At 37.6% G+C, this 57,671-nt stretch carries 57 protein-coding genes, 2 tRNA genes and 2 pseudogenes (2 of these 61 running past the window's edge); 20 read left to right on the top strand and 41 right to left on the bottom strand.

All coding sequences use genetic code 11. The features are described 5' to 3' along the window. The 3 genes in view from BLS38_RS07785 to BLS38_RS07775 are tightly spaced (at most 31 nt apart) and all read left to right on the top strand, a layout consistent with a single transcriptional unit that may run on beyond the window. On the top strand, positions 1-838 hold the 3' portion of the coding sequence (locus BLS38_RS07785) for a leucyl aminopeptidase (RefSeq protein WP_092748314.1). Its footprint begins 593 nt before the window's first position; the window shows 838 of its 1,431 coding nt (coding positions 594-1,431); its start codon lies off the left edge, out of view; its stop codon occupies positions 836-838. 2 nt (positions 839-840) lie between these two features. Continuing rightward, the gene (locus tag BLS38_RS07780; protein ID WP_425283475.1) at positions 841-1,245 is read left to right on the top strand and encodes a DNA polymerase III subunit chi; all 405 of its coding nucleotides are present in this window, start codon (positions 841-843) and stop codon (positions 1,243-1,245) included. A 31-nt stretch (positions 1,246-1,276) separates the two neighbouring features. Then, on the top strand, positions 1,277-1,882 hold the full coding sequence (locus BLS38_RS07775) for a hypothetical protein (protein ID WP_092748310.1): 606 nt from the start codon (positions 1,277-1,279) through the stop codon (positions 1,880-1,882). A 4-nt stretch (positions 1,883-1,886) separates the two neighbouring features. Here BLS38_RS07775 and BLS38_RS07770 read toward each other — a convergent pair whose 3' ends face one another. The 6 genes from BLS38_RS07770 to glnK all read right to left on the bottom strand — a co-directional run bounded on the left by BLS38_RS07770 (position 1,887) and on the right by glnK (position 7,325). Further along, a complete protein-coding gene (locus BLS38_RS07770; protein WP_092748308.1) occupies positions 1,887-2,546 on the bottom strand; it encodes a riboflavin synthase in 660 nt (219 codons plus the stop codon). Between the two features lie 16 nt (positions 2,547-2,562). Further along, positions 2,563-3,867 carry a DNA adenine methylase gene (locus tag BLS38_RS07765; protein WP_092748306.1) on the bottom strand — a complete coding sequence of 435 codons (1,305 nt, stop codon included), beginning with the start codon at positions 3,865-3,867 and terminating at the stop codon, positions 2,563-2,565. After that, a complete protein-coding gene (ribD, locus tag BLS38_RS07760; RefSeq protein WP_092748304.1) occupies positions 3,864-4,955 on the bottom strand; it encodes a bifunctional diaminohydroxyphosphoribosylaminopyrimidine deaminase/5-amino-6-(5-phosphoribosylamino)uracil reductase RibD in 1,092 nt (363 codons plus the stop codon). Before ribD ends, BLS38_RS07765 begins: the two co-directional genes overlap by 4 nt. Beyond that, on the bottom strand, positions 4,952-5,422 hold the full coding sequence (nrdR, locus tag BLS38_RS07755) for a transcriptional regulator NrdR (protein ID WP_092748302.1): 471 nt from the start codon (positions 5,420-5,422) through the stop codon (positions 4,952-4,954). Before nrdR ends, ribD begins: the two co-directional genes overlap by 4 nt. Before the next feature lie 122 nt (positions 5,423-5,544). Then, positions 5,545-6,927 (bottom strand): ammonium transporter, encoded by a 1,383-nt coding sequence (locus tag BLS38_RS07750; protein ID WP_092748300.1) that lies wholly within the window; start codon positions 6,925-6,927, stop codon positions 5,545-5,547. A gap of 59 nt (positions 6,928-6,986) precedes the next feature. Then, positions 6,987-7,325 (bottom strand): P-II family nitrogen regulator, encoded by a 339-nt coding sequence (gene glnK, locus BLS38_RS07745; RefSeq protein ID WP_092748298.1) that lies wholly within the window; start codon positions 7,323-7,325, stop codon positions 6,987-6,989. 395 nt (positions 7,326-7,720) lie between these two features. On the opposite strand from glnK, the gene BLS38_RS07740 reads away from it, so the two are divergent. Next, positions 7,721-9,208: a YifB family Mg chelatase-like AAA ATPase gene (locus BLS38_RS07740; RefSeq protein ID WP_092748296.1), complete on the top strand. Its 1,488-nt coding sequence runs from the start codon at positions 7,721-7,723 to the stop codon at positions 9,206-9,208. 32 nt (positions 9,209-9,240) lie between these two features. Here the strand turns inward: BLS38_RS07740 and BLS38_RS07735 are convergent, their stop codons facing one another. Then, a complete protein-coding gene (locus tag BLS38_RS07735; protein ID WP_171258553.1) occupies positions 9,241-10,023 on the bottom strand; it encodes a TorF family putative porin in 783 nt (260 codons plus the stop codon). A 304-nt stretch (positions 10,024-10,327) separates the two neighbouring features. Here BLS38_RS07735 and BLS38_RS07730 point away from each other — a divergent pair, with 304 nt between their 5' ends. Continuing rightward, a complete protein-coding gene (locus tag BLS38_RS07730) occupies positions 10,328-11,599 on the top strand; it encodes an OprD family outer membrane porin (RefSeq protein ID WP_092748294.1) in 1,272 nt (423 codons plus the stop codon). A 68-nt stretch (positions 11,600-11,667) separates the two neighbouring features. Here the strand turns inward: BLS38_RS07730 and ppa are convergent, their stop codons facing one another. Both ppa and BLS38_RS07720 read right to left on the bottom strand, forming a co-directional pair. After that, positions 11,668-12,192: an inorganic diphosphatase gene (ppa, locus tag BLS38_RS07725; RefSeq protein WP_092748292.1), complete on the bottom strand. Its 525-nt coding sequence runs from the start codon at positions 12,190-12,192 to the stop codon at positions 11,668-11,670. Positions 12,193-12,428: 236 nt separating this feature from the next. Then, entirely contained in the window at positions 12,429-12,827 is a 399-nt protein-coding gene (locus BLS38_RS07720) for an MAPEG family protein (protein ID WP_092748290.1), read from the bottom strand. A 101-nt stretch (positions 12,828-12,928) separates the two neighbouring features. On the opposite strand from BLS38_RS07720, the gene BLS38_RS07715 reads away from it, so the two are divergent. After that, the gene (locus BLS38_RS07715; RefSeq protein WP_092748288.1) at positions 12,929-13,315 is read left to right on the top strand and encodes a hypothetical protein; all 387 of its coding nucleotides are present in this window, start codon (positions 12,929-12,931) and stop codon (positions 13,313-13,315) included. A gap of 35 nt (positions 13,316-13,350) precedes the next feature. Here BLS38_RS07715 and BLS38_RS07710 read toward each other — a convergent pair whose 3' ends face one another. The 10 genes from BLS38_RS07710 to BLS38_RS07665 all read right to left on the bottom strand — a co-directional run bounded on the left by BLS38_RS07710 (position 13,351) and on the right by BLS38_RS07665 (position 26,656). After that, positions 13,351-15,021, bottom strand: a complete 1,671-nt coding sequence (locus BLS38_RS07710) for an AMP-binding protein (protein ID WP_092748286.1) — start codon at positions 15,019-15,021, stop codon at positions 13,351-13,353. An 83-nt stretch (positions 15,022-15,104) separates the two neighbouring features. Further along, positions 15,105-17,324, bottom strand: coding sequence for a DNA topoisomerase IV subunit A (gene parC / locus BLS38_RS07705; RefSeq protein ID WP_092748284.1), 2,220 nt, complete (start codon positions 17,322-17,324; stop codon positions 15,105-15,107). 111 nt (positions 17,325-17,435) lie between these two features. Next, positions 17,436-18,638, bottom strand: a complete 1,203-nt coding sequence (locus BLS38_RS07700; protein ID WP_092748282.1) for an MFS transporter — start codon at positions 18,636-18,638, stop codon at positions 17,436-17,438. 93 nt (positions 18,639-18,731) lie between these two features. Beyond that, complete coding sequence (gene niaP, locus BLS38_RS07695) at positions 18,732-20,042, bottom strand: niacin transporter NiaP (protein WP_213030507.1); 1,311 nt, start codon at positions 20,040-20,042, stop codon at positions 18,732-18,734. Positions 20,043-20,093: 51 nt separating this feature from the next. Then, entirely contained in the window at positions 20,094-20,735 is a 642-nt protein-coding gene (locus tag BLS38_RS07690) for a trimeric intracellular cation channel family protein (RefSeq protein ID WP_092748280.1), read from the bottom strand. Between the two features lie 123 nt (positions 20,736-20,858). Next, on the bottom strand, positions 20,859-21,338 hold the full coding sequence (locus BLS38_RS07685; RefSeq protein ID WP_092748278.1) for a YchJ family protein: 480 nt from the start codon (positions 21,336-21,338) through the stop codon (positions 20,859-20,861). A 113-nt stretch (positions 21,339-21,451) separates the two neighbouring features. Further along, a complete protein-coding gene (locus BLS38_RS07680; RefSeq protein WP_092748276.1) occupies positions 21,452-22,153 on the bottom strand; it encodes an SDR family NAD(P)-dependent oxidoreductase in 702 nt (233 codons plus the stop codon). Between the two features lie 28 nt (positions 22,154-22,181). Then, positions 22,182-23,420 carry a metal-dependent hydrolase family protein gene (locus BLS38_RS07675; protein ID WP_092748274.1) on the bottom strand — a complete coding sequence of 413 codons (1,239 nt, stop codon included), beginning with the start codon at positions 23,418-23,420 and terminating at the stop codon, positions 22,182-22,184. After that, complete coding sequence (locus BLS38_RS07670) at positions 23,413-24,696, bottom strand: MFS transporter (protein WP_244518232.1); 1,284 nt, start codon at positions 24,694-24,696, stop codon at positions 23,413-23,415. The genes BLS38_RS07675 and BLS38_RS07670 overlap by 8 nt, the downstream gene beginning before the upstream one ends. A gap of 346 nt (positions 24,697-25,042) precedes the next feature. Then, entirely contained in the window at positions 25,043-26,656 is a 1,614-nt protein-coding gene (locus BLS38_RS07665) for a TerC family protein (protein WP_092748272.1), read from the bottom strand. A gap of 354 nt (positions 26,657-27,010) precedes the next feature. Between BLS38_RS07665 and BLS38_RS07655 the strand changes: the two genes are divergently transcribed. Beyond that, complete coding sequence (locus tag BLS38_RS07655; protein WP_092748268.1) at positions 27,011-27,604, top strand: LOG family protein; 594 nt, start codon at positions 27,011-27,013, stop codon at positions 27,602-27,604. A gap of 47 nt (positions 27,605-27,651) precedes the next feature. Here BLS38_RS07655 and guaA read toward each other — a convergent pair whose 3' ends face one another. Beyond that, positions 27,652-29,220: a glutamine-hydrolyzing GMP synthase gene (gene guaA, locus BLS38_RS07650; RefSeq protein ID WP_092748266.1), complete on the bottom strand. Its 1,569-nt coding sequence runs from the start codon at positions 29,218-29,220 to the stop codon at positions 27,652-27,654. A gap of 308 nt (positions 29,221-29,528) precedes the next feature. Further along, on the bottom strand, positions 29,529-30,542 hold the full coding sequence (locus BLS38_RS07645) for a zinc-dependent alcohol dehydrogenase family protein (protein ID WP_092748264.1): 1,014 nt from the start codon (positions 30,540-30,542) through the stop codon (positions 29,529-29,531). Between the two features lie 90 nt (positions 30,543-30,632). Between BLS38_RS07645 and BLS38_RS07640 the strand changes: the two genes are divergently transcribed. Then, on the top strand, positions 30,633-31,013 hold the full coding sequence (locus tag BLS38_RS07640) for a winged helix-turn-helix transcriptional regulator (RefSeq protein ID WP_092748262.1): 381 nt from the start codon (positions 30,633-30,635) through the stop codon (positions 31,011-31,013). Between the two features lie 75 nt (positions 31,014-31,088). Here BLS38_RS07640 and BLS38_RS07635 read toward each other — a convergent pair whose 3' ends face one another. The 3 genes from BLS38_RS07635 to BLS38_RS07625 all read right to left on the bottom strand — a co-directional run bounded on the left by BLS38_RS07635 (position 31,089) and on the right by BLS38_RS07625 (position 32,301). Next, positions 31,089-31,472, bottom strand: coding sequence for a hypothetical protein (locus BLS38_RS07635; protein WP_425283477.1), 384 nt, complete (start codon positions 31,470-31,472; stop codon positions 31,089-31,091). A 96-nt stretch (positions 31,473-31,568) separates the two neighbouring features. Next, entirely contained in the window at positions 31,569-31,973 is a 405-nt protein-coding gene (locus tag BLS38_RS07630; protein ID WP_092748260.1) for a SirB2 family protein, read from the bottom strand. A gap of 16 nt (positions 31,974-31,989) precedes the next feature. Further along, positions 31,990-32,301 (bottom strand): BolA family protein, encoded by a 312-nt coding sequence (locus tag BLS38_RS07625; RefSeq protein ID WP_092748390.1) that lies wholly within the window; start codon positions 32,299-32,301, stop codon positions 31,990-31,992. Positions 32,302-32,499: 198 nt separating this feature from the next. Between BLS38_RS07625 and BLS38_RS07620 the strand changes: the two genes are divergently transcribed. From BLS38_RS07620 to BLS38_RS07575, 11 genes and pseudogenes are all read left to right on the top strand, one after another. Beyond that, positions 32,500-32,575: transfer RNA gene (locus BLS38_RS07620), tRNA-Gly, on the top strand. Between the two features lie 40 nt (positions 32,576-32,615). Beyond that, a tRNA-Gly gene (locus BLS38_RS07615) sits at positions 32,616-32,691 on the top strand. A gap of 329 nt (positions 32,692-33,020) precedes the next feature. Beyond that, positions 33,021-33,419 carry a (deoxy)nucleoside triphosphate pyrophosphohydrolase gene (locus BLS38_RS07610; RefSeq protein WP_092748258.1) on the top strand — a complete coding sequence of 133 codons (399 nt, stop codon included), beginning with the start codon at positions 33,021-33,023 and terminating at the stop codon, positions 33,417-33,419. Then, positions 33,409-36,294, top strand: coding sequence for a DUF3427 domain-containing protein (locus BLS38_RS07605; protein ID WP_092748256.1), 2,886 nt, complete (start codon positions 33,409-33,411; stop codon positions 36,292-36,294). The genes BLS38_RS07610 and BLS38_RS07605 overlap by 11 nt, the downstream gene beginning before the upstream one ends. A gap of 198 nt (positions 36,295-36,492) precedes the next feature. Next, entirely contained in the window at positions 36,493-36,726 is a 234-nt protein-coding gene (locus tag BLS38_RS07600) for a VF530 family protein (protein WP_092748254.1), read from the top strand. A 255-nt stretch (positions 36,727-36,981) separates the two neighbouring features. Further along, a pseudogene (locus BLS38_RS13175) lies at positions 36,982-37,065 on the top strand (XRE family transcriptional regulator); the annotation flags it as partial. 8 nt (positions 37,066-37,073) lie between these two features. Beyond that, positions 37,074-37,185 (top strand): annotated as a pseudogene (locus BLS38_RS13170) (serine/threonine protein kinase); the annotation flags it as partial. 150 nt (positions 37,186-37,335) lie between these two features. Beyond that, complete coding sequence (locus BLS38_RS07590) at positions 37,336-38,232, top strand: LysR family transcriptional regulator (RefSeq protein ID WP_092748252.1); 897 nt, start codon at positions 37,336-37,338, stop codon at positions 38,230-38,232. Positions 38,233-38,335: 103 nt separating this feature from the next. Further along, entirely contained in the window at positions 38,336-38,746 is a 411-nt protein-coding gene (locus tag BLS38_RS07585) for a DoxX family protein (RefSeq protein WP_092748250.1), read from the top strand. Positions 38,747-38,756: 10 nt separating this feature from the next. Beyond that, the gene (locus BLS38_RS07580) at positions 38,757-39,701 is read left to right on the top strand and encodes a glutathione S-transferase family protein (RefSeq protein ID WP_092748248.1); all 945 of its coding nucleotides are present in this window, start codon (positions 38,757-38,759) and stop codon (positions 39,699-39,701) included. A 29-nt stretch (positions 39,702-39,730) separates the two neighbouring features. Then, positions 39,731-40,330 (top strand): alpha/beta hydrolase, encoded by a 600-nt coding sequence (locus BLS38_RS07575; RefSeq protein WP_092748246.1) that lies wholly within the window; start codon positions 39,731-39,733, stop codon positions 40,328-40,330. A gap of 54 nt (positions 40,331-40,384) precedes the next feature. On the opposite strand, the gene BLS38_RS07570 is transcribed toward BLS38_RS07575, so the two are convergent. The 5 genes from BLS38_RS07570 to BLS38_RS07550 form a co-directional block, all read right to left on the bottom strand. Then, positions 40,385-41,860 carry an aldehyde dehydrogenase family protein gene (locus BLS38_RS07570; protein ID WP_092748244.1) on the bottom strand — a complete coding sequence of 492 codons (1,476 nt, stop codon included), beginning with the start codon at positions 41,858-41,860 and terminating at the stop codon, positions 40,385-40,387. A 70-nt stretch (positions 41,861-41,930) separates the two neighbouring features. Next, on the bottom strand, positions 41,931-42,980 hold the full coding sequence (gene antC / locus BLS38_RS07565; RefSeq protein WP_092748242.1) for an anthranilate 1,2-dioxygenase electron transfer component AntC: 1,050 nt from the start codon (positions 42,978-42,980) through the stop codon (positions 41,931-41,933). A gap of 9 nt (positions 42,981-42,989) precedes the next feature. Continuing rightward, the gene (gene antB, locus BLS38_RS07560; RefSeq protein WP_092748240.1) at positions 42,990-43,481 is read right to left on the bottom strand and encodes an anthranilate 1,2-dioxygenase small subunit; all 492 of its coding nucleotides are present in this window, start codon (positions 43,479-43,481) and stop codon (positions 42,990-42,992) included. Next, positions 43,478-44,890, bottom strand: a complete 1,413-nt coding sequence (antA, locus tag BLS38_RS07555) for an anthranilate 1,2-dioxygenase large subunit (RefSeq protein ID WP_092748238.1) — start codon at positions 44,888-44,890, stop codon at positions 43,478-43,480. Before antA ends, antB begins: the two co-directional genes overlap by 4 nt. A 201-nt stretch (positions 44,891-45,091) precedes the next feature. After that, positions 45,092-46,078 carry an AraC family transcriptional regulator gene (locus BLS38_RS07550; protein ID WP_213030506.1) on the bottom strand — a complete coding sequence of 329 codons (987 nt, stop codon included), beginning with the start codon at positions 46,076-46,078 and terminating at the stop codon, positions 45,092-45,094. A gap of 277 nt (positions 46,079-46,355) precedes the next feature. Here BLS38_RS07550 and BLS38_RS07545 point away from each other — a divergent pair, with 277 nt between their 5' ends. Then, positions 46,356-47,390 carry an AraC family transcriptional regulator gene (locus BLS38_RS07545; RefSeq protein ID WP_092748236.1) on the top strand — a complete coding sequence of 345 codons (1,035 nt, stop codon included), beginning with the start codon at positions 46,356-46,358 and terminating at the stop codon, positions 47,388-47,390. A gap of 67 nt (positions 47,391-47,457) precedes the next feature. Here the strand turns inward: BLS38_RS07545 and BLS38_RS07540 are convergent, their stop codons facing one another. From BLS38_RS07540 to BLS38_RS07485, 12 genes are all read right to left on the bottom strand, one after another. Next, positions 47,458-48,405 (bottom strand): SphA family protein, encoded by a 948-nt coding sequence (locus BLS38_RS07540; protein ID WP_092748234.1) that lies wholly within the window; start codon positions 48,403-48,405, stop codon positions 47,458-47,460. A gap of 269 nt (positions 48,406-48,674) precedes the next feature. Continuing rightward, entirely contained in the window at positions 48,675-49,190 is a 516-nt protein-coding gene (locus BLS38_RS07535) for a flavin reductase family protein (RefSeq protein ID WP_092748386.1), read from the bottom strand. Positions 49,191-49,237: 47 nt separating this feature from the next. Continuing rightward, entirely contained in the window at positions 49,238-50,476 is a 1,239-nt protein-coding gene (locus tag BLS38_RS07530) for a styrene monooxygenase/indole monooxygenase family protein (RefSeq protein ID WP_092748232.1), read from the bottom strand. A gap of 34 nt (positions 50,477-50,510) precedes the next feature. Beyond that, positions 50,511-51,296: an SDR family oxidoreductase gene (locus BLS38_RS07525; protein ID WP_092748230.1), complete on the bottom strand. Its 786-nt coding sequence runs from the start codon at positions 51,294-51,296 to the stop codon at positions 50,511-50,513. Positions 51,297-51,313: 17 nt separating this feature from the next. Further along, positions 51,314-52,564: a dienelactone hydrolase family protein gene (locus tag BLS38_RS07520; protein ID WP_092748228.1), complete on the bottom strand. Its 1,251-nt coding sequence runs from the start codon at positions 52,562-52,564 to the stop codon at positions 51,314-51,316. 341 nt (positions 52,565-52,905) lie between these two features. After that, positions 52,906-53,340, bottom strand: coding sequence for a copper resistance protein NlpE (locus BLS38_RS07515; protein WP_092748226.1), 435 nt, complete (start codon positions 53,338-53,340; stop codon positions 52,906-52,908). 144 nt (positions 53,341-53,484) lie between these two features. Beyond that, positions 53,485-55,479, bottom strand: coding sequence for a TonB-dependent copper receptor (locus BLS38_RS07510; protein ID WP_092748224.1), 1,995 nt, complete (start codon positions 55,477-55,479; stop codon positions 53,485-53,487). An 86-nt stretch (positions 55,480-55,565) separates the two neighbouring features. Continuing rightward, positions 55,566-56,048 carry a DUF2946 domain-containing protein gene (locus BLS38_RS07505; protein WP_244518230.1) on the bottom strand — a complete coding sequence of 161 codons (483 nt, stop codon included), beginning with the start codon at positions 56,046-56,048 and terminating at the stop codon, positions 55,566-55,568. Between the two features lie 110 nt (positions 56,049-56,158). Continuing rightward, positions 56,159-56,572: a DUF6691 family protein gene (locus BLS38_RS07500; RefSeq protein ID WP_092748222.1), complete on the bottom strand. Its 414-nt coding sequence runs from the start codon at positions 56,570-56,572 to the stop codon at positions 56,159-56,161. A gap of 10 nt (positions 56,573-56,582) precedes the next feature. Beyond that, complete coding sequence (locus tag BLS38_RS07495; protein ID WP_092748219.1) at positions 56,583-56,990, bottom strand: YeeE/YedE family protein; 408 nt, start codon at positions 56,988-56,990, stop codon at positions 56,583-56,585. A 65-nt stretch (positions 56,991-57,055) separates the two neighbouring features. Further along, positions 57,056-57,583: a GNAT family N-acetyltransferase gene (locus tag BLS38_RS07490; protein ID WP_092748217.1), complete on the bottom strand. Its 528-nt coding sequence runs from the start codon at positions 57,581-57,583 to the stop codon at positions 57,056-57,058. 10 nt (positions 57,584-57,593) lie between these two features. Next, on the bottom strand, positions 57,594-57,671 hold the end of the coding sequence (locus tag BLS38_RS07485) for a TonB-dependent siderophore receptor (RefSeq protein ID WP_092748215.1). The gene runs 2,031 nt beyond the window's last position; the window shows 78 of its 2,109 coding nt (coding positions 2,032-2,109); its start codon lies beyond the right edge, outside the window; the stop codon is at positions 57,594-57,596.

Genomic DNA, 57,671 nt, shown 5'->3' with positions numbered 1-57,671 from the left:
CACAGTACTTGACGAACAAAAAATGGCTGACCTTGGAATGGGTGCATTTTTGGCAGTAAGTCAAGGTTCTGATCGTGAAGGCCAACTCATTACGCTCGAATACAATGCACAACGTGAAGAAGCCCCGATAGTGTTGGTCGGTAAAGGCGTGACTTTCGATACAGGTGGTATTTCGTTAAAACCTGGTGCTGGTATGGACGAAATGAAATTTGATATGTGTGGTGCTGCATCTGTATTTGGTACCATTCGTGCACTGTGCGAAGCACGTTTACCAATTCATGTGGTGGGTGCAATTGCAGCCGCTGAAAATATGCCATCAGGCAATGCTGTTCGCCCCGGTGACGTTGTAACCACTATGAGTGGTCAAACCGTTGAAATTTTAAATACAGATGCCGAAGGTCGTTTGGTACTATGCGACACGCTGACGTATGTCAAACGCTTTAACCCAGAAGTAGTGATTGATATTGCGACCTTGACTGGTGCGTGCGTTGTGGCTTTGGGTAAAATTTTAAGTGGCGTATTTTCTCCAAACGATGCATTGGTTACCGAAATTAATACTGCAGGCGAACAAACCTTCGACCGTGTATGGCGCATGCCTGTGATTGAAGACTACCAAGATGGCTTAGATTCTCCTTTTGCGGACATGGGCAACATTACAGGCCCAGTCGGTGCAGGCGCAACAACAGCTGCATGTTTTTTACAACGCTTTACCCGTGACTACACATGGGCACATTTAGATGTTGCAGGTACTGCATGGACATCGGGTGCAAATAAAGGTGCAACAGGTCGTCCAGTGCCTTTACTTACGCAATTTATTGCAAACCGTGTTAAAGCGTAATTATGCAAGTTCGCTTTTATCTGTTTGAAACAAGTACCGAACCGCAGGCACACAGTGCCTGCCGTTTGGCACGAAAAATCGTTAAAAATAGTCAAAAACTATGGTGGTACTGTCCGAACACCCAACAACAGCAACAACTTGATGAATTATTGTGGTCATTTGACCCCACAAGTTTTATTACGCATGGCATTGACTGCCAACGTGGTCAGGTCTGTATTTCTGCTCAACTGCCTACAAGTCATGAATGGATTGTGTTTAATTTTTCAAATCAACCCATCAGTGAGCTTGATACAGTGAGCGATATTATTGAAATTATAGAAAATAACGAAGATGCCAAAATGATTGGGCGGGATAAGTTTAAATATTACAGACAATCAAAGATCACACCAAAAACATTTAAACTGTAAATTCATCGTTATATAAAATGGAGTAAATCACATGACTTTAAACGTTGGAGAACAATTCACAACGCGTTGGCTTAACACCCCAAATGCTGTACGGGCGACCTATATTGCGGACCTTGAGCGTATTTGTGAATTACTACAACCAAACAGTCAACTTGATGTATGGCAAAAATACAATGATCAAGCACAGCAACAGTCTGAACAATCCATTTATGACACATATGCAACATTAAAAGCAGAGCGCTTAGAAAAAGCCAAACAACAAGAACAGTACAGAAGAGAACAAGCTTTAACACAACAGCGCCAACAAGAGCAAGAACAACAAGCATCATTCATTGCAGATGAAAATCAGCAATATCTTCACCGTGCACAGCACTTAGACCAGCTTAAAAATGAACTTATAGCGCAGACACAACAATATGCCAGTCGAGGTATAAGTACGCTTAAAAAAAGCAACAAAAAAGAGCAACAAGCGCTTGAAAGTATGAGTATCTTATTGGAACTCGAAGCAGAAGAACTCGCAAATAAACTCAAGCAAGTGGTAAATGAATTTACGCAAAACTTGCATCAGGCCACACAAGATGAAATTAAATTGTCATTGGCACAAATGACCGAAGCCAGTCCTGCCAAAAACAAATAGTCGACTATCTTAAAAAGCCATTATTCGCTAAAAATTCCATACTAATATTTGAAGTTGGAGCACTCTCTGCTGCGCGATCACCAAGTAATAAACGCTCGATATACCGTGCCAAAATATCGACCTCTAAGTTTACTTTTGCACCAACAACCCATGAAGAAATATTAGTACGTTCAGCTGTATGTGGAATCAAATTTAAACTTAATACACAACCATTTAAATGATTAATCGTTAAGCTGATACCATCAACAGTCACCGAGCCTTTTTCTGCCAAATATTTAGCAATCTCTTTTGGGGCTGTGACTTCAAAATATAATGAACGTGCATCGTGACGTATTGCAGTAATTTCACCCACAACATCGACATGACCACTGACAATATGTCCACCAAAACGTGTGGTTGGAAGCATGGCTTTTTCCACATTTACTACCTGCCCCATTTGCCAGTGTGCCAATGTGGTTCGATTCAAACTTTCATTAGATACATCAGCTGCATACCAATCTTTACCCCAAGCTACGACCGTTAAACAAATGCCATTGGTCGCAATTGAGTCACCGAGGTGAACATCTGCTAAATCTAAATCTGTTTGAATGGTAATACGTACATCACCTGCGATATTTTGTAGGCTTTTAACTCGCCCAACTCGCTCAACAATACCTGTAAACATAAATTTTCCTTCAACGCTACCACAGCGCAAGTTGTGAACTAACCCCAGAGGTATCAACACCACCCAGTTCAGCATAATGATACAGCTGTGCCAAAAGTTGACGTAGTGGAGGCCCTGATTTGGCATGTGTATCTGTAATCACAATAAACTCAAGTACACGTGCACGCTCAGACTGACGTTGCTTACTCACACGGTAGCGTGGTACATCTTGCGTGAGTAAAGTCACTTTACCTCGTGCCAAATTGGCTTTGAGCAAATCTGTGGCTGAAATATTGCCATCTGTAGAATAGCTGGTCAAAATAAAACGTGCATTTACTGTTTCTAGCAATTTTTCGTAAGCATCTTTTGCATATTTCGAAGAGTTGTAAAGGCTGGGCCGTTCTTTACGCCATGCACGATCAATTCCGCTCTTAAAGCCCTTGGTATCTGGTGAAGGTAAATCTAATTGATCCCATAGAGTGAGTGAATTTAACACATGGTAGTTACTACTATATGCATGCTGATTATATGGTGGGTCTAAATATGCCACGTCTACTTCAAAATGACTCATTTGATTGGCTAAGTGCTGCGCATCTACACACCACATTTCTGCCATAGGCTGTTTTAAGTCACCTTTATCAGAAAAACGACTGGGTGTTAGCCACAGCAAAGATTCAATACGTTCTAAAGCAGTTTGTGTTTTGCCACCCCAGCCATGATGAAAGCTTTTAAATACACCACTGGTATTACTCACAAAACTGGCCGAATACAACAGAGGTGCCAACAATGCACTCATTTCTACATCATCAATTGCACCTTCAGATTGCCAAATCGCAATCTGCTGACGAATTGCATCAATCCGCATGCCATTTCTACGTTTAAAAAATAAACGATCTTTAGCAGGGTCATATTCTTCATCATTACGTGGGCATAAATTATGTGTGACCCAACCTTTGGCTAAAGGTAATCGGTTTAAATAATCAATGGCTTTTTGATAACCCCCAAGCTGTTTAAACTCAGGTGCGACAGTATTGGCCAACACCGCATGATTGAGTGCATGACTATAAGGCTCCCAGTCATTGGCAATTACCCGATAGCCATTTTGACGAGCCAAGCGAGATACCACCCCACTGCCTGCAAAAAAGTCTGCAAAAATAGGGGCACGTTTTTGCTGATAATCAGGATTAAGCGTGCCTGTCATTTCAAGGGCTTCTAAAATTAAATGCAATAAACGGCGTTTATTGCCCAAGTAAGGCACGAGCTGATGAAATAAATATTCATCTGTTGTACGTGCTGCATGCTTACGCTTATGGTAAACCGCTTGGGGTTGTTCTGCGCTCATACTGCCCCTGTAACAGGTGTCATGGTCAGGCGTATATCTTGCCCAATTTGGGTCATATCAGTAATGTTGAATCTTTTTTGTGTTGCAAGTAATGCTAACTGTGCTGAAAACATTGGGCGTGCTGTTTGCCCAAGTAAAGTTGGCGCAATATAGTGAATCAACTCATCAATTAAGCCTTCTTCTAAACATGCTGTCGCAAGTGTTGCTCCTGCTTCAACTAAAACATCATGAATTTGGTATTGTTGGGCCAATAACTGAAATAAAGCACTTAAAGGTTGGGGCTCAATTTGTATCACACCTAAAGCATCAAGTTCTGCACGAAACGGCGTCATAACCATAGTTTGCTCAGGCTGTTGCAAAATTTTTGCATTGAGTGGCAAACGTCCTTGACGGTCTAATACCACTCTTTTGGGCTGTACAATCGTGGATAAATCTACATTTTTAAGTTGTCGTACATTCAGTTGGCAATCATCGGCTAAAACTGTTTGAATACCTGTTACCACTGCACCAGAAATTGCACGCAAATGCTGTACATCTTGGCGTGCCTCAGCTCCCGTAATCCACTTAGATTCACCCGATGCCATGGCTGTTCGGCCATCTAAGCTAGAAGCAAGTTTTAAACGTACATATGGCAAACCTGTAGCCATTGTCTTTAAAAAGCCAAGGTTTAACATTTTTGCCTGTGCATCACACAGCCCATGTCGAACCTGTATTCCTGCATCTTTAAGTATTGTTATACCCTTACCTGCCACCAATGGATTGGGGTCTAAATTGGCAATCACCACCTCGCTAACCCCTGCTTTCACTAAAGCCAAAGCACATGGTGGTGTTTTACCAAAATGTGCACATGGCTCTAAAGTCACATAAGCTGTTGCACCTTTGGCTTGCTCACCTGCTTCAGCCAATGCAAAGACTTCCGCATGAGGTTGTCCTGCCTTAGGGTGAAAACCTCTGCCGACAATCTTGCCGTCTTTAACAATCACACAGCCTACATTAGGGTTGGGTTTGGTGGCATAACGCGCCTGATGTGCAAGGGCAATAGCCTCTTGCATATATTGTTGTTCTTGTTCAGAAAAAATTGAGTTCATATATTGCCTGTATCTTGTATTTGTTGCATTTGGGCAATATGTTTACGAAAGGCTTCAACATCTTGGAAATCTTGGTATACCGATGCAAAGCGCACATAAGCAACATGATCTAATACAAATAAAGCTTGCATCACAATCTCACCAATACGCAATGATGTGACATCTCGCTCACCCAATCTACGAATTTTTTGTTGAATATCGTTCAGGACGGCTTCTATTTTTTCTTGTGTTACAGGACGTTTCTGCAAAGCATGCATTAAAGACTTTCGTAACTTTATTTCATCGAAAGGCTCATTTTTTTTGTTTGATTTAATCACACGTGGCATGACCATTTCATAGGTTTCAAACGTGGTAAATCGTTCGCCACAGCCTGCACACTCTCTACGCCGCCTCACTTGACTCCCTTCAGCGGCGAGCCGCGAGTCAATGACTTTACTATCTGGAACATTACAAAATGGACAATACATTATAATTTTTCAGTCAATCAGCCATATTTGCTCTAGTGTATCAAAAAACATCGAGATACTAAATGTTGTGTTTAAAATAAAAATAGCCCCTATATAGGAGCTATTTTACAGCAAAACAATGGTTATTCGACACGCTCACCGTGTTGACTCAGATCTAAGCCCATACGCTCGTCATCTGTACTTACACGTAGACCCATCATCACATCAATTACTTTTAAGATCACAAATGTACATACAGCACTATAAGCGATCGTTGCAAGCACACCTTCAGTTTGTACCCAAAGCTGATGCATTAGGTCTGTTGGTGCTTTATCACCCATAATAAATGGACTTGCGAAAACACCTGTTAACAATGCACCGGCTATACCACCCACAGCATGTAAACCAAAGGCATCTAAAGAATCATCTGCTTTCAGTGCACGTTTAAGTGCAGTTGTGCCCCAAAAACATACTACACCACCAATCAGACCCATAACCAGTGAACCACCTACAGTCACATATCCTGCAGCAGGTGTAATCACAACAAGACCTGCAACTGCACCAGAAGCAATACCTAAAACAGATGCTTTGCCTCTTACAAACTTTTCAATCAAGCCCCATGAAATCGCTGCAGCGGCTGCGGCAACTTGAGTTGTAACGAGTGCATAACCTGCAGCACCATTGGCGCCTAAAGCTGAACCACCGTTAAAGCCAAACCAACCCACCCACAGTAAACTTGCACCAATCACTGAAAGGGTTAAATTATGCGGTGCCATTGACTCTTTACCTAAGCCAACACGTTTACCTATAACATAAGATGCTACTAAACCTGCAACACCAGAGTTAATATGAACAACTGTGCCACCTGCAAAATCTAGTGCACCATCTGTACCTAACCAACCGCCACCCCATACCCAGTGGGTAATTGGTGCATAAACAACAATAATCCAAATGGCAATAAATACAACAAATGAACCAAACTTCATTCGCTCTGCAACTGAACCACTAATAATTGCAACTGTAATAATCGCAAAAGTCATTTGAAAAATAACAAATAAAATTTCTGGAATGGTTCCTTGCAATGCATCTAAAGTAATTCCCGAAAGCATGGTTTTACTTAAACCACCAACAAAGGCATTACCTGTATCAAAAGCAAGTGTATATCCAATAACAACCCACACAATACTTACTACAGCCGTTGCAATTAAACTATGTGCCATAGTTGCAAGGACATTTTTCTTACGCACCATACCGCTATAAAATAATGCAAGCCCAGGAATCGTCATCATCAGCACAAGTGCTGTTGAAATGAGCACCCAAGCTGTATCACCTGTATCAAGTTTCGGTTTCGCAGGTGTAGTTGTTGTTGTCGCAGGTGTCGCTGTTGCCGTTGTGGTCACAGGTGCAACTGTGCTGGTGCTAACTGATGTAGATGTTGGCGCAACTGAGCTGGCTTCTTCCGCCCATGTTGCACTACCACCTAACAATGCGCTGGCCAAACCAAGCGCCATTATTATCTTTTTCATGACTCCCCCAAGCTGTATGTTTTGCAAGTTATTCAGCTCTTAGCAATGTTTATGCCAAGCTATACTGCATCTGGCCCTGTTTCACCAGTACGAATACGAATCACTTGCTCAAGGCTCGTGACGAAAATTTTACCATCACCGATTTTACCTGTACTGGCAACACGAGTAATCGATTCAATCACGCTGTCTAACATGTCACTACTAATTGCAATCTCAATTTTAACTTTAGGAAGAAAATCAACAACATACTCTGCACCGCGATAGAGTTCAGTATGCCCCTTTTGACGACCAAAGCCTTTAACCTCAGTCACAGTAATCCCTTGAACCCCAATTTCTGAAAGGGCTTCACGTACATCGTCCAACTTAAATGGTTTTACAATGGCAGTTACGAGCTTCATAGTTTATTTCCTTCGCCTGATTGCTTAGTTATTACATCAATTTATGTTCAAATTTCGTGCCAATAATACAGTATAAACTTTTTAGTTTTGCTTAAAGGGCACTCTTTAATATTGAAATGATTCAATTTATATTAATATACATTTAGACATCTGCTTAAATATCTGTAGATGTATGCTTATTTTTCATACTTTAGACATGACTATAAACTATCAAACATTAAAATATTTGCAGTAATAAGTTAATTTCTATAAAAATGATATACAGATCACACATATTTAATTATTTTCTTTAATATTACGCATATTTTACAGCACAACAATAGTGCATACCATTTGCACCAAAAGTTAACACCATAATTTACCATGTCACAAAAAAGCACTGAAATGGAATAAAAATGTCATTTTCTAAAATATATACCCGTAGTATTTGTGGATTGTCTGCACCACTCATTGAAGTTGAAGTCCATATTAGTCAGGGCTTACCTTCACTCACTATTGTGGGTTTGCCAGAAACAGCCGTTCGAGAAAGTAAAGACCGTGTACGCTCGGCAATTATTAATAGTGGATTCACATTTCCGAGTAAACGATTGACGATTAATTTAGCACCTGCAGATTTACCAAAAGAAGGTACCCGTTTAGATTTACCTATTGCAATTGGTATATTAATTGCTTCCGGACAAATTCCATCGTTACATGCACATCATTATGAATTTGTTGGAGAGTTGGCACTTGATGGTCGATTAAGATCCGTTCGTAGCATACTCACCATCGCAATGGCTTGTGAACATGAACAACGTGCTTTAATTTTACCCACAAAAAATCAGCAATATATACAGCAACTTTCAAGCCTTAAGTGGTTTACAGCCCCAGATTTAAAGTCTGTATGCGACCACCTTTCCAATACTCAACCTCTTGTACAAGGGGAAATGTCTTCGGAGCCATATCATCAAAAACGTACATCAGATTTAAGTGATGTTAAAGGACAATTTGCCGCAAAAAGAGCACTCGAGATTGCAGCAACAGGTGGGCATTCTTTATTATTTAGGGGGCCGCCAGGTACAGGAAAAACGCTTTTATCTTCATGTTTAGCAGGTATTTTACCCTCACTAAATCATAAGCAGATGCTTGAGGTTGCAAATATATATTCTATTGCCAATCAAGAATATATATTAGGTACACGACCATTTCGAGCGCCACACCACACCTGCTCTGCTGTCGCTTTAGTCGGTGGTGGATCACAACCAAAACCCGGTGAAATCACTTTAGCACATCATGGTGTACTGTTCTTAGATGAACTTCCTGAATTTGACCGTAAAGCATTCGAAGTATTAAGACAACCACTTGAAAGTAAAGAGATCACTATATCACGTGCCTCGGGGAAAACTATATTTCCAGCAGATTTTCAATTGATTGCTGCCATGAATCCATGCCCCTGTGGTTATTATTTTAACCAAGATCAACGTTGTCAATGTAGTCTAGATCAAATTAAACGTTATCAAAATCGTATTTCTGGACCTTTACTTGACCGCATAGATTTACATATAGACGTCCCCCCAATCAGTTATCAGGACATGCAAGTATCTCAACAATCTGAAAACTCAGATACAGTACAAAGACGTGTTAATATGGCTTATGAGCGACAGATACAACGCCAAAAAACACAAAATCAATCATTAAAAAACAGTGATTTAGAACAGTATTGCCAATTAGATCAACCATGCCAACGCATGTTATCGCTTGCACAGAAAAAACTGAGCTTATCAGTGAGAGGCTATCATCGTATTTTACGTGTGGCTCGAACAATTGCTGATTTAGATGGTATCGAACATATTCAGAGCAAACATCTATCAGAAGCCTTGTCTTACAGAACGCCTTTTGAATAAAAAGGCGCTCGTTGTAAGCGAACTTTATGGTTTTAGAAAGTTTTAGTTAAACTAAACATCGCACCAGCATCTACTGCACGATTTGCTGCACCTGTATAGCCATCAATGGTCGAACCTACAGCATCTAATTCAGCAGTTAATCCATTTACTGATTTAAATCCGTAGGTTACACCTGCTTTCCAATCTACAAAATTATCATCATTACCATAAATATTTTGGTTTGCTTTAGTATAGCCAACACTCGCTACCCCACCAAAACCCGTATCTGCAAAGGGTGCACTATACGCAAGGTTAAAATTCCAATTACTAACATCATCCCCCATCACATCTGATGTTGCTGTACCGCCATACTTATAACTATAGGAAATGCTTGGCGTAAGTACATCACCTTTAATCATTGCATCCGCAAAACTAATTTTTGCATAAAATTCGGGGTAGTTTAAGTCACTTGCACTTGGGTAATTATAATATGCAACTCCTACATCTAAATTGGGTTTAATTTGGCCTAATGTAATTGGTGTTGTAAAACCCAACGTTGGATCTAATTCCAAATGTGCCGACTTACCATTTGAAAGTGGTAAATCTACACTTGAGGCAAATACATTAAAATATAATCCTGAAGTGTGTGTTAGCGTAAATGTACCTTGCAATGCTGGGTCATTTTCTGTTTGAGACTGACCACGAAAACGATAGTCTGAAGCAAGTGTTGCTGCACCACTAAAAGTCAAGCCATACGCTTGAAGTGCGTTATCTTGCGCCATGACTAGCCCCGAAGCTGCTGTAAGTAATGACACAGTTACAATTTTTTTAATCATGTTGACACTCGTTTATAGTTTAACCACCTGACAAAAATAGCAAATAGTAGACCAACAACACAAGCCTTAAAAAAAATTACACTTTTTCACTCAAATTTAGTAAGTTGGTATAATTTTTGAATATTTAAATCAGGACTATTTGACCAATAACATTGAAAAATACCTGATAAATTGGCAGTTTATATTCTTTAGATGGTAAATAAATTTGCAAATAATGTTTTCTTTGTTATAAATTGTTTAGTCTTTCTGTTACCTTACTGTGTTTCAACTAGCTCAGAACTGTAGTTCATCTTCGGGGATATACATGCCAAAAATACACAAAAAATTAGCACTTGCATTGGTCGTAAACGCGGCACTACTGTCAACAACACTACATGCAAGCGAACAAAGTGAAGCAAAAGGCTTTGTTGAAGATGAAAAAGGGTCTATTTTATTCCGTAATGGTTGGATGTACCGCGATAGAACAGATGGTCGTGCAGATACTAACTCATGGGGACAAACTGCAATTGTCAAAATAGATTCTGGCTATACTCAAGGCCTTGTTGGCTTTGGTGCAGGTCTTATTGGCGACTTTACTTTCAAACTTGGCGAAAATAATAAAGCTGGCAATCAAATGCTGTATGCCAATGGTCAAAAAAGCGACCAGTGGACCCGTGGTGGAGCAAATATTAAAGCACGTATCTCAAATACAACGGTTGTATATGGTACACAATATTTACAACTGCCCGTACTTTCAAGCAGTGATTACCGCTTAACTCCTGAATATTTTACAGGTACATTGGTCACAAGCCGTGAATTTAAAAACCTTGAATTAACATATGGTCACTTTACAAAAGACCAAGACGTAAACCAAATTTCAAGCGATGGTAACCACCTAAAACGTGCCGATGTATGGGGTGCTAGCTATAAATTTACAGATTCTTTGAGTGGTTCATACTTTGGTTCTAAGCTTGAAGATGCTTTAGAACGTAATTTTTTAAACTTAAATTATAAGATGGCTTTAGCAAACAAAGCATCTTTAACACTTGATGCAAGTGGCTATCATACTAAATATGATGCAGGCATCTATAAGTCACTATCTTACCCAACAGGTGCTGCAGACACAGCCAAAAAGAATAATTTTTGGGCAACTTCTGCAACATATAACCAAGGTCCACATACTGGAATGCTAACTTACCAACAAAGCAGTGGTAATGTGGGTTATGACTACGGCATAGCAGGTGATGGTGGTGCAACATTTGCCTTACCTAACTCATACTTCTCTGATTTTAATGGTAATAGTGAAAAATCTATGCAAGCCATGTACTCAATTGACTTAGGTGAATTTGGTGTACCAGGTCTATCTTGGACAACTGCATACCTTTATGGCTGGAATATCAAAGTTGATGGTGAAAGCAAAAAAGGAACTGAGCGCGAGTTATTCAACCAAGTTAAATATACAGTTCAAAATGGCTTTGCGAAAGGTTTGAGCGTTAAACTCCGTAATTCAACTTACCGTACCAACGATGCGTACAGATCTTATATAGGTAACGGAAGTGATTGGCGTGGCTTCATTGAATATACTGTGAACTTCTAAGCTCAAATTACAGTATCTTTAAGTAAAAAAAACCTACACATTGTGTAGGTTTTTTTATACCACTAGAATTATTTAGCTGCTTCAATCGCTTTTAATATTTCAGCTTTTGCAACATCTGCACCTTCCCAGCCAGAAATTTTCACCCACTTACCAGGCTCTAAATCTTTATAGTGTGCAAAGAAATGTTCAATTTGGCTAATCAATAACTGAGGTAGATCTGTATATTCTTGTACATCTTTATACAAAGGTGACAGTTTCTCATGCGGTACAGCAATCAATTTTGCATCAATACCACCATCATCTTCCATTTTCAGTTTACCAACTGGACGGCAACGAATCACTGAACCCGGTGCAACTGGGTGTGGTGTTACAACCAATACATCTAATGGGTCACCATCTTCAGACAATGTATTTGGTACATAACCGTAGTTTGCAGGGTAAAACATAGCTGTACCCATAAAACGGTCTACAAATAAAGCATCTGAATCTTTATCAATTTCATACTTGATTGGCGCAGCATTTGCAGGAATTTCAATAATGACATAAATATCATTTGGCGCATCTTTACCTGGTGGGATATTGTTATAGCTCATTTCAATACTCTATATGACTGTCAAATGGATTACGTCATAAATTATACATTTTACCACCATGATTTTTAACTGCTTTTCCAAAATTCATGTGGATATACACAATGGTATGACGTAGCTCTCGCCATACTATAGCCGATAAATCTAGTTTTTTCTGTACCTAAACTGATGATAGATGAGTAATATGACACTATCTTGACAAAATTTGTTTAACTAAAATGATACTGATCATGGCAGTTTTAGTTTAAACGAATCACCAAAACTAAAAGTAAAATTGGGCAGGCCATAGAAAGAAACCATACGATAGAACGCAATTTGCTCCAGTTGGCCAAATAGCAAACGCCATAAGCAATACGAAGAAGAATATACATCGAACCTAATTTATAAATAAAATATTGATTCACCACCATATACTCTGCCATTAATATGGCGGCAATAAATAATGGAAGGCTTTCAAAACTATTTTTCTGTACTGCATTTGCTCGTGCGGCCAAACCTGTCGTTTGCGCAAGAAAATCTCTAGGGTTCTGATTATCTTTAAATTTAAAGCCACCTACCACTTTTGCAATTACTGTAAATACATACGGTAGTAAACAAGCAATCAGAATAATATAAACCACTGCACTGATGCTTTGCATTATATTGTCATCTCAATCAAATTTATCTGTTATGCGTTATCATATCATGGCTTTTTAATGATTTTTTCGGTTAAATATAGCAATTTGTATATGGAAAAAATATGTCTAAACAAAATCAAGATGAGCTACTGCATGCTTTAGCACAGCAAAATAATGCTCAGAAAAAACTAGATCGTATTTTATATATTGTCTTACCCATTATGGCTTTTTTAATTAGTATGATTTGTGCCAATTTAAATTGGCAATCTACTGTAGCGACTTTTGTGGTACTCACTATTGCTCTACTTGCTGTAGGTATTAAACGTATACCGCTACTATTAAGCATGTTACTGGTACTTTTTTATTGTTTACTCGATAACCTCTTGAGCTATGGCGAATTTAAAGCCACACCATTTAAAATGCAAACAGGAACCATGCTGAGCTTTATGGTCATTATTTATTTTGCTCGACCTCGCCTTGATCAACTCATGCGCAATAGCCAAGCATAAAAAAGACCGAATATATCGGTCTTTTTAGCTCTCTTTTATTTTCTAAGTTCTTTACGCAAAATTTTGCCTACGGGGGACTTAGGTAATTCATCAATAAATTCTACATAGCGCGGGCGTTTATAGCCCGTTAAATTACTTTTAGCATATGCCAAAATTTCTTCTGTGGTGAGTGATGGATCTTTTTTCACCACAAATAGTTTTGGTGCTTCACCTGATTTTTCATCAGGTACGCCAATGACTGCAACTTCGAGTACTTTTGGATGATGTGATACCACTTCTTCAATTTCATTTGGATACACATTAAAACCTGACACCAATATCATGTCTTTTTTACGATCTACAATTTTAATATAACCCTTTTCATCCATAACCCCAATGTCACCTGTACGGAAAAAGCCATCTTTCGTCATCACTTGTTCAGTTTCTTCAGGACGTTTCCAATAGCCTTTCATGACTTGTGGACCTTTAATGGAAATTTCGCCCTGCTCACCTAAAGCAACTTCTTTTCCATCATCATCTAATAATGCAACATCGGTAGTCGGTAATGGTATGCCAATTGTGCCTGTAAATTCTTCAGAAACAGGGGGATTGAAGATCACTGCAGGAGAGGTTTCTGATAAACCATATCCTTCATGAATAATAATACCTGTATATTTTTTCCATTCTGCCGCTGTTGCAGGCAGTACAGGCATTCCCCCACCCACTGCAATTTGCATTTGGCTATGGTTAAGTTGTTTAAATTCTTCATTATGAATCAGTGCATTAAACAATGTATTGACTGCAGGAAAGAGCGTAGGCTTAAATTTACCAATTTCTTTCACAAGCGCAGGTAAATCTCTTGGGTTAGGAATCAATAAATTGGTTGCACCTTGGTACAGCGCATAAAGTTCACATAAGGTAAAGGCAAAAATATGATACAACGGCAACGCTGCTAAAAAGCGGTATTCAACATGCGGCAGTGTTCTAAATTTACTGTCAAACAAGTTACTGATTTGTAGCATATTGGCAACAAGGTTACGATGCGTGAGCTCCGCACCCTTAGAAACCCCTGTTGTGCCACCTGTATATTGTAATAAAGCGGTATCTGCTAAATTCAGCGATGGGCGTTTATACTGGCTAGGGTTAAACTGACTTTGTGCATCGTTAAATGAAACTGCACCCGGTATATTCCATTTCGGGATTTGTTTACGAACTTTACGTAAAACAAAGTTCACGACATTGCCTTTAATAAAGCCAAGCATGTCGCCCACTGTTGCCACAACCACGTGCTTAACAGGTGTTTTACCAATAATTTTTTCGTATACCGACGCAAAATTTTCAATAATAACAAGGGTATCTACATCGGCATCATTAAGTTGATGCTCTAGCTCACGTGCAGTATAAAGTGGATTAACATTCACTAATACGCAGCCTGCACGTAACACACCTAGACTAACCACAGGGTATTGCAAAACATTCGGCATCATAATCGCAACACGATCACCTTGTTTCAGACCAATCCCTTGTAAATAACACGCAAACTTACGACTTTCTTCTTCAAGCTCTGCATAAGAAATGGCTTTATCCATAAAGATAAAAGCGTCTCGTGAGCCATATTTTTGAAAGCTACTTTCAAAGAGATCGAGCAATGAGGTATTTTCTGGAGGCAATTTAATCTCATTTTGAATCCCCGTCTTATCAAACTCACTAAACCATCTCTTTTCCATAATTTTACTCACCTCAATTCCAAATACATGCGTTGCTGTCTGACAGTTTATTGCTTAATGTGTTTATTTTTACCATGATAACATCAGGCTAAACAGAGTAACTGATGCGCTTTTTGGTAGCCTCTTGGTAAAATATGGCCCTTACTTGCACGCTTGGCAACATATTTCTGTAAATCATCGCCTTTCAGTTTGAGTCTTTGTTGCCCTGCAGTTACCTCTAGCGTATCTGACAATGCTACAAGTTGTACTGCAACAATGGTATCTTGCACATCTAAAGCCATTAACTTATTGCCTTTACCTTTATTTAGCATTGGCAATTCTGCTAAATCGACAACTAATAAACGCCCTGCCGAACTTAAAAGTGCCAAATGAGTCTGTTGCTGTACAACTTGAAGTGGGAAAATCTCAGCATTTTCAGGTCGTGTTAAAAATGCCTTTCCTGCTTTTGCATTGGTATCTAAGGCTTGCGCTTTGGTATTAAAACCAAAACCTGCCGAGCTTAGCACTACGAGCGCTTGCGTATCATCTGCAATGAGTAGTTGCTTAAAACGTACCCCTTGAGCAGGAGATAAACGAGATGTCAGTGGTTCACCTAAGCCGCGAGCAGAAGGCAGTGTCGATATATTTAATGCATAACTTCGTCCACTGTCGTCAAGGACATAAACTTTTTGATTACTTTTTCCAGAAGCATGGCTTAAATATTGATCGCCTGCTCGATAGTTAAGTTTTTCAGCATCAACATCTGCACCTTTAGCTGACCTTATCCAACCTGCTTGTGACAATACAACAGTTACCGCTTCGGCAGGAATAAAATCTTGCTCTTTTAATTGCACTGCATCTTCACGGGTTACAATTGGAGAACGGCGATCATCACCAAACTTTTTCGCATCAGTCTTAAGTTCATCAATAATAAGGGTTTTAAGTGAGTCAGGGTTTTCTAGTTGCTCACGAATAATGGCTGCACGTGCTGAAAGCTCATCTTGCTCTTGGCGAATTTGTACTTCTTCTAATCTGGCTAAATGACGTAACTTTAACTCTAAGATGGCCTCAGCTTGAATATCATCTAAGTTAAAATGTGCCATCAGAACAGACTTTGGCTTATCTTCTTCACGAATAATTTGAATGACCTTATCTATATCTAAATAGGCAATTAAAAGCCCTGCTAAAATGTGAAGACGTTTTTCAATTTTATTTAAATGATACTGTAAACGGCGTGTCACCGTGTTCTTTCGTATCTCAATCCATTCAAGTAAAATTTGGCGAATAGATTTTACTTGCGGCCGACCATCTGCTCCAATCATGTTTAAATTAACACGATAGCTGCTTTCTAAATCAGTAGTCGCAAACAAATGGCTCATCACCATGTCTGCATCTACACGATTCGAGCGTAAAACAATCACAATACGAGTCGGGTTTTTATGGTCTGATTCATCACGAATATCTGACACCCACGGCAATTTTTTACCCTGCATTTGATCTGCAATTTGCGTAATAACTTTAGAGCCAGACACCTGATAAGGCAATTGCGCAATAACAATTTCATTTTTCTCTAAACTATACGTTGCTCGCATACGGTAACTGCCACGCCCCGTAGATTGTATTTTTAATAGCTCTTCTTTAGGCGTAATAATTTCAGCATAGGTCGGTAAATCTGGCGCAGGAATATATTCTGCAATTTTACTGTCTGTTAAATTGGGGTTACGGATTAAAGCAATTGTGCCTTTAATCACTTCACGCAAGTTATGTGGTGGTACGTCAGTTGCCATACCTACCGCAATTCCTGTTGTACCATTGAGCAAAATATTGGGAACACGGGCAGGCAAATTAATCGGTTCTTTCATTGAACCATCAAAATTGTCTTGCCATTCACACGTCCCCTGCCCCAATTCAGACAGCAATAGCTCACTGTACTGTGAAAGTTTAGCTTCGGTATAACGCATTGCAGCAAACGATTTAGGGTCATCTGGTGAACCCCAGTTGCCTTGTCCCTCTACAAAGGGATAACGATAACTAAACGGCTGTGCCATTAACACCATGGCTTCATAGCAAGCGGAGTCACCATGTGGGTGATATTTACCTAAAACATCACCGACTGTACGTGCAGATTTTTTAGGTTTACCACTATTTTTGAGCCCAAGCTCACTCATAGCGTACACAATACGGCGTTGTACAGGTTTAAGCCCGTCACTAATGTGTGGCAATGCACGATCCATAATCACGTACATTGCATATTTTAAATATGCTTGCTCGGTAAACTCGGCAACTGAACGGTTTTCAGTTGCATGTTGATGCAGGTTAGACATAAGAACAAAGGCCAGTATATTATTTTTAATCTGAGCCTATGCTAGACCGTGCAGTGCATGCGATCAAGTATTTGTTATATTGTCTGTCTTTTTTATCACTTTTGTCTGAAATTATACCGCTTTTGGTGTTTGTTTTCCCTTATGTAGTAAATAGGCCATGAGCAACACTGCAAATACAGTGATTACCCCTGCAACCCCATACACATCTCGTATACCAATTAAAGGAATAAGTAACCCTGCCATTGGGCCAATAAACATCAGGGCAATGTCTAAAAAGGCATTGTACACGCCAAGTGCCGAGCCTCTATTTTTTGCTTCTACTTGTTTTACTGCTTCTACACCTAAAGATGGGAACACCAAAGAGAAACCTGCACCGACTAAAAATGCACCTGTATATACAATACCAATATGCTCTCCGCCCCAAATTAAAAACAGACCCAGTGCTTCGACAACGAAAGACACCATGCTGACTTTAATACCACCAAACTTTGGAATCATCTTACCAAAGATTAGCCGAATAATGACAAAACCCGCACCAAACACACTCAAAGCATATGCAGGATTTGGCCAATGCTGTTCAGCAAAATAAATAGTAATAAACGTAGAAAGTACACCAAAGCCTACTGTTCCGAGTGCCAACGCAACACCAAATACCCACACTCTTGAAGCAACTTTCAAAAAGGCAATTTTAGTATCTACTTTAACTTTAATTTTAGGTTTACGGTAAGCCAATATAAAGCCGACAATAGCGATCAGTAATGTAAATATGGCAAAACCATACGCAGGGATTTTGGAGTCTAAGAACACACCAAGCGGTGCACCGAACGCCATTGCAGAATAAGTCGCCACACCATTCCATGAAATCACACGTGATGTTTCACTTCGATCAACTAAATTCATGCCCCACAAGGTTGCCCCTGTACTGGTAAAGCTTTCACCTGTACCCAAAAACAAACGACTACAAATGAGTAAAACAATACTCACTGTGGGATTAGATAGAAATAAAATCGCTAAAATACCAAAGACACCACTCATGGCACAACATGCTAAACCAATCAGTACAACAGTACGTGCACCTAAAGTATCTGCCAACTGTCCGGCTTTAGGTCTAAATGACAAAGTTGCCACATACTGCACACTAATAACAATTCCTGCAATAAATGAGCTAAAACCAAGCTGTTTATGTACCAATTGTGGCAGTACTGCTAATGGTAGACCAATAGACAGGTAAACCATAAAGGTAAACATCACCACTGAAAGGATGCGTTTATTGAGTTGAAATGGTGATAAGTGGGCAGACGACTTGGTATCCATGCAATAATAAAATATTTCAAGTTTTGAGATGTAACTGATTATAAATCAATCTGGCAAAAACTTCAGCGTTTAGATACAAAACAATAAGTAACGCTATTGCAGTTGCTTGCCGTTTGTCTCTTTACCAAGTACCAAAACAGTCACTGCAACCGCAAGCATAACCAGCGTAAACATCATAAATACATGCTCAAAAGCGTGCTCAAATGTCATCATGTGTGTCACAACCATTGGAGCTAAAATTCCTCCAATGCGCCCAATTGCGGCTGCCCAACCTGCACCAAACGCACGAATATACGTTGGATATTGCTCTGGCGTATAGGTATATAAAACGCCCCATGCACCAAGATTGCAAAATGACATTAAACAGCCCCATAGCATAACGTCTGAGTTACTTTGTGCTTGACCAAAGAAATAAGCACATACAGCACATAATCCAATAAAACCAGATAAAGTCGCTTTACGCCCAAGTTTATCAACTAGCCAAGCCGCCACAATATAACCAGGAAGCTGTGCCAAAATCATAAATAATACGTATTCAAATGACTTTACAATATCAAACCCTTGTTTCACTAGTAAGCTCGGGAGCCATGTAAAAATGCCATAATAAGAAAAGACGATACCAAACCAAATCAACCACAACATCACCGTTGAGCGTAAAAATGTTTTTGACCACAACTGTTTAAATCTCATTTTTTGATGTGGCTGAATTGAAGGCATAACCGCCTCTTGGGTCACTTTAACCCCTGCTTGACGCTCTAAATCTTGCACAATCAAATGGGCTTTTTGTACTTCCCCCCGTTGAATTAAATAAGGTATGGACTCTGGAATTTTCCTCCAAATCACCCAGACATAAAATAATGGCAAACCACCGATTAAAAATGCCACATGCCAGTTCAATTTAGGAATCAGAAAATAAGAGACCAATGCGGCAATAAGCCAACCTAAACCCCAAAAACTTTCTAATAAAACAATAAATCGCCCGCGTACATGTGCAGGCATATACTCGCTGACCAGTGACACAGCAACAGGTAATTGCCCACCCAAACCAACACCTACAAGAAAACGAAACAATAAAAGCCATGTTAAATTGGGTGCAAATGCACAACACGCTGTTGCAATACTATAAATGGCCAAAGTCACCATAAACATCATTTTACGGCCAAAACGGTCTGCTAGACCACCTGAAAAAATGGCCCCCAAAGCCATACCTATAAAACTTATGCTGACAATAAGACCACTTTGTGCTGGGCTCAAATGCCAGTCTTTTATAAGTATTGGTAAAATAAATGCAATGATCCCTGTGTCCATCGCATCAAACATCCACCCCAAACCCACTACCCACAACAAGGTATAATGAAATTTTCCTACAGGTAATTGCTGTACTCGTGTCATGATGTCAGCCATGAGATCTCCTGATTATTGACCTATATTTAAATGATCAATTTATTTATTCTATTAATGATCTTTTGATGATGCCGACTGATCATCATCATCTTGATAAATAAATTTCGGCATTTCTAAACCAAAATAAATGGCAATCACACGTAAACTAAAACCAAATACTAGTGTGGTCACTACAGTCCACTCAAGCGACATACCCATAGACATACATAACCAGTAACAGATCACTGCAACAAAAGAAATACTGGCATATAGTTCACGGCGAAAGACCAAAGGAATATCATTACATAAAATGTCACGTATAATTCCACCCGACACACCCGTCATCATGCCTGCAACAGCCGACACCACAAAGCCATGCCCCAAATGTATCGCAATCTGACAACCAATAATGGTAAAACCAATCAGACCGAGTGCATCAAGTAATAAAAAGATTGAACGTAAATGCTTCATCCATTTCGCAATTAACATAGTAAATAATGCAGCACAACACGTCAGCACCAAATATTCTGGATGTTTCACCCAACCCAAAGGATAATGGCCAAGCAAGACATCACGCACAGAACCACCACCAAGTGCTGTGACACATGCAATTAGAATTACCCCAAACCAGTCCATACTACGGCGCCCTGCAGAAAGCGCACCGGTCATGGCTTCAGCAGTAATGGCAACAATATAAATAATCGTCAGTAGCATACCCTTTTCCTTTTGGGGTCTAAAAATAGGCGCTATTCTATCGAATTAAAGTACAGTCATGCTTAAAAAAAATATGAAATCTATTTAATATTTCAATAAATTTTCTATAATTTAAATACTGTTTTAAAGGGATAAAAATTGTGAACAATATGCTTTAAACTTTTTATCTGACCCACAGATACACGGCTGTTTCATGGTGTAATACGTATCAACCGTCGGATCTAAAAAATACCACTGCTGACCTACATAAACAAAAGCTGACTTTTCATGGTGAGATTGTAACTGCGTCCCTTGCATAAAATACGCTTTAAACTCCACAAAAGCATGTCGTTTATCACGAGCAAGGTCATGCTGTAAAACCTCTAAATGATGCCACTGTGTTGTACAGCTCCAATCTCGTAATGCACAGACATCAAGCTGAGGTTGCTGACCTATTGCTGTAGTTTTGACAATATAATCTATCTCTTGTTGCACAAAGGCACTATATCTTGAGCGCATGAGTTGCTCAGGACTCACTGCAACATCTGTTCCTTGATGTAGAGGTTGACAGCATTCGGTATAACTTTTCTTGTTATGGCCACAAGGGCAAAGCATTTCAGACATAAAAATAGCCTTTTCTAAAAAGGCTATTTTAAGTCGTTTTTTTTAGCAATCAAAATCATTTACAGGCATTACACTGCCTGTTTTACACACTCATACACAACAACGTCACCAATTTAATAAGATGCTTCAAAGTTCCAATGAACAGGGACTTCTGCCACACTTGCTTCAAAAGGCAAATTCAATACCATATCGATAATATTCGCAATTGTTTCAGGTTGGGTCATTTTTTCCATAGGAACATGACTAATGGCTTGTGCCATATCTGTTGCAACATAACTTGGACAAATTGCTGTCACTCGAATATGGTCGTCTACCCCAGCTAACCTGAGCGCATGTGTTAGGCCCGTAACGGCAAACTTACTCATAGAATATAAACCCGATGCAGCAGATGCCACTCGTTTCCCAGACAATGAAGACATAATCACAATTTTACCATGACCTGATGCTTTAAGACTCGACCAAGCCAGTCTAGATAAGCGCCAAGGAGATGTTAAATTAATTTCAAAAGTTTTTTCATAGTCAACTTGAGTCACATCTAGTACAGATCCTAGAATCATAATTCCAGCATTGATCACCAATGCATCAAGTTTTCCAAATGTGCTCAATGTTTCTTTTAACCAAAATTCCTCTGATTCGGGTAAACTGGCATCATAAAAAAAGGCTGCAACATTATTCCCTTGAGGGAGCGCACTGTCTTTTGGATTTCGACAGCCGATACTTACTTGCCAACCGTTGGCCAATAACCGATTAACTGTCGCCAAACCAATGCCTCGATTACCACCACTAATCATCACAACTTTTTGATTTTGATTCATTGAGCCACCCTAATAATAAGACTAAAATTTAACCTTTAACAATCTGCCCATTTTTAATAATATAGGTCATACTCTGCTCAGAGTTTACCAATAAATTAATATCTTCTAATGGATTACCGTCTATAACCAAAATATCTGCAATTGCATTAGTTTTGATACATCCAAGTAAGTTTTCCATATTTAGAATTTTAGCAGCCACATATGTTGCGCTTTGTACTGCCTTTAAATTCCCCAACACCTCAGCACGAATTAAAAATTCATGAGATTGATAGTGATGCATTTCTCCAAGTAAATCTGAGCCATAACCCATTTCAACACCTGCGTCATCGAAATACTTGAGTGCTCGTTTACCTGATTCACGTACATCTTCAATTTTCATTAAAGACTCTTCACCAATACCACCTTCTGCGCCATATTTTGCCAGCATTTCATAAGTGACTTGTGTTGGAACAGCAAAAACGCCATGCTTTGCCATGAGTTCAGCCGTTTCTTGGTCTGCTAGATTGCCATGTTCAATGGTTCTTACACCACATTTCACAGCACGTTTAATACTTCTTGGTGTATACGCATGTGCCATGACATATGTATTAGCGGCCGTTGCTTCATCTACAATAGCGCAAATTTCAGCTTCAGAATATTGCGTATTGGCAATAGGATCTGTTGGAGATGTTACACCACCAGAAGCCATAATTTTAATTTGGTTGGCACCTTGCTGAAGCTCTTCACGCACTGCAAGTCTTACATTATCTACACCATCAACAACTCGAGCAATCGCACCCGATCTAAAACAACATGTACACGGCTCAAGCTGTAATAAACTACCACGGGCTCTAAAATCACCATGACCACCTGTTTGTGAAAGTGCTTTGCCTGCTGCAAAAATACGAGGCCCTTTCACCAGTCCTAAAGCCACTGACCGTGCCAGTGCCCAATCTGCGCCCCCTGCATCACGTACACTAGTAAAGCCTCGCATAAGCATTGCATTTAATATAGGCACTGCTCTAAACATAACAATTGCGTTTGGTTGTAAAGCATTCATACCCAAATTCGCTTCAGAAGCCAGTACATGTACGTGACAATCGATCAGACCTGGCATTACAGTTTTACCCGTAACATCAATTTCATCGTAACCGGCTTTAGACACTGTTGTATGAGAAGTAATATCTACAATTTTCTCGTCTTTAATGTATATGTCTTGAGCAGATTGAAAGATGCCAGATGCAACATCTAATATATTTCCATTTTTTAAAACAATTGAATTAGGCATAAGGTTTACTCTTTACAGTATTGTTATCAGTTTTAGACTCACGATATAAGTAAGCGCCTACACTACTAATCAGTGCAGCTGCCATAATATAATACGCTGGTGCAATGTTATCTCCAGTAGTTGCGACTAACCATGTAATAATAAAAGTTGCAAACCCACCAAAGATGGTTACAGCAAAGTTATAGGCAATTGACACTCCAGATGACAATACTTCTGTAGGTAAAAGCTCATTAAACACAGCTAAAATAGCACCAATATAACCTGAAATTAAAGCACCCATTACCAGTTGAAACACGATGACTGAAGTTAAAGATGGATATAAGTTAATAAAATTAAATAGAGGGTACGTCAACAAAAGCGTTAAAATGGCTGAAGATAATAAAAATGGACGACGACCCACCTTATCAGCGTAATAACCAACTATTGGCGTAAAACAAATCAATGCAAACCCACCAACCATGCCACAAATAAAACCATCAGTTTTAGATAGACCAAGTATTCGACTGCTATACGATGGGACATAAAATAAGATTGCGTAAGTAAATACTGTCCATAAAACAACCAACATAAATCCAATCGTGACTTCTTTTTTATAATTAATAAAAACTTCACGAATAGGTGATTTTAATGGTTTCGTCTTTGTAAACGTTTCTGGTTCTTCGACTTTCGTACGAATATATACCCCAATTGGACCAATTAATGTTCCAATAATAAATGGAATACGCCAGCCCCAGCTTTCCAATTGGCTTTGAGTAAGAAACAAGGTTAAACACATACCGACCAGTGAACCCAAAAGAATAGCAATACCAACGCTGACCTGAATCCAACTTGAATAATATGCTTTTTTATTTTCAGGTGCATGCTCGGTTAGAAAGGCAGTCGCTGTACCCATTTCTCCACCAGCAGAGAACCCTTGTAATAGGCGTGCAATGACAATAATAAATGGTGCGAAAATACCAATCTGCTCATAGGTCGGTGCAATGGCGATGAGAAATGTACCCAACGCCATTAGAATTACAGTGAGTGATAACGCAGATTTTCGCCCAAATCTGTCACCATAGCTCCCTAAAATAATCCCACCCACAGGTCGCATAAAAAAGCCAACCCCAAAAGTGGCTAAAGCCAATAAGTAAGATGTAACATCGTTCCCACTGGGAAAAAATAATTTACCGATAGTGACGGCCATAAAACTATAAATGGTAAAGTCAAACCATTCCATCCCATTACCAATAACAGTTGCTAATACTGCTTTACGACGGGTTTCTACTTCACTCACGTCAAATTCCTCATCTTTTATAAAGGGGATATTTAATAAAAACACCTATCAAAGTAGATCAATATCTATCCATGAATATGAAGATGAGCAATAAACGTACCAATACATTCCACAAATAAATTAAAATTCACTTAAATAAGTTTTATGTTGTTTTATTTAATTTTTATAAAGCACTTTACTAAAGCTTATTTTTATTCGAGTTAACAATAATCATAGGTATATACTTCAAATATCTTATTCAAATCAATTCATTAAAGCCCTATAAGACATTAATTAATCAAAGATTTTTCGTCATAAAAAAAGCCTTTTCAAGAAAAGGCTTTTTTTATTATATTTCTATCCTTCATTAACTGTCTTTTGAACGATCATTGTCTGGTTCCTCAATAGCAGTAATATGTACTTTTTCAATTTTATGACCATCCATTGTCACAATTTCAAAGCGATATCCATCTGCAACCACAAAAGCACCATTATCAGGCAAATGTCCCAAATGCATGAATAAATAACCAGATAAAGTTGAATATTCTTCATTATCATCTACAAGATCTTTACTTAACAGTAATGATAAATGTCGAATATCTGTTGAGCCTTCTAAAATAAGCGAGCCATCTTCAAGACTTTCTGCAACCGCTTCCATTTCATCTTCATCAGGAAATTCACCTGCAATTGCTTCTAAAATATCAATGGGTGTCACTAAACCTTCAATCGAACCATATTCATTGAGTACAATTGCCATTTGTAATGGTGCTTGACGTAATTGTTCTAAGACCATCAACACAGGTGCATTTTCATGTACGATCATTGGTTCACGTAAGTTTTGTTCAATATTAAACTGTTCGTGTTCCACATATTCATTCAATAATTTATGTGTAAGCGCAATACCCGCAAGGTTATCTAATTCACCGTGTGCAAAAATAATTCGGGAATGACTCATCTGCATCAGACGTGTTTGTATATCTTGAGCATCTGTTGCTAAATCAATCCAATCGATATCTGGACGTGGTGTCATAATCGATTTCACAGGTCGTTCAGATAAACCCAATACACCTTGTACCATGACACTGTGATAAGTACTGTTTTCGTCATCAAACAGCTCATCTGCCAATGCACGCGTTGCCAGTACATCGCTATCACCATGGTTATGGTGGTCTGTATTTTGATTGTGTTTTTGTTTTGGTTTACCACCCAACATACGCATCACAGCCGATGCTGTTTTAAAGCGTAAGTCATTGGTTGTCACCAATTTTTCTTGGTTACGGCGTGTCATTTGATTTAAAAACTCAATCATGACTGAGAAGCCGATGGCAGCGTATAAGTAGCCTTTTGGAATATGGAAACCAAAACCTTCCACAACCAATGAGAAGCCAATCATCATCAAAAAGCCAAGACATAGCATCACAACTGTCGGATGTCGATTAACAAAGTTCATGAGTGCTTTTGACGCAAGCATCATGATACCCATTGCAATCACCACTGCAACCATCATGACTGAAAGATGTTTGACCATACCTACAGCAGTAATTACGCTGTCTAAAGAAAACACAGCATCTAGTACAACAATCTGCGCAATGACCACCCAAAAAGCAGCATGCACAGGATTGTCATCTTTGACATGCATTTTACCTTCAAGGCGCTCATGTAATTCCATCGTACCTTTAAACAATAGAAATACACCGCCAAATATCAAAATAAGATCTCGACCAGAAAATGGCTGGTCAAACACATGAAATAGTGGTTGTGTGAGTGTAATAACCCAAGCAATAGATGCAAGTAACACCATCCGCATGGCCAAAGCCAACGTCAGGCCAATGAGTCGAGCTTTACTGCGTTGCTCAGGCGGTAATTTTTCCGCTAAAATAGCAATAAATACGAGGTTATCAATACCTAAAACAATTTCTAAAACCACAAGTGTGGCTAAACCTACCCATGCAGATGGGTCTGACATCCATTCAAATATCATTGCCCATGCTCCTGCATGTAAGTCGCATCATTTACTTTTATTACTGTGTTGTCTGCAATTGCCTGTATGCAAGCAAGTACATTTAAAATTCGGGGTTTTTCAGTTGAGGGTCTACAACCACTACTCATATTAATAAAAATGTTGTTAAACGAATTTTCAGTATAGAAAAGATTAATGGTAAATTCACTAACTTTTATCATTTTTTATTGGCATGATCTTAAAGCATGCTTTTCAGTGGCTAACAGTATTCCTAAATCAATAAAGATTGTTGTAATTGGTTAAAATTCTGTACTTTCTACTGCCCTTTGTAAAAAAACATGCTAAAGATAAAGTAAATGCAAAGGATAAAATGAAATGAGCAAAATAGCCAAAGTAAAAACAACACAACCTTTAGTTGCACTTTATTGTGGTTCTCGGGCAGGAAACAAAGTCATTTATCTAAAAAGTGCCATTGAATTAGCACGAGGCTTAGCTGAGCATCGCTTTGGATTGGTGTATGGTGGCGCAAGTATTGGACTTATGGGGCAAGTTGCAGATACTTTTTCTGAATTTAATGCTGAAACTGTTGGTGTAATTCCACAGTTTATGTTGGACTATGAAGTAGCACATACTGAACTGACAGAACTGCATGTCGTAAATACAATGCATGAACGTAAAGCAATGATGGCAGATCGTGCCAGTGCATTTATTGCACTGCCCGGTGGCCTAGGTACTTTTGAAGAAATTTTAGAAATTGCAACTTGGGGGCAACTTGAGCAGCATCAAAAACCAATGATGATCTATAATGTAAATGGTTATTACGATGCGCTGATTGCTCAGTTAGACCATGCTGTTAGTGAAGGATTCCTACCTGCTCACCATCGTGCAAAAGTGATTGTATGTACAAATATCAATGAAATCTATGTGGTGTTAAACAATTTAAAAGCACCAGAAAACGTAGTCATGTAAAATCAAACATAAAAAAAGAGTGCATAAGCACTCTTTTTTTATCAGGATTATTCCCACTCAATAGTGGCAGGTGGCTTAGATGACACATCATAGACCACACGAGATACATCTTTTATCTCGTTCATAATACGTGTAGAGATTTTATCCACTAAATCATATGGTAAATGAGCGAAACGTGCTGTCATAAAGTCAACCGTTTCAACTGCACGTAGCGCAATTACCCATGCATAACGGCGACCATCACCCACAACGCCTACTGACTTAATGGGTTGGAATACAGCAAAAGCTTGAGCAGTTTTATCATACCAACCGCTAGCACGAAGCTCTTGCATAAAGATATCGTCTGCTAGGCGTAGAATATCTGCATACTCTTTTTTCACTTCACCTAAGATACGTACACCTAAACCTGGACCAGGGAACGGGTGGCGATAAATCATACTGTGAGGCAAACCAAGTGTTGTACCTAACTTACGGACTTCATCTTTAAATAAGTCACGTAATGGTTCAACAAGGTCAAAGGCTAAATCATCTGGTAAACCACCCACATTATGGTGCGATTTAATCACATGTGCTTTACCTTGCTTACTTGCTGCAGACTCAATCACGTCTGGGTAAATTGTACCTTGTGCTAAAAATTTTACGCCGTCTAATTTACGTGCTTCTTCTGAAAAGACTTCAATAAATTCACGACCAATAATTTTACGTTTTGCTTCTGGGTCTACTTCACCTGCCAGTGCATTTAAAAAGCGATCTTGCGCATTGGCACGAATAACTCGAATACCCATGTTTTCAGCAAACATTTGCATGACTTGTTCGCCTTCATTTAAACGAAGTAAACCATTGTCTACAAATACACATGTAAGTTGATCACCAATTGCTTTATGCAAAAGTGCAGCAACAACAGAAGAATCAACACCACCAGATAAACCCAGTAATACTTTTTCTTGCCCAATCTGTTTACGTAGTTGTTCTATGCGTAGATCAATAATATGTTCAGATGTCCAAAGACTACGGCAACCACAGATATTGTGTACAAAATTAGATAATAATGCTTGGCCTTGCGTGGTATGAGTCACTTCTGGGTGAAACTGTACGCCATAGAAACGTCTTGCTTCGTCACTTACTGCCGCAAATGGGCAGCTTGGCGTACTTGCAGTCACATTAAAACCTTCAGGGATTTTACTGACTTTATCGCCATGACTCATCCATACGTGAAGTTGATTGTCTTGATCTTGCAAGCCACCAATCAATGCGTCACGCACCAATACATCGACTTCTGCATAGCCAAATTCGTGAACTGTGCCTGCTTCAACTTTACCACCAAGCTGTTCAGACATGGTTTGTAAACCATAGCAGATGCCTAGTACAGGTACACCTAAGTTAAATACAACTTCAGGCGCACGTGGGCTGCCTTCTTCATGTACACTTTCTGGACCACCAGATAAAATAATACCATTTGGATTAAATGCACGAATGTCTTCTTCAGACATATCAAAAGCGTACATTTCAGAGTAAACACCTGACTCACGTACACGACGTGCAATCAGTTGGCTGTATTGTGAACCGAAATCCAGAATAAGGATGCGATCTTCAGTAATTTGGGTATTGGTCGTCATGTGATTCAACTATAGAAAGCTAAAGAACAAAAGAAGCACACAATAGTAACATTTTTCACAGGTCGAGTATATCTAGACTTTAATTTGTAGCCACGATTGTGAATTTTAAGTCATTTAAGAGATTGAACTATGCCAATTTGTATATTTATATTTATTTAAAATGATGATCTATATAAGAGTACATAGTCATTATTTTCAAAGTCGTAATTCTACTAGTACTTATGAAAACAGCATTAAGAAATAAGGGTGCTTTCAAAAGGTAAGGTATCTCCCATACAATATACCTTACCTTTAAATACTGTTCATACTTACCAAGTTACACAAATTTTTCCAAAATGATTGCCTTTTTGCATGTAATCAAATGCTTGTGATAACTCCGTATAATTAAATATTTTATCTATTACAGGACGTGACTGAGTAGCCTCAAGCGCTGAAATATATTCTTTTTGATCTTCAACACTCGAAACAATTAAGCCTTGCAACCGAACCTGCTTACCCAAAAGACTAACAATAGGAATACTTGCCTCGTTTCCAGAGAGTACTCCAATTTGTGCAATATGGCCTCCAACTTTTACTGCTTTTAAAGATTCATTAATAGTGACTGGACCACCTACTTCAACAACATGATCAACCCCTAATCCTTTTGTCAAACGTAATACCTCATCGCCCCACGCAGGTGTAGTCTTGTAATTGATCAGCTCATCTGCACCTAAATTATGGACTTTCGCTAACTTTTCATCGGATGATGATGTTGCAATAACAAAGGCTCCCTTAGCCTTGGCAATTTGTAGTGCAGCAATGGATACACCACCAGTACCTTGGATCAGTACAGTCTCGCCTGCTTTTAATTGACCATTAGTAACCAGTGCACGCCATGCAGTTAAGCCAGAAGTTGTAATAGTAGCGGCCTCGGGCATAGACCAACCTTGGGGGATTTTAGTAAATGCACTTTCAGAGCGTACAACAAACTCTGTGGCCATACCATCAATTCCATCACCTGGAGTATTTTCAAAATTACCGACTATAGACATTGGCTTACCTGCCAACCAACGTGGAAAAAATGTTGAAACAACATGATCTCCTATTGCAAAAGAAGTTACATCTTCACCCACCGCTTCAACAATACCCGCACCATCAGACAAAAGAATCCTTCCGTTTTCTGTTGGCATAATGCCACGTGCCACCATAAAGTCATGAAAGTTTAAAGAGCTTGCTTGAATAGCAACACGTATCTCACCTCTTTGAGGTTGCCCTGGATCTTTAATCTCTTTTAAAACGATTTGTGGTGTTTCATTAGACGCATCAAAAACCAATCCTTTCATCTTTAAAGCCTCAATCCAATTATTGAGTTAAGAGTATAGTATGTATAGAATTTGACGCAAGTACTACCATTTTTGATATATAGGAACATTTTGGATACTGTAAAACAATCAAGGTATGAATCATATCAAGCTGAAGCATGTTCAGTTGAAGCAACTTTAGAACTCATTGGTGGTAAAGGGAAAGGAATCATTTTGTATTACTTACTTGATGGCAAATTAAGATTTAATGAGATTAGAAGAAAACTTGGCCCTATTACTTCACGTATTTTAACGAAGCAACTAAGGGAGTTAGAACATTCTAATTTGATTTATCGAATTGTTTACCCACAAGTACCACCAAAAGTCGAATACGGGCTAACTGAACATGGTGAAACATTAAGACCTGTCATCTTAATGCTAAAATCATGGGGCAAAGAGTACGGTATCGCATTGGTTCAAAACCAAAAGTTGAACAGTAATAGTAATCATTAGAAATAATTAAAATGGACAAATTTATCTAAGGATTAAATTCATCCATTACAAATACAAAATTATAGTTTTATTTAACTATTTTTGTATCACTCTTATAGAGCATGCTTTAAAGCGTGCGGCTTGCACCACTGCATCTTGTTGTCCAAGTAATTGTGCCAATTGAGTATTTTTACTTTCTCTCGATTGGCCCAAATTTACTGAAAGTGATGGGCCGAACCCCCAGCCTCCTCGTCCCCAGCCACCACCTAAACCAAGTCCTACACCAAATAAATTACGTTTTGCAGGGGTAACGCCCTGAGCAATATATTGTTGAATACGATCATATTCACTTTGTAGTTGCATACAATTTAAATTTTGATACATGGCAGGTGACACATAATTGGGTTTAACAGATGCAGTCATACAACCTGTAAGTAGCAGTATCAATGTTAGACTTATAGCTACTTTTGTTTTTATCATTTGCATACGTCATTCCTTATTCGGACTAAAGAAATAGATGTCTATAATATGTACATTTATCTGCTTAAAATACTAGTCGCTGTATGTAACCACATGTTAGCCATTTAAAATAGTTGGCTTAACAACAACTAATGCAATAATTGCAACAAATGCAATCCACGCCAATACAATGCCACCTCGACGTTGGACTAATAATATATTCGGATTTGGTTTTTTAAATGCTTTAACCGATGAAGAAATAATTACTACAAATAGTAGCGCTTTGGCATAGAACCAATGCTGAACTTGAAAATGCTTTAAATATAGTAAAATACCGCCTGTAATAAACAATAAAAGGAAAATACTATGCTGAACAATAAGAATTTTTTGTCGGCTTGGTACATTAAATGCCTTATCATTGTTCGGTAGTCGAAATAAAATAATACTTTGTAAAATTATGCTGATCAGTAAAACTGTAATCGCAATACTATGTACAATTTTTAAGGCCGTGAATAAATCCATAATCAATTTTTCCTATTCATTTTTTAGCATGTGCACACTCTGGGCTAGATGGTACTTGACCATTCCATTGCGCTTTACTGTAGGCATGAATTGCCAAAGCATGAATTGGGCCGCCGTGTGCTACTAGTAAATTTTGGGTCACTGAATATACTTTTTGATGTTTTTGTACTAGGCGTAATCCTTCAAAAACGTCACTTACAATAATGACTTTAAAATGTGATTCTTTACCAGGGAAGTAACCACCATGGTGAGCAGATTCATTAATAACATCTAGATGCAGTGGAGATAATACACCCAATTGCTCAATCAGTTTTTGCTGTAAAGACATAACCATTAAAAAAGTAACCTAAAAGTTTAGTTTAGCATACGCAAGTTGCGATGTATTACGCGCTGATTTTCATAACTATTAATTTTTTGTCTATTTTATCGGCTAAAATAAGTATTTTGTGTTTATTTTATTCAATTGAAATCATTTTTCATAAAAAAATATTGCGTCTAAAAAACTTTAATGTATTATACACGTCATGCGGAAATAGCTCAGTTGGTAGAGCATAACCTTGCCAAGGTTGGGGTCGGGAGTTCGAGTCTCCTTTTCCGCTCCAGTTTACTTTTTAGTGAAAGTTTTGTAAAACTGCTCAATTTGCGGAAATAGCTCAGTTGGTAGAGCATAACCTTGCCAAGGTTGGGGTCGGGAGTTCGAGTCTCCTTTTCCGCTCCAAATTCTAAAAGCCCTCATCGAAAGATGGGGGCTTTTTTTCTTGTTGATTTATATCAACTTTTAAGCCAGATCGCCTATTTTTATTTTCAGCCAAAGCCTATATCATTTGAAGTATAACACTGAGGCTGTGAGTATTTGTGATCAAAAAATATATAAGCAATTGTTTTAGCTATTTTTCTAAAAATTTTGGGATTGGTAACTCTTTCCAAGTTTGTGGTTTTAGAGGGAATTTTTGTCTAAGCTCACCTACCTAATAGGCCTGCGTATTAACTATCAGCGCTGAAATGAATTATACTCTATGCATTGACTCTTTGATAAAAAGACTAAAAATGAAAAAAATTTCTGTTGTTGCAGCTGTTATTCAGTATCAAAATGAAGTTTTATGTGTACAACGTAATGTCTCAAAATTTGATTATATTTCTTATAAATATGAATTCCCTGGTGGAAAAATAGAAAAACAAGAAACTCCTGAACAGGCAATTATTCGAGAAATTCAAGAAGAACTTTGCATGGATATTATGATTGACTCACATTTAATTACCGTAGACCATGACTATCCAGATTTTAGTATTGAGCTAAAAACCTTTCTGTGTAAAACAAAGACTAAAAGCCTCAAGCTTATTGAGCACATTGATTCTCAATGGTTAAAAATACAAGACCTCTCAAAATTAGACTGGGCCGATGCAGATAAACCTATTATTAAAGAGTTATTAAAAAATGATATTTAATGAGCTAGAGCAAGGTCTAAAAACCAGTTTTTTTGATAAGAACTATAAATCAAATGATTTCTATCAGACAAAATTAGTGACAAATAATGGATTTGAAGAAAAAGTAATTAAGACTTTCGAAAGTGAGCTAGCGACCTGTACTTCTTTTTGGTTTACAACAGCCTTTCTTAGTATGAGTGGATTATCTACTCTTTACTCTTTACTTGAAGATTTAGAACGTCGAAAAATACCAGGTCAAATTTTAGTTTCCCAGTATTTAAACTTTACTCAACCCGAAGCATTAAAACGTTTAAGAACTTACACAAAACTAGACGTTCGTATAGAAACCTCTTCTGATTTACATTCAAAAATTTATCTATTTGAGCACCAAAATCATACAAGTGTATTAATCGGAAGTAGCAATTTAACAGCAAATGCTTTGAGTAAAAATGAAGAGATGAATATCTTTATGAGAGCTTTACCCAAAAGTAAAGTGATTTCCGAGTTAAAGATAAAAAAAAGAATACTATTTGATACTGCACAAAAAATAACAGATGAGTACCTAGAAAAATATTCTGAAATATATAACGCTCAAAAAAGACTTAATCTGATAGTTAAAAATAACAAATATATAGATATACAACCAAATTCGATGCAAGAAGATGCTTTAAAGCGCTTAAAAGAATTGAGACTAAAAGAAGTAGAAAAAGCACTTTTAATTTCGGCAACAGGAACAGGTAAAACTTATCTTTCAGCATTTGATGTTAAAAATACTCAAGCTAAGAGTATGCTTTTTATTGTACATCGTGAAAATATATTAGTTGATGCTCAAAAAACTTTTCAGAATGTTTTTGGTCCAGGCTTTAATTCGACGATTTTCTCAGGTACTCAAAAAAATATCAGTGGGTATCAATATATTTTTGCAACAATGCAGACCTTATCTAAAAACCATAATTTAGAAGCCTTTCAACCAGATGCTTTTGACTATATCGTTATTGACGAGAGTCATCGTTCTGGGTCAAAAAGCTATTTAAAAATTCTAGAGTACTTTAAACCTAAATTTCTTTTAGGTATGACAGCAACACCCGAAAGAACAGATGGCTTTGATATTTTCAAATCATTTGATTACAACATTGCTTATGAAATTCGATTACACAAGGCACTAGAATGTGATCTAATTTCGCCGTTTCATTATTTTGGAATTTCCGATTTAGAAGTGAATGGTAAATTAATTAATGATAAAACAGAATTTAAGTATTTAATCAGTCATGAACGAGTTAATAAAATAAAAGAGGCATCTGATAAATATGGAACAGATAATGGTGAGTTAAGAGCTTTAGTTTTCTGTTCCACGGTCGAAGAATGTCATGAACTTGCAGCACAAATGACTTTACAAGGTATTAATAGTATTGCTTTAAGTGGTCAACATACTATTGAGCAAAGAGAACAAGCGATTAACTCAATTAGCTCAGATGATTCAAAACGTATAAAAATGATTTATACAGTAGATATTTTTAATGAAGGAATTGATATCCCTAAAATTAATCAAATTATCTTTTTAAGACCAACAACATCTTCAATTATTTATATTCAACAGTTAGGACGCGGCTTAAGAAAAACTGAAAATAAAGAGTATCTTACAGTTATTGATTTTATTGGTAATTATGAAAATAACTTCTTAATACCAATAGCGCTTTTTGGTGATCATTCTTACAACAAAGATAACTTAAGAAAGTTAGTAAAAAGTGGTAGCTCGGTGTTACCCGGTTCATCCACTATTCACTTTGATGAGATTGCAAAAGAAAAAATTTTTGCGTCAATTAGTCATTCAAACTTTGAAGCTAAAAAAGAACTTATTCAAGATTATAAATACTTGTTTAATCGTTTAGGCCATATACCTATGATGATGGATTTTATTACGGCAGACTTACGTGATCCTTATTCATATGTTTTGTATTCTAAATCGTATTATTCATTCTTAAAATCTATTGAAAAAGACGCTTCTATTCTTACATTAACAGAAATTGAAGAAGAGGTTTTAAAGTTTTTCTCGTTAGAAATTAATAATGCAAAACGTGTTTTTGAATCCCTGCTTATACACGAGCTTATCACTTCTGAAAATCAAAGCATTACAACGTCAAATTTTGAAAATCTTATTCAAAATCTTTACAGTATTAAACTTTCAAAGCAAGATTTAGAGTCAATTATAGCCAATCTTAATATGAAATTTATTACGCCAAAATTCTTTAAAGATAGTAATATCATAAATAGTATTCTTATTGAAAATGGTCTTATTTCTTTAACGACATACTTTTGTCAGCTTCTAAAAAAAGATATTTTTTATCAGTTTTTACTTGATAGTACCCTTTACTCAATTGATAGATATAATAAGGACTTTAGCCTTGATTCTTATAATTCTGGTTTCCTGTATTATGCTAAATATGGGCGCAAAGATGTCTGTAGAATACTCAACTGGGAAACTAATGAAGCATCTGTAATGTATGGATCTAAGATAAGTAAAGACTCTACTAACTGCCCAATTTTTGTAACTTACCATAAAAATGATGAAATTTCTGACAGTACGAAATATGAAGACCATTTTATAGATAATGAACATTTTCATTGGATGTCAAAATCTAGAACAAAAATTTCAAGTAAGGGTGTAAAAAGTATTATTGATGCAAAAAAAACTAATACTTTATTACCTCTATTTATTAAAAAAGATGATGATGAAGGCACGAATTTTTACTTCATTGGATTATTAACTTATATAGAGAACAGTGCTGAGCAAACACTCATGCAAACAGAAAACGGTTCTGTATCAACAGTTAAAATGAAGTTTAAAATTGATAGACCTGTTGATATAAATCTTTATAAGTATTTAACATCTAAATAAAGAAAATGCATGGCATGATATACAGGATTTTTTTATCTATTATATGGTGATCCTCCATAATAACCGAAATTAAAAATAGAAATTAAGTAATCAATGACTGAAGATTTATTTTAAGGATCATCACTCATACTCAATGCAAGAATCTTTCTATCCGACATAGGTTATAATGTACTTTTTCCCAGATACGATTGATCAAATATGAGCACATCCAATGATCCTTTACATGGCAAAAAACTTGCTGATATTTTGGATGAATTACTAGATTACTACGGTGGTTTTGAAGGTTTAAGTCATAAAATTGAAATTAGATGTTTTTGCATAGACCCAAGTATTAAATCATCATTGCGATTCTTGCGTACCACACCATGGGCGCGTGAAAAAGTAGAAAGCTTATATCTGTATGTCTTACGCCAAAAAGAAAAACAGAAGTAACTTCTCCTAATATCATCATAAAACTATAGTAAAAGTAAACTAGCTTTAGATTAGGCATGTGTAGGTTGGTTATTATTTTATTGTTAATTAATCATTTCATTTTGGTAGCGCGACCACCGAAACTAAAATAACTTTAATAAAGGCAATATGCTTTATATTCAATCACTATAATTCCATTATTTTATATTTTAATTATAGTGATTAGTAGTTATGCCACAATATTATGGATTTAATTTTTAAAAACCTGAAGAAGTAGTGTCTCTACTCTGCAAGCACCTCCATAAACAACTGCTCTATCTTGCGATGACTCAAGCCGATGTTGCTGCACGTGCTGGTATTGCGGCACGTTGGTTTCTTCAACTGTAATGACGGGTTGCCCTATTGATTTCTTTTGAGTATCTTGAAGAGGCCATTCGTAGGGGCTTAGAACTTCCCTCTTATTTGCTTCCATTAAAAGGGGTTATATAAAGTATTCTACACTTATTAAGAGTCAATGACTTCTTTAACCCGAATATCCCGTATGCTTAAGGTTCTTAATTATCTATTATCCACCTTATGTTAGTAAGCCAAGTATTATCATTTTATTAACTCTAATAGGATATTACGAATATGGATAGAATGGACTGCGATAAGATGTTTATTGCAATTATTGAAACAGGTAACTTTACACGCGCAGCTAAACGACTCGGCACTAGCTTTGGACAAGCATCTAAACTCATTTCTAAATTAGAAACAGATTTGTCGGTGACCTTATTTAGAAGGACGACACGCTCTATTACACCAACAGAAATTGGGGTGGCATACTATGCACGTATAAAACCACTCATCGCAGAGTACGAAGCACTCAATGATGATATACAATTAACGTCACAAAATCCGCGTGGTCTACTACGTATCTCTGTTCCTGTTACTTTTGGTTATAGTCAACTCACACCTATTTTGCTCAAATTTGCACATCGGTATCCAGAGATTGAATTAGATATTCAATTCTCAGATCGTGTAGCTCATATTATTGATGAAGGCTTTGACCTTGCTATAAGAATTGGTCATTTGACTGATAGTAGTTTAATTGCAAGAAAGTTATCTCACATTCGTACCTTAGTAGTTACCTCTCCACAGTATATGAAAAAACATGGTTACCCTGCACATTGGAGCGAACTGCCAAACTACAACTGTATTTTAGATACAAACTTTGTAAACCCATATATTTGGTCTTTTACGGATCATCAACATAAAAATCATTTTCAGACCGTTCATGGCAACCTTAAGTTTTCAAATGCTGAAGCTTGCTTGAAAGCCGTATGCGATGGGTTTGGGGTTGCGCGATTACCTGATTTTGTTGTCGAAAAAGCCATTTCTAAAGGTGAACTTTCCGTTATTTTAGATGAGTATGAAGCACAACCTTTGGGCCTATTTGTAATTTATCCACCCACAAAATATTTAGCACATAAATCTAGAGCCATGATTGATTTTTTGATTGATGCTTTCTCTACAAGCCATACTTAATTTATTCCATAATGGAATAAATTATAATCCAATTATGCATATAGTAAAAAAACTAGAAAGAATATAACTTAGCTCTTAACTTACAACACATAAGAGAACAGCTATGATTGATCAACGTACCGCACCGTATGCAGCACTCATTTTACGCGTATCACTTGGAATCTTATTCCTTGCTCATTTTAGCTTAAAGTTTTTTATCTTCACTCCGACTGGGACAGCAGGTTTCTTCTCATCGCTCGGCTTACCGGGTTGGCTTGCATATATCACCATGATAATTGAGTTCTTTGGAGGAATTGCACTTATATTAGGTATTTATACACGTGTTGTTTCTTTAGTTCTGATTCCAATTTTATTAGGCGCAATTGTTAAAGTACATGGACCTGCAGGATTCTTCTTTACAAACCCAAATGGTGGTTGGGAATTCCCTATGTTTTGGGTCATTGCTCTGATTTCTTTGGCTTTAATGGGTGATGGTAAATATGCACTCAAACCTTCTGCTACAGTAAAAAATTAAGGAGACAATCATGCTAGTCAATGGTAAATGGACTGAAAATTGGCACCCTGTTCAAGCAGTAGATCAACAAGGAGGCTTTGTAAGACAAACATCTAGTTTTAGACATTGGATTACACCTGATGGATCTGCTGGAGTAACAGGACATGAAGGCTTTAAAGCTGAACCGAATAGATATCATCTTTATGTTGCTCTCATTTGCCCTTGGGCATGTAGAACGCTAATTGCAAGAAAATTAAAAGGTTTGGAAGACATTATCAGTGTATCTATTGTTGAACCTTTCCTTTTAAACCAAGGCTGGCATTTTGGTCACTACCCAGATTCTACATTAGACGATATAAATGGTGCAGAATGGATTCATCAAATTTATACCAAAGCAGACCAGCATTTTACAGGTCGTGCAACTGTGCCTGTTTTATGGGATAAGAAACTAAAAACGATCGTAAATAATGAGTCGGCCGATATCCTACGTATGATGAACACAGGGTTTGGAGAGCTTGCAAGTCAAGAAATAGATCTTTATCCGCTAGAATATCAATCAGTGATTGATGATTTAAATACAAAGATTTATACCAATTTAAATAATGGAGTCTATCGCGCAGGCTTTGCAACCACACAAGAAAGTTACACTGAAGCAGTCACAGAAGTATTTAATACTCTGACTTTTTTAGAGGATTTACTTTCCGACCAACGTGATTTCTTATGTGGTCATGCTCTCACCGAAGCAGATGTACGACTATTCGTTACGCTAATACGGTTTGATTGTGCATATCATGGACTATTTAAGTGCAACCTTTACCAATTAAAGGAGTTCCCGTTCTTAAGTCGTTATTTAACGAGAGTACTCAACTACGCTGGAATTCAAGACACGGTAAATATAAATCATATTAAGCAAGGCTATTATTCTATCCAAGCACTAAATCCAACGGGCATTGTACCTATAGGTCCAAAACTTTAAATAAATCAATTTAAGGAGTAAAGAACAGTATGACTAAAAAAATTGTTATTTTACTACATGGCGTTGGAAGCTCTGGAAGTGATTTTAATGGTCTCATCTCATATTGGTCAAACCAACTTATAGATACAACGATTGTCGCACCCAATGCCCCCTTTCAATTTATGGGAAATAAAACCAAGTTTCAATGGTTTGATATTCAGGGTGTAACGACAGAAAACCGAGCAGATCGCATACAACAAGCTCGGCCGTTGTTTGATCAAATTATCGATCACACGTGCCAACAACATAATATCTCTGTTACAGATAAAATCATTCTTGTCGGTTTTTCTCAGGGATCTATCATGGCACTTGATGCACTGGTGAGTGGGCGCTACCCTTTAGCAGGTGTGATCTCATTTTCTGGAAGACTGAGTTCAAATCAACCATGGAACTTGAATACAACACCGAGTAAAGTCTTACTGATTCATGGCACTGCTGATACGATTATTCCGCATACACAAACTGAGATTGCTGCTAATCAGCTCAAAGCACATCATATACATGTAGAAATGTATTTAGAACAAAATACACCGCATACAATTAGCCCTCAAGGGGCTGAACATACACTGCGGTTTATAAAAAATATATAACTAAAACCATTAAAGTGAGTCAATATAGCCTAACTTTAATGGTTATTCATTCAACTAATTTTTAGGTACAAACCAAGCAGAGTCAACTTCCGCCTGCAACGTCACTGTTTTTAAATGTGAATACATATTTAAAGTTTCATGACAATGCTCACGACCAATACCACTTTCTTTTACACCGCCAAATGGACAACCGCTATTTAAATTAAAATATTTGTTAATCCAAATATTTCCTGCTTCTACTTTGTCTGCTGTATGTAATGCTTTTGCAAAATCATTGGTATAAATTCCTGCCGCAAGACCGTAGCTTGTACTGTTGACTTGCTCAATCATTTCATCATAGTCGCTCCAACGTATTACACTTAAAACGGGGCCAAAGACTTCTTCTTGTGCAATTCGCATATCATATTTAGCTTCAAAAATAGTTGGTTCAAAAAACCACCCAAACTCATGGCCTTCCACATGGACGCGATGACCACCCGAGAGAACTTTTGCACCTTCAGCTTTTGCAATATCTATATATTTTTGAATGCGCTCGCCTTGAGTTTGATTAATTACACCACTGAGTTTGGTTTCTTGATCAAAAGGATTTCCGACTTTGACACGTGTTGCAGCATCAACTAATTTATCAATAAAAGTCTGATAAATATCATCGTGGACAAAAAGGCGCGTTCCTGCCAAGCAAGATTGACCATTACAATACAACGTCGCAAATAAAGCATTATCGACGACATCATCAATCTTATCTAAAATGTCTGGAAACACAATATTGGCACTTTTACCACCAAGCTCTAATGAAACAGGAACCAATCGTTTTGCACCTGCCGCACCAATAATTCGCCCTACATCGGGGCTACCTGTAAAAGCAAGCTTTGAAATTTTAGGGTGTGCTGTAATGGCTGAACCCACTTCTTCGCCAAAACCGGGTAAAACATTAACCACACCCGCAGGAAAAACGGTAGAAGCAAGACGTGCAAATTCTAATGTTGACAGTGATGCATTTTCATCGGGCTTTAGAATCACCGTATTACCTGCAGCCACTGCAGGCGCAACTTTTAATGCAACCATAATGGCAGGTACATTCCATGGAATAATTTGCCCAACGACACCAATTGGTTCTCTTTTGGCAATAAAGTATCCATTTGGATTCGGACGACCATATCCTTCATGCGTTAAAATTGCACCGGCAAAATAACGGTATTGAGAAATTGCAATATGATAGTCCGTTTCTATTTCGCTATATTTACGGCCAATATCTGCGGTATCAATATTCACTAGATGCGTTAAATTTTCTTCTAATACATCTGCAAGACGATTAAGTAAAACTGATCGCTCTTCGTAAGTGGTTTTTTTCCATTCAAGCTGTGCTTTTACGGCAGCATCTACTGCTAAATCGACTTCTTTGGCTGTACAGCGTGCCACATTTGCAAGTGTCTCACCTGTTGTTGCATTGACTGCTAAGAAGTAATCTGCTGTTGCAACATCATTGCCATTAATATGTGCTTGATACGTGTTTTGAACATTTAAACTCATCGCCTTCCCCTTTCTATTAGGCTCATAAACGCATTGACTGACTACATAACATACTCTTTCCCACTCAGCCTCACGCTATTGCAGAAGCTGGTTTTGTCGTATTACTTTGCAAAAACTTTTCACTGTAAATTCTATAATCCGACACACTACTCTCACTCAACCATGTTTTGACTGCATCAATCATGGGCGGAGGACCGCACAAGTACATATCAAAGGGTTGCTTCTTCAGCTCCATTTCATCTAAATGCTGATGAATAAAACCAACTTTTCCAGACCAACCTTCTGTGGCCTGACCAATCACAGGGTGATATTCAAATTGGTTAAAAAATTGCTCATACTCTTTTAAACGTGCTTCTTCACACAAATCGGCTTGTTTATTTACCCCATAAAAAAGCTTGATGGCAGGAAGTTGATCTTTTTTAGACTTTAAATCATCTAACATCCCTAAAAATGCCGATAAGCCTGTACCACCCGCCACAAAAATCAATGGGTTTTCAACTTCACGTAAATAAAAACTGCCTAGAGGTGCTTCTAATTCAATTTTGTCGCCAATTTTATAGTCATCTCGTAAATAGTTACTCATGACGCCATTCGGTAAAAGACGAATTAAAAACTGTAATTCATTATTTTTATTCGAACTATTAGCAAATGAATAAGAGCGCCATGAATCTGTTCCTGGTATTTTTAATCGGGCATATTGACCGGGTAAATACTTCAGCTGATTTTTAAAGTGACTCGCATCTAAATACATCACCGCAGTGGTTTCAGAGACCACATCAACCCGCGTTAATATGGCTTCAATGGCAACTGGATCGCCCGCACCGCAGATACTTGAATCGTGATCGAAATAAAATGAAGCATCTGACTGAACACGGGTCTGGCATGCCAAGACTTTACGTTCTTCTAAATCTAACTCGCTGAGCGCATCTTCATCTACATATTCTTGCTCATAACGACCAGATTCACACTGCCCTTGACATGTACCACAAACCCCTTCTCTACAGTCTAAAGGCAATTTAATACCTTGACGAAAAGCAGCATCGAGTAACAGCTCATCGTCATTAATGGAAATAAAAAATGTTTTACCATCCGCAAAGTTTAAGGCAACAGAGTGACTCATATTTCACTCCTATATGTGGTAAAAATCGAGTACTGAATCAATTCGATCATTCAGCAAAACAATATGTTTTTTAGCAATTTTATAGCTACCGTCTACTTTATTTAAATGATATGTAGCATAGCCGTAGAAGTTACTCTGTAGCCCTTGGCGATAATAAAATGTGTTCCAATTTAATTTCACAACCAACTGTTCAGCGTCATCTTCAACAATACGAATATTCATCAAATTATGTACTGTGCGTGCCAATGGCGTAGAAGCAGCAGACTTCCCAGTTCTGAGTCTAAAAATACGATCTTCTAAACCTGTACGATCTGAGTAATACATATACGACAGCCCATTATTTGGGTCTGTTACGTAGTTATATTCATCAATCCATTGCGGTAGGTGAATTTCACATTGTGGATCAAAATCTTGTAGGTAGTCGTCCCACTCTCGATTATCACAACGATCTGCATTTTCATAAAGAAATTGTGCAACATGATGGTTTAATTGCTGATTCATGCTTCAGACTCCTCTACAGAAAGTTGACCGATATCTGTGAGTTTTAACGTGGTTTTCTTTAAACTGGTTAATAATTTGTTTTGCCAATGACCTTGTTGGTTGACATACAAACCTTCGTGTGTAAATTCATTTCCAGTCATTACAGGTGAAATTTCTAAATTTTCACTATTTTTTGTTTGACCATAAATCCACTTATGATGTCCTCTAGAAATATCGCTCCATTTTTCTAAGCGTGCTTGGAAACCTCGCTGTTGCTCACGGAATTCGACCAAGTCATCAGGCGTACCCAAACCAGATACATTAAAGAAATCTTCAAACTGACGAATACGATTACGGCGATCATCTGCAGACTCACCTTTAACAGCAAGACATTGGCTTGTTACTTCTGTTTTATTCCAAGCCAAAGGGCGAATGATACGTAATTGGGAACTAATCTGATCGATAAAAAATAAACTTGGGTAGATATTAAGATTGCGTAAACGGTGCATCATCCATTCAGCTTTTACATCGCCATATTCTTCTTTTAGACGTGGCATAACGGTTGCATAGCCCGGACGAACTGCAGGGTTTGGCATCTCACTAAATAAAAGACTATGGCCATTTTTAAAACTAAAAAAACCGTCATCTGTTGCACTATCACCTGCACCGAGTTTGCTATAATCTAACGTATCCATTGCAATACCTTGTTCAACATTCAGTTGATTACGGTGTTGTACTGTAGACACATAGTTATAATGTACGGTACTGACATGGTAGCCATCTAAACCATTTTCATTTTGAAGTTTCCAGTTACCATCAAATGTATAAGTAGATTTTCCTTGTAAGACTTCAAGCTCACCTGTTGGCGACTGAGCAACCATCATATCTAAAAAGATTTTTGCATCACCTAAAAACCCTTCTAAAGAATCGGTACTGGTGACATCTAAATTTACAAATACAAAGCCTTTATAGCTCTCGATTCGACCTTGCTTTAAACCACGTGTGGTTTTATCAAAATCGTGGCAATATTCACCCGGTGCTTTTACTTTAACTAAACGTCCATCACTTTTATAACACCAAGCATGGAATGGGCAGGTAAATGTCGACTGATTGCCTTTACCCACACGTGTTAATGTCGCACCACGATGCTCGCAGGCATTAATCATGGCATGGAGTTCGCCTTTACCATCACGAGATATAATAAGAGGCTGTTTACCTATTTGTACCGTCACAAAGTCATGGTTGTTTTGTATTTCACTTTCATGGCAAGCATAAATCCATGATTTTTCAAAAATATGCTCCATTTCTAAATCAAACAATTCAGGTGTTGTAAAGATCTGACGGTCTATACGATACACGCCATCATCTGGTCTGAAATCGATACTTTTTTCTACAAAATTTTGCCATTCTAAATTATTTCTTGGGGTCATTCGCTTCCGCTCCAATCTCCTGAATAACTTAGATTGAAACGCTTTTTAGCCTTTGGCTCTATCCTATTCTTCCCTAAAACTATCCTATTCTTCCATGCCTATTTAAATCTTCAAATACAAAAAAAATGGTGAGTTTCATCAAACACACCATTAAAAATAGAAAATATCATATCAATAGTCATACCGTAGACTATCACCCCATTAAACAACTATTTTCTTATAAAGCGTTTCTCGTGGTAACTCACCAAAAGCCTCACGGTAATCATTGGAAAAACGACTTAAATGATTAAATCCCGCATCATAAGCCAGTTTTGAAATCGAAATATGCTGATGCGATGTCGTATTCAGTAATGCTTTATGTACTTGGTTTAAACGATATTTTTTTAAATATAAAATTGGGCTTGCACCATAAAAATAATAAAATTCATCGTATAACTTTGACTTAGATACCCCAGAAATACGCTCTAAATCTTTAACCGTTACCTGCTCAAAATAATGCTCGGTAATAAACTGATGCACTCGTTTGATATAAACTGGAATATCTTTTTGCTCTGTATGCCTAATATGATCTGAATAGTTATGCTCTTGCGTTAATAATAGACTTTTAATAATAATATTTTCAAAATCACTCGAAAGTCGAGGTGATGAATAAAACTCTTGATAATGCTTTCTAATTTTAAATAAATGAAGAATATTATCCCACCACACCATACTTTTAGGGCTGGTTTTAATATCCATTTGAAAGTCAAAAATAATGGTATCTTCAATTTTAGTATCTAAAATATCTGACAAAACTGTTCTCATACTGTGTTCTGGAATAACAACCTGTATTTTTTTACACTCTTTTTCCAATATTAATTCTTGATACTCTGTACTTGAAACAATGAGTGCTTGCTCATTTGAAGAACTCGTACTTAGCCCACGACCCATTAAAGTCTGTGATCCTGAAATTGGCAGACTCAGACTGTAAGATTTCAAATTTGCAACATCAATAGATACATTGGCACCATACTCAATCATACCAATCGTCGTGTTTAAAGTCGGTAATCGAATACCGTCATACTGAAAATCTAATGCCTTCTGCGATGTATCTAATGTATGTAAACCACAAATAGAGGACATCCAGTGTTGTGCCGTTGCAGTATCGTTTGCGAATTTAGATAATTCTATATTTTGGCTGAGTGTCATTGTTGCACCTAGCTAATGGGAATATGCTGAACTAAATATAATGCAATCTCTGTACCATAATGTTAGCTCAGTCTCACCTTAAAATGATTAAAAGCAAAACAATTCAATTTTAAAAATAAATCATTATAAATAAATTAAAATATTCTTTTTGGTCTAGTTATTGCTACTACATTCATAACAACTCACAAGCCTCACTATTTTCTATTCCCCCTGTTTTTTCAAACCAAGATTGCACTCAGGTTGGAAATAAGAAAATATTAGCCAGTAGGTAATTTATATGAATTCAGTTGACATCAATTCAGAGTATTTAAAAAAAAGTCATGTTTTTTCAACAAGTAATTTACTTTTCAATCACCAAGACTTAAAAGAAACTTGTAAAAATGTAGGCGAAATACTTAAACCCCATTTACTGAAAACAGAAATTAAAAACAGTGAATTTAGTGCAACAATGCACCATGTTAAAACAGGATTGCTCTCTCTTAGCCGTTTAGAATACGGTGCAGATGTTCACATCGAACCAGATTACCTCGATCATTTTTATCTGATTCAAATTCCAGTCCAAGGCTATGCTGAAATTGAATATGCAAAACAAAAATTTATTTCTTACACCCGTGTCGCCTCTATTATTTCTCCAGACCTACCTTTAAAAATGCGTTGGAAAAAAGATGCACCACAACTTATGCTTAAAATCAACAAATCGGATTTTTTGCACCATGTTCAACAAAATCTGCCCCATTATGAAAACACGCCCATTTTTAATCCCAAACTCGATTTTTCCACCCTTGGAGGCTCCTATTTTTTACAACTGATGACCACACTCATTGATGCATTAAGCGTTAAAAATCATCCCTTACACCACCCCATTGCTTTAAAACAATTTGAATCAAGTTTATTTAATGCCTTACTGTATGGCCAAGAAAATGATGCATTAAATGCCATCAACCGTTATCAAGAAAAACTGGTGTCACCACACTTCATTAAACGTACAGAATGCTATATTCGAGAAAATCTACACGAACCATTAAATATTGAAATCTTGGCAAAAAATGCAGGTGTCAGTACTCGCACACTGTTTTCTGGCTTTAAGAATTTTTTAGGCACAACACCAATGGCTTACTTAAAAGATTTAAGATTAGAAAAAGCACATCAAGAATTACGCAATAGTGAATATCAATCGGTAACAGATATTGCTTATAAGTGGGGCTTTACCCATTTAGGCCGTTTTTCTCAAGAATATAAACGGCGTTATGGCGAGTTACCTTCATCCACACACAAATGTACTCAAACTGGTCAAATTATACGTCTCAGTTAAGGTTTTATTATTTTTATCTCTTTCAACGATATGCACCTTTTATCCAAAATAAAAGATGCATATCTTTTTAAAAATGATGAATATACCGCACCTGAAGTCGATTCCCTTCAGGTCTATTTTTTGCGCCTTGTTCAAAATAAGCATTTGCAACAACATGATCTTGCTGTGAAAAACTATACATCATGCCCGGACCAAGTGCCCAAACCCTTTCACGTCGCCCCTTTAAATCCGTCCCATTTGCTTTTGTATCTGTAATCTGCTGTAGCCAATACCCATTTATACCCAAGCGTAATTTTTCTGTAATGGCATAGTCAGTTGCAAAATTGGCATGAATGGCTTGACCGGCCTGCAAATCATCGACATCGCCAAAAGCATATGTGGGTTTATTATTTTTAAAATTATATAAATAATGAATTCGTACCGATGCTGTCCACTTCGGAGTCAGCCAGTATGTTGCTGCCCAATATGGATTAAATGACACCGCATGATTACTCGGATTAATATCTTTGCTTTGGTCATAATGTCCCGTAGGCAAATTCACTTGAAACTCTACACGTTGCACAAATTTTGGACCATTGGCTCCCATCACTGGATCAAATTGAATAAATGGACCAACCAAAATATCAGAAAACCCCTGAGATGACTTTAATGCAGCCTGATTTAAGCCATCATTGACATTCATTTTACTCACAAAGGGTAATAATACATTCATTCCAAACGATGCATTTTTTCCTACGCTTAGTTGAGATAAATAACTTAACTGAGCAACTTCAACCTGATAATGTAAATCAGTTTTGGGAAGTGGAAGTCGATTTCCTTGCTGATCTGAAAGCTTATTGGCATCATAATCTTGAAAATAAAGCTGTCCATACCAACCCGGCCCTGCAGGTAAACCACCATCTAAAAAACTGGTCATTCCTAAATTCACAGTGGGCAAGTCATACGCTTTTACTTGCGATGTCACCATGGGCAATGTACCTGCTAGAAAAAATATTTTTAATACGGTTGATTTCATATCTTTTTCCTAAAATAAAATTTGACTTAGATTTACATTCAAAATACTGAATAAGAAATTTGAAAAACCTTTTATTTTGATGAGTCCTATCTAACAAAAACCATCTGTTTCAAATTCAAAAAATCATTCAAAATATTGAATAAACTATATTTAATAGATTTATTAGTTTGATGCTATCCATTGATTCCTTACTGCTATCCAATTCTTCCAATCAACTTCCATGCAATAAAAATAAAAAAATCACGATAAATATCGTGATTTTTTAAAATTTAAATTGCCAATTCTGGATGTTCTATCACGGCTCGATATTTCCCAGCATGAAAGACCAAAGGAGCCCCTTCACGTTGCTGATACTGTTGCATTTCACCAATAAAGATTAAATGGTCGCCACCCTCGTATTGTTGTACATTACGACAAACTAAGGTCGCTAATGCATCTTCTAATAAAGGAATGCCCTGAATACCTTCATGTTCGACATGTGCAATGCCTAAAAACTTGTCGTCTGCAGGTCTTGCAAAATGCCCTGACAAGTCATGGTGTTCTTGACCCAACATATGTATGGCAAAATGTTCCGCATCAACAAAGTCAGGTAAACTTGGTGCGGTTTTGGACAAACTCCATAACACCAACGGCGGATCAAGAGACAGCGAAGAAAATGAATTTGCCGTCATTCCTATTTTACGACCATCTTTTCCACGGGTTGTAATCACCGTGACACCCGTTGCAAACTGCCCCAATAAATTTCTAATGCCTTTTTTATTGGTAATATCAATCTGGTTTAACATTGGCTGTTCTGATATTTTGTTCATCATAAGCTCCTTGAATACTTTGATTAAGCAACATGCTTGATATGGCGATGTTTAATAAATTGCTTTGCACTTTCGGCATCAAACCACCACGGCGAAAAGTTACGTGGATCATCAAAATTATTTGCAAACTCTGATGCAATGGCTTGATTTCTACTCGCTTCCATCAAAATCTCTATCATATGTGGCTCAGGAGGAACCAATAAACTATTGGTCCAAGCAACTACTTTTTCTGCATACTGCCAATATTGATCAAACGTGTCTTGCATCCACTCGGTAGAAAAGTCTTGATCGGCATGTGCTAAAATAGCATCGAAATAAATCTTGCTACATTTAGCCGCATTATTAGAACCCTGACCTGTAATAGGGTCATTAACCACCAAGGCATCTGCCATACCAAATACCTTACGCCCCGAAGGTAAAGTTAAAATTGGTTGGCGTATGGTTGGTGCAAATCGACCGGCTAAATAACCATTGTCATCGGTTAATTGAATGTCCGAACAACGCTCATACTCCCACGGAACATATTGTTTAAGTAGGCTTAAACTCATTTCAAGATGTTCTTCTGCCGTTTTTACATCTTGCCAGCAGTCCATCGGACCACCGGGAATACCTTCAAACACCATAATGTCGCATGGTCCATTAACACTTAAAGCAGGAAAACTAAAATATTCACCTACGCCAGGAATCACATTAAAAGTTACTTTTGAATACGGTAATATCGGTTTCATGCCTTGAACATAAGTCAATGCCAAAGCACGTTGCGGTTTATCAAAAATGCTCTTTTCATCATCTCGTGCAAATTGCTTAACCACTTCGCCTTTACCTGCCGCGAGCAAAACCAAATCATATTCAGGTGTAATCTGCTCTAACTCATTGATACCCACATCTTGTATAACAATTTTACCGCCCTGTTTTTCAAATGCTCGCATCCACTGTGGCATTTTCACACGCTGATCTACCGATTGCGCATAACGTTTTAATCTTGCACTCCATTCAAATACTTTGGTTTTTTCTTCATTGTTTACAATAGTAAAACCAATCCCTTCTACAGAAGGGCATGCTTCTTCCCAAAAGTTTAAACCCAAATCACGCTCTGTCTGTAATGCAGTATGAAACATACATTGGCTTGACATCACACGCCCTTGAGCAATTTGTTCTGCTGTACGATTGGTAAAAATCGTAACCTCATACCCCATATTAATTAGGCCTAAACTCAGCTGTAATCCAGACTGCCCTGCACCAATCACTGCTATACGACGCATATAAATATCCCCATTTCTATTTAATCAATTGTGTTTATTTGGCTAACCGAGGTATCGCTGGCTGATTGGCTTCTGGCCCCATAATCGAATAACCACCATCTACAGCGTAATCAGCCCCAGTTACAAAACTTGCGGCAGGTGAAAGTAAAAACATCACTACATTCGCAACTTCTTCTGGGTCACCTAAGCGACCTAAAACATGATAATCCGCACCAACAGCATCTGCTTTTTGACGGTCATTCCCACTCACTTCAGCAATGACTCTAGACCATGTCCAACCTGGAGAGACCGAATTTACTCGTACGCCATCCACTGCAAAATCCATTGCCATTGCCTTGGTTAATGCACACATGGCCGCTTTAGACACTGGATACAACCATCGACCAGTCTGTGCATACTTGGCAGAAATAGAAGTGAAATTAACCACGGCACCTTGATTTTTTTTTAAATCTGAATAGACTGCTTTTACAAGCTCAGCAGATGAAACCACATTGACATCAAGCGCTTGTAGCCAATCCCCTCTGCTCGACTCAAGGCCCTTATCAAGATAAGTACAGGCCAGATTCACCACAAAATTTACTTTACCCAACACATGATGTACTGTTTCAATCGCTTTTTTTATTGCAACATCACTGGTTAAATTGGTTTGAATAAAAATGGCTTTTTCACCACATTTTTGTGCAACCTGTTCGCCATTGGCATCAATATCTAAAATGGCAACAGATGCACCGGCATTAATAAGTGCCTGTACCAGTGCCTCTCCAATTAAAGTCGAACCACCACTGACTAAAACAACCTTTTGATTAAAATCAAATTTCATTTGAGATACTCCTTGATTTATACAATCGGTTTATTTTCACTCGATGCCCAAGACGGCATAAGAGTGTTCGATGGAATCGCTTCATTTAAAAGTTTGTGTGCCGTCTCTGCACCCGCAACCGGTAGACCTGTTGGATCAAGTAGACCAATTTGTACCAGTACTGAGGCTTGATCCCAATAAATATGCTCATGACACAGCTTTGAACCTCTGAACTGAATCACCCCAAGCATAGGTATTTCTACATATTTCCCCGTAGGTTGAATCCCAGGCAGTAACCAATCAATCTCACTGTCGTGAGTAAAGCTCATAATAAATTCATCGACGACTTGCGTGGAGCCAACCGTACGAGACAATGGCGTTAACTTCATATCTTGTGGGTTTTGATGTACAAAGTGATAACGATAAAAACGGGCTAACTGGCTATAACCAACACCACCAGTTAAGGTTGGAATATGGTTGACATACGGCTGAGCAACCATCGTTGCCATGGTTGCGGGTACATCTCTTGTATCAAACTCATGTTTAATGTGTTCTTCCCACAGTGCAACCAAGTCAAAATATGGTCCAACCGTTTTGTGAAGTGCAGTAATTGTTCGCTCATGGGCTATTTTTGCTGATGGCTTATGGTAGTGCGTACCTTCTGGTCGAGCAAACGCATGATCTACAGCATCATAAACATGAATATTGACATTCGAATAATGCTGAGCAGCTTGGATTATTTTTTCTCGTGCAGCAGGCGGGGTAAACTGATCTAATTCAGCAATATGTAATACTAAGTGACCTTTGAGTTGTTCTAACTCATGCAATAATTTTTCAAGCCCTACGCCATAATACCCAACAGTACATGCCACTTCAGGAATACGACACCCCGCTAAAAATGCAACTTTGCCACCTAAACAGTACCCCAAGACACTCAAGCCTGTATTTCTGTCACAGCTATCTAATGTCTTTAAATAATTGAGGCTGTCTTGAACATCTTGAACACCCAGATCTTCATCATATGCTTGGTATAATTGGAATGCTTTTTCAAAATCCTCAGGTGTATACCCTAACTCTATATTGGCTTCTGTACGCCAAAACAAATCGGGAACAAGTACGGTATAGCCTTCTTCAGCAAGAAAATCGGCTTTTTTACGCATCACTTCATTTACACCAAAAATTTCTTGGCACAAAACAATACCCGGACCACGCTTATCAGCTGAAATGCTCAGGTAGGCAGAAAAAACGTCACCCGATTGGCTTTTTATTTGAACATATTGACCAGACATCACTTACACTCCAAATATTATTATGTAAATAATCATGGAATGAAGTGATGGTTTTAGCTGTCCAAAAGATGCAATGCTTATCCTTTTACTGCATCTAATCTATTTTAGAGTGATATTCATCGAGATTTTTCATGATCTTTATACTAGGAATATTACCGATCTAGGGCATTATTCAATATAGAATTGACCAAATGATAAAATAAAAACGAAATTTAAAATTATAGAATCGCACTACCTTATTCCTCATACAGCCAACAATAAAGGCTTCCTATCTATATTTTTTAATTATTACTTATATAGATTTTTCAATGTTTTCACTATATTTCTAGCTCTAGTTCAAATTAGCTCATCTTTTTAAGTGCAGTTGCTCCTTTAATATTTTTTCCTTTAGTATTTAAAGGTGTTGCAGTATTCTCACCAATAAAAAAGAGGCGCTTTTTCCCATAAATATTAAGAGTTATTATAGATGTATGCTCAGTATTAAATTTGAAATTACCTTTTGAAACAATTGTTTTTTTATGGTTATTTGCATAAATATAAGTTTCTTTCAATCGGTAGGTTTTATTCTCATTTAGAATCAAAGTTGTTTCGATAGATCTGCAGTTTTTACAAGTTTGGGTACCAATATATTCCCCAAACCAATCTAGTGAGTTTTCAGCTGTATGATTTGTATCAAGTATTGGTTTATGATTAATATCCATTGCATATGAATATGTAGGCTGTAAGCTCAGTAAGCTGATCACAGCAATAGACAGTGCGCATATTTTATTGTTCATTTAGTAATCATAAATCCATTTTAAAGATACAATTTTAATTTAAATTATAGAAAAACTAATAACAATATATGAACTGTATCCTATTTGTCTGAAACATTAAATCATTAAAAAAGCACTTCCAAAGAAGTGCTTTTTTAAAATAAATTAAAACTTAAATTCGATCCGTGCCCAGTAGTTACGGCCAATGTTATTGATTTGCTCTGTACCACTAAAACCGACGTTGGCATTACCCAATTTATTTAAGTGCTCGCTGTAGGTTCGATCAAACATATTATCAATGCCTAAAGCTAAGGTTACTCCATTATTCCAACGGTATGCACCATTCAAAGATAATGTTGCAAAGCCTTGACTTGGCCCTAAATCATATCCCACAACGTTGCCTTGTTTTTGGCTATAACGATGCTGTGATCCCACTACACGCCACAGTGCACCAACGCTATATTGGTCTGCGACATAACGTAAGTTTACACGCGCTTCTAACGGCGCAATTTGTGCTAAAGCACGTTTTTGCGTTGTGTTTTCTCCCCAAGCATACATCGCACTCACATCCGTCTGAATATGTGGTGTAAATTTATACCCTACACCGAATTCACCACCTGCAATTTTAGCATTTACATTTAAGGCATTCGTTGCAGTACCATATTGGGTCAAAATAAAATCTTGTACATATCCTGCATATGCAGATGCCCAATGGTTGAAGTCGTCACCCTGATACTGGTAACCCAAATCAAGTTGCGTCGTTTTTTCTGTTTTCACTGTATTAAATGCATCGGTGCTACCGTTACCTAAACTTGGCGAAAAAATTTCCCAATAATCTGGCATACGTTGCACATGTCCAATTCCCACATAGGTCTTGGTATTGAGTGTAGGAAATTCACTCTCTAAACGTACAAAGCCACTTGGTAAAGTTTGGCTACGCTTTTGATTAAATTGCTGTTTAGCAACTCTAAAGTCTCTGACTGTTACCGCATCAACACGTGTGCCGAGTACCAATTTTTGTTGTTCAGAAAGATCATGTGATGCTTCAGCAAATATACCAAATGACTCAAATGACATATCTTTTTGACGTGGTAATTGCTTGTACGCTCGTGTGCCACGCTTGCTATGACTATTATATTGATGGTCTAGTCCTGTTTGCAGCGTCCAATCACGCACATGTGCAGTGATCTCCATGCGCTCATTCAGCGTTTTACGAGCAACATTCGATGTCATAGCCATTCTTTGATTGAGTGGCCGTAATCCATAATTATCCATTACATGGTCATTAAAATTATAATTCACCTGTAAATCTATTTTTTCAATCACATCATTAATATGAGTCTGCTGTAAACGAAGCCCTAAATGGTCACGCGCAAACAATGTTCCATCCATACCACGGCCTGCATAGGCCACTTGTCCATTGGCCTTGCCTGCGGTTGCTTCTAACCATGTATGTTCAGTTGGTCGCCAGCCCAATGCAAGATCTGTATTCCATTTTTCCCAATTGGCATGCACCGTTTTTCCGGTACCATCAACATAATCATTTGATACCGAACGGTTTGCATTTAATCGGGCATAATAATTTTGCTCGCCCACAGCAACATCTACATTATGGTCTAAACGACCAAATGACCCCATGACGGTACTCACTTGACCTTTGTAAAACTGACCATCATTAAACTGTACAGGCTGACTCTCAAACAATACAGTTGCAGCAGAACCAGGATTAGCAAATCTGACTGTTTCTGGGCCTTTAATCACCGTCATTTGGTCGAAACGTTCAGGTGAAATATACGAAGTTGGTGCATCCATACGCCCACCACATGCACCCAGGTTTTCAGAGTTGTCGGACAATACTTTAATACGAGAACCAAACATACCTCTAAAAGTAATATCACTATTGACCATACCTGCACTTTTAACCGCATTAAAACCCATAACATTTTGTAAATAAGCAGCGCCATCTACAGATGGTATAGGCTGAGTCGGCTGTTTAGGGTTGAGTACCACAATTAGACCATTGGCAGTATTGCCTTTTTCTGCAGTACTCACAATCGGAGTAAGCCGCACTATGTGTTGATCTGCATATGCATGCTGCATATATAAAGCACATGAAATCATGGCAGCGAGAGGGCGAAGTACATAAGTTGAAGTTGACATATTTTTCTCAAATTTTAGCTGTAACAAAGCAATACTGGGTAAAACCACCCAATATGACGTGTTAAATACATGTTTAAGGACTTGTTCTAGCTAAATTGTGGCGGTGCTCGCCCTTGAGGTATGAGAAATAAACGCTGTAAATTAAAGTAGACATGCTTAAACACATGTATAAATGCCAAGAGTCTAACGTTTAATTTGACCAAGACCTCGTCAATATCGAGGTCTAAAAATGGAATAAGATGATTATAGACCGTACAAAATGGACAATGATGATATGCATCATGCATACCAGCGTCATGATTTGAATGTACTTGTTTAATAAAAGTGGGATGGTCTGAAATTTGAGTATGATGATGTGCTGCACTCATCATATCTGAGTGGTGCATGTCATGTGTAGTGACAAGATCTGGCTGTTGCATTACGCTTGTAATCGTTTCGCACAGTACAGTCACCTGCATTTGCTGTGGCAAAAAAGGCTGTAAAAAAACTGCAAGTTGTAAAATGATTGCACTGATTGACAGTGCCCACCCCATTTGAAACAAAAGCATATAACCGTTATTGTTTGTCACCAAATTGTAACACAAGTCACATTTTATAGGTACTAGAAACACATAGCATAGTTATTGAAAATGACGATAATTTTTTAAAATTTATCATATAATTCAAAATATTATGTATTTTACTTCACTACTTTATGATACAACCACATGCCTAAAAACATCGCAACCATAAAATAAATGGCTTGCGTATACCCCAAAGAAATTAGTGCTACTGCAGGTGCGGGGCAAACACCAGAAATTCCCCATCCAATACCAAACAAGGTTGCTCCAAGTAACAATCGGCTATCTATTTTTTGCTGTGTGGGTAATCTTATTTCTTCATTAAACCAAGTATGTTTAATCTTACGATGTTTAACCAATTGAAATGGAATAATCGCGACTAAAATTGCCCCAATCATCACAAAAGCCAAACGTGCATTCCATTGCCCAAAAATATCTAAAAAAGATTGCACTGTTTGTGGGTTAACCATATCTGAAATAATCAAACCTAATGCAAAAATACCACCCCATAAAAATGCCAATGCTTTTCTCATGGTGTACTCCTTAGGCCAAATAATGTTTGAAAATAAAAACCGTTAAAAAACCCATGCACATAAATACAAGTGTTGCAATAATTGAGCGCAAAGACAAACGACTAATACCACATACCCCATGTCCACTGGTACAACCAGAGCCTAAACGTGTACCAAAACCAACCAATAATCCACTTACAACAAGCCATATAGCCGATGCTTCAAACTGAATATTCAATGGTTTAATTTGTTGATAAATAAACGTTACTGCCATTAAGCCCACCAAAAACCAAAAGCTACTACGTTGAAATATGCCTTTTAAATTAAATTGCTGTGAAATCATGCCACTTACACCAGCCACACGGCCATGAGTAAATAAATAGCCAACCACAGCAACACCTATGAGCACACCACCCAACAAACTTTGTATGTATTCCATGACTTAAATACTCATTTATTTCTTATGCATTATTTATTATATACTTATTCTTATATCTGTGATTACTATAAACGTAAGCTCATATGTATGGTTTTCCAAGTCGGATCTTGCTCTTGTAATAATATGCTAAACCCTTGTTGTTGCCAAAATACCTTAGCTCCATCTAAAAAAGGATGGGTATGTAAATAAATAATATCTATATTTTTTTCTTTGGCAGATTGTTTTAACTGTTGCACCACTAAAGTTGCAATTTGTTGCCTACGATACTTTGGTAATACATACAATTTTACTAACTCAACTGACCTTTGCCCTTCCACATTAAATAAAGTCTGAAAACGTTGGTCATAGGCTTTAAAACCTGCAACTGCAACTAATTTTTTCTGATCATAGACAATAATAAAACAACCTAAATCATGCGCTATAAAGGTTTGCTCAAAAGAAAAAAGATCATCAGGCAATACCTGATGATCTAACATTGGAAACATAATCTCTCGGCCTGCCATCACAAAATCAGTAATCGCTTGAATTTGCAAAGCATCTGCTTTCTCAACCACTTCAAACCGTAATGCTGTTGGTGAGGTCAAAAAAAGCATATTTACTCCATTAGAATTTGTAGTTTACCGTTAAAAAGACTTCACGTGGATTACCCGGCGTCACCCACTGTTGTGCATAGCTTGACGC

It is taken from the genome of Acinetobacter boissieri (assembly GCF_900096955.1).
Classification (GTDB): Bacteria; Pseudomonadota; Gammaproteobacteria; order Pseudomonadales; family Moraxellaceae; genus Acinetobacter; species Acinetobacter boissieri.
This window is presented reverse-complemented; position numbering and strand designations above follow the sequence as displayed.

Excerpts from the sequence above, each read along its gene's own strand:
- BLS38_RS07520 (WP_092748228.1), bottom strand. The coding sequence starts at position 52,564 with ATGTCTGGTCAATATGTTCAAATAAAAAGCCAATCGGGTGACGTTTTT.
- antA (WP_092748238.1), bottom strand. The coding sequence starts at position 44,890 with ATGACCCCAAGAAATAATTTAGAATGGCAAAATTTTGTAGAAAAAAGT.
- nrdR (WP_092748302.1), bottom strand. The coding sequence starts at position 5,422 with ATGTATTGTCCATTTTGTAATGTTCCAGATAGTAAAGTCATTGACTCG.
- BLS38_RS07580 (WP_092748248.1), top strand. The coding sequence starts at position 38,757 with ATGCTAGTCAATGGTAAATGGACTGAAAATTGGCACCCTGTTCAAGCA.
- BLS38_RS07765 (WP_092748306.1), bottom strand. The coding sequence starts at position 3,867 with ATGAGCGCAGAACAACCCCAAGCGGTTTACCATAAGCGTAAGCATGCA.
- parC (WP_092748284.1), bottom strand. The coding sequence starts at position 17,324 with ATGTCTAACCTGCATCAACATGCAACTGAAAACCGTTCAGTTGCCGAG.
- BLS38_RS07495 (WP_092748219.1), bottom strand. The coding sequence starts at position 56,990 with ATGGAATACATACAAAGTTTGTTGGGTGGTGTGCTCATAGGTGTTGCT.
- BLS38_RS07530 (WP_092748232.1), bottom strand. The coding sequence starts at position 50,476 with ATGCGTCGTATAGCAGTGATTGGTGCAGGGCAGTCTGGATTACAGCTG.
- BLS38_RS07605 (WP_092748256.1), top strand. The coding sequence starts at position 33,409 with ATGATATTTAATGAGCTAGAGCAAGGTCTAAAAACCAGTTTTTTTGAT.
- ppa (WP_092748292.1), bottom strand. The coding sequence starts at position 12,192 with ATGAGCTATAACAATATCCCACCAGGTAAAGATGCGCCAAATGATATT.
- antB (WP_092748240.1), bottom strand. The coding sequence starts at position 43,481 with ATGAATCAGCAATTAAACCATCATGTTGCACAATTTCTTTATGAAAAT.
- BLS38_RS07490 (WP_092748217.1), bottom strand. The coding sequence starts at position 57,583 with ATGCTTTTTTTGACCTCACCAACAGCATTACGGTTTGAAGTGGTTGAG.
- BLS38_RS07625 (WP_092748390.1), bottom strand. The coding sequence starts at position 32,301 with ATGTCTTTACAGCAAAAACTGATTGAGCAATTGGGTGTATTATCTCCA.
- BLS38_RS07665 (WP_092748272.1), bottom strand. The coding sequence starts at position 26,656 with ATGATATTTGAATGGATGTCAGACCCATCTGCATGGGTAGGTTTAGCC.
- niaP (WP_213030507.1), bottom strand. The coding sequence starts at position 20,042 with ATGGCTGACATCATGACACGAGTACAGCAATTACCTGTAGGAAAATTT.
- BLS38_RS07635 (WP_425283477.1), bottom strand. The coding sequence starts at position 31,472 with ATGATAAAAACAAAAGTAGCTATAAGTCTAACATTGATACTGCTACTT.
- BLS38_RS07680 (WP_092748276.1), bottom strand. The coding sequence starts at position 22,153 with ATGAATCAAAATCAAAAAGTTGTGATGATTAGTGGTGGTAATCGAGGC.
- BLS38_RS07575 (WP_092748246.1), top strand. The coding sequence starts at position 39,731 with ATGACTAAAAAAATTGTTATTTTACTACATGGCGTTGGAAGCTCTGGA.
- BLS38_RS07710 (WP_092748286.1), bottom strand. The coding sequence starts at position 15,021 with ATGGAAAAGAGATGGTTTAGTGAGTTTGATAAGACGGGGATTCAAAAT.
- BLS38_RS07610 (WP_092748258.1), top strand. The coding sequence starts at position 33,021 with ATGAAAAAAATTTCTGTTGTTGCAGCTGTTATTCAGTATCAAAATGAA.
- BLS38_RS07675 (WP_092748274.1), bottom strand. The coding sequence starts at position 23,420 with ATGCCTAATTCAATTGTTTTAAAAAATGGAAATATATTAGATGTTGCA.
- BLS38_RS07600 (WP_092748254.1), top strand. The coding sequence starts at position 36,493 with ATGAGCACATCCAATGATCCTTTACATGGCAAAAAACTTGCTGATATT.
- BLS38_RS07770 (WP_092748308.1), bottom strand. The coding sequence starts at position 2,546 with ATGTTTACAGGTATTGTTGAGCGAGTTGGGCGAGTTAAAAGCCTACAA.
- BLS38_RS07740 (WP_092748296.1), top strand. The coding sequence starts at position 7,721 with ATGTCATTTTCTAAAATATATACCCGTAGTATTTGTGGATTGTCTGCA.
- BLS38_RS07535 (WP_092748386.1), bottom strand. The coding sequence starts at position 49,190 with ATGTTAAACCAGATTGATATTACCAATAAAAAAGGCATTAGAAATTTA.
- BLS38_RS07700 (WP_092748282.1), bottom strand. The coding sequence starts at position 18,638 with ATGGATACCAAGTCGTCTGCCCACTTATCACCATTTCAACTCAATAAA.
- BLS38_RS07545 (WP_092748236.1), top strand. The coding sequence starts at position 46,356 with ATGAATTCAGTTGACATCAATTCAGAGTATTTAAAAAAAAGTCATGTT.
- ribD (WP_092748304.1), bottom strand. The coding sequence starts at position 4,955 with ATGAACTCAATTTTTTCTGAACAAGAACAACAATATATGCAAGAGGCT.
- BLS38_RS07730 (WP_092748294.1), top strand. The coding sequence starts at position 10,328 with ATGCCAAAAATACACAAAAAATTAGCACTTGCATTGGTCGTAAACGCG.
- BLS38_RS07685 (WP_092748278.1), bottom strand. The coding sequence starts at position 21,338 with ATGTCTGAAATGCTTTGCCCTTGTGGCCATAACAAGAAAAGTTATACC.
- BLS38_RS07500 (WP_092748222.1), bottom strand. The coding sequence starts at position 56,572 with ATGAGAAAAGCATTGGCATTTTTATGGGGTGGTATTTTTGCATTAGGT.
- BLS38_RS07690 (WP_092748280.1), bottom strand. The coding sequence starts at position 20,735 with ATGCTACTGACGATTATTTATATTGTTGCCATTACTGCTGAAGCCATG.
- BLS38_RS07510 (WP_092748224.1), bottom strand. The coding sequence starts at position 55,479 with ATGTCAACTTCAACTTATGTACTTCGCCCTCTCGCTGCCATGATTTCA.
- BLS38_RS07630 (WP_092748260.1), bottom strand. The coding sequence starts at position 31,973 with ATGGATTTATTCACGGCCTTAAAAATTGTACATAGTATTGCGATTACA.
- BLS38_RS07540 (WP_092748234.1), bottom strand. The coding sequence starts at position 48,405 with ATGAAATCAACCGTATTAAAAATATTTTTTCTAGCAGGTACATTGCCC.
- BLS38_RS07780 (WP_425283475.1), top strand. The coding sequence starts at position 841 with ATGCAAGTTCGCTTTTATCTGTTTGAAACAAGTACCGAACCGCAGGCA.
- guaA (WP_092748266.1), bottom strand. The coding sequence starts at position 29,220 with ATGACGACCAATACCCAAATTACTGAAGATCGCATCCTTATTCTGGAT.
- BLS38_RS07570 (WP_092748244.1), bottom strand. The coding sequence starts at position 41,860 with ATGAGTTTAAATGTTCAAAACACGTATCAAGCACATATTAATGGCAAT.
- BLS38_RS07515 (WP_092748226.1), bottom strand. The coding sequence starts at position 53,340 with ATGAACAATAAAATATGCGCACTGTCTATTGCTGTGATCAGCTTACTG.
- glnK (WP_092748298.1), bottom strand. The coding sequence starts at position 7,325 with ATGAAGCTCGTAACTGCCATTGTAAAACCATTTAAGTTGGACGATGTA.
- BLS38_RS07720 (WP_092748290.1), bottom strand. The coding sequence starts at position 12,827 with ATGCAAAGCATCAGTGCAGTGGTTTATATTATTCTGATTGCTTGTTTA.
- BLS38_RS07775 (WP_092748310.1), top strand. The coding sequence starts at position 1,277 with ATGACTTTAAACGTTGGAGAACAATTCACAACGCGTTGGCTTAACACC.
- BLS38_RS07715 (WP_092748288.1), top strand. The coding sequence starts at position 12,929 with ATGTCTAAACAAAATCAAGATGAGCTACTGCATGCTTTAGCACAGCAA.
- BLS38_RS07590 (WP_092748252.1), top strand. The coding sequence starts at position 37,336 with ATGGATAGAATGGACTGCGATAAGATGTTTATTGCAATTATTGAAACA.
- BLS38_RS07750 (WP_092748300.1), bottom strand. The coding sequence starts at position 6,927 with ATGAAAAAGATAATAATGGCGCTTGGTTTGGCCAGCGCATTGTTAGGT.
- BLS38_RS07550 (WP_213030506.1), bottom strand. The coding sequence starts at position 46,078 with ATGACACTCAGCCAAAATATAGAATTATCTAAATTCGCAAACGATACT.
- BLS38_RS07585 (WP_092748250.1), top strand. The coding sequence starts at position 38,336 with ATGATTGATCAACGTACCGCACCGTATGCAGCACTCATTTTACGCGTA.
- antC (WP_092748242.1), bottom strand. The coding sequence starts at position 42,980 with ATGAGTCACTCTGTTGCCTTAAACTTTGCGGATGGTAAAACATTTTTT.
- BLS38_RS07525 (WP_092748230.1), bottom strand. The coding sequence starts at position 51,296 with ATGAAATTTGATTTTAATCAAAAGGTTGTTTTAGTCAGTGGTGGTTCG.
- BLS38_RS07645 (WP_092748264.1), bottom strand. The coding sequence starts at position 30,542 with ATGAAAGGATTGGTTTTTGATGCGTCTAATGAAACACCACAAATCGTT.
- BLS38_RS07735 (WP_171258553.1), bottom strand. The coding sequence starts at position 10,023 with ATGATTAAAAAAATTGTAACTGTGTCATTACTTACAGCAGCTTCGGGG.
- BLS38_RS07655 (WP_092748268.1), top strand. The coding sequence starts at position 27,011 with ATGAGCAAAATAGCCAAAGTAAAAACAACACAACCTTTAGTTGCACTT.